At 45.4% G+C, this 57,671-nt stretch carries 48 protein-coding genes and 1 pseudogene (2 of these 49 running past the window's edge); 38 read left to right on the top strand and 11 right to left on the bottom strand.

The window, feature by feature from the left end; all coding sequences use genetic code 11:
- A protein-coding gene (locus tag MHH49_RS28915) for an aminotransferase class I/II-fold pyridoxal phosphate-dependent enzyme (RefSeq protein ID WP_036686120.1) crosses the window boundary here: on the bottom strand, positions 1 to 1,431 show its 5' portion. It extends 45 nt beyond the left edge of the window; the window shows 1,431 of its 1,476 coding nt (coding positions 1–1,431); the start codon lies at positions 1,429 to 1,431; its stop codon lies beyond the left edge, outside the window.
- A 97-nt stretch (positions 1,432 to 1,528) separates the two neighbouring features.
- On the opposite strand from MHH49_RS28915, the gene MHH49_RS28910 reads away from it, so the two are divergent.
- The 4 genes from MHH49_RS28910 to MHH49_RS28895 all read left to right on the top strand — a co-directional run bounded on the left by MHH49_RS28910 (position 1,529) and on the right by MHH49_RS28895 (position 6,166).
- Positions 1,529 to 2,818 carry an MFS transporter gene (locus MHH49_RS28910; RefSeq protein ID WP_341138706.1) on the top strand — a complete coding sequence of 430 codons (1,290 nt, stop codon included), beginning with the start codon at positions 1,529 to 1,531 and terminating at the stop codon, positions 2,816 to 2,818.
- Between the two features lie 381 nt (positions 2,819 to 3,199).
- Entirely contained in the window at positions 3,200 to 3,796 is a 597-nt protein-coding gene (locus MHH49_RS28905; RefSeq protein ID WP_036686566.1) for a hypothetical protein, read from the top strand.
- A gap of 261 nt (positions 3,797 to 4,057) precedes the next feature.
- The gene (gndA, locus tag MHH49_RS28900) at positions 4,058 to 5,473 is read left to right on the top strand and encodes an NADP-dependent phosphogluconate dehydrogenase (RefSeq protein ID WP_038570246.1); all 1,416 of its coding nucleotides are present in this window, start codon (positions 4,058 to 4,060) and stop codon (positions 5,471 to 5,473) included.
- A 144-nt stretch (positions 5,474 to 5,617) separates the two neighbouring features.
- A complete protein-coding gene (locus tag MHH49_RS28895) occupies positions 5,618 to 6,166 on the top strand; it encodes a shikimate kinase (RefSeq protein ID WP_244886472.1) in 549 nt (182 codons plus the stop codon).
- A gap of 4 nt (positions 6,167 to 6,170) precedes the next feature.
- On the opposite strand, the gene MHH49_RS28890 is transcribed toward MHH49_RS28895, so the two are convergent.
- Entirely contained in the window at positions 6,171 to 6,476 is a 306-nt protein-coding gene (locus MHH49_RS28890) for a rhodanese-like domain-containing protein (protein ID WP_038570249.1), read from the bottom strand.
- Positions 6,477 to 6,586: 110 nt separating this feature from the next.
- Here MHH49_RS28890 and aroA point away from each other — a divergent pair, with 110 nt between their 5' ends.
- The 7 genes from aroA to MHH49_RS28855 all read left to right on the top strand — a co-directional run bounded on the left by aroA (position 6,587) and on the right by MHH49_RS28855 (position 16,065).
- Complete coding sequence (gene aroA / locus MHH49_RS28885; protein ID WP_036686127.1) at positions 6,587 to 7,879, top strand: 3-phosphoshikimate 1-carboxyvinyltransferase; 1,293 nt, start codon at positions 6,587 to 6,589, stop codon at positions 7,877 to 7,879.
- Between the two features lie 75 nt (positions 7,880 to 7,954).
- Positions 7,955 to 8,389, top strand: a complete 435-nt coding sequence (locus MHH49_RS28880) for a CoA-binding protein (protein ID WP_076212713.1) — start codon at positions 7,955 to 7,957, stop codon at positions 8,387 to 8,389.
- Between the two features lie 474 nt (positions 8,390 to 8,863).
- On the top strand, positions 8,864 to 9,532 hold the full coding sequence (locus MHH49_RS28875; RefSeq protein WP_076147289.1) for a hypothetical protein: 669 nt from the start codon (positions 8,864 to 8,866) through the stop codon (positions 9,530 to 9,532).
- Positions 9,533 to 10,315: 783 nt separating this feature from the next.
- Positions 10,316 to 12,202 carry a glucose PTS transporter subunit IIA gene (locus MHH49_RS28870; RefSeq protein WP_036686132.1) on the top strand — a complete coding sequence of 629 codons (1,887 nt, stop codon included), beginning with the start codon at positions 10,316 to 10,318 and terminating at the stop codon, positions 12,200 to 12,202.
- A complete protein-coding gene (gene ptsP, locus MHH49_RS28865; protein WP_036686134.1) occupies positions 12,199 to 13,968 on the top strand; it encodes a phosphoenolpyruvate--protein phosphotransferase in 1,770 nt (589 codons plus the stop codon). The genes MHH49_RS28870 and ptsP overlap by 4 nt, the downstream gene beginning before the upstream one ends.
- A gap of 179 nt (positions 13,969 to 14,147) precedes the next feature.
- Entirely contained in the window at positions 14,148 to 14,678 is a 531-nt protein-coding gene (locus MHH49_RS28860) for a sigma-70 family RNA polymerase sigma factor (protein WP_094902125.1), read from the top strand.
- On the top strand, positions 14,671 to 16,065 hold the full coding sequence (locus MHH49_RS28855; protein ID WP_076212710.1) for a DUF4179 domain-containing protein: 1,395 nt from the start codon (positions 14,671 to 14,673) through the stop codon (positions 16,063 to 16,065). The genes MHH49_RS28860 and MHH49_RS28855 overlap by 8 nt, the downstream gene beginning before the upstream one ends.
- Positions 16,066 to 16,157: 92 nt before the next feature.
- Here the strand turns inward: MHH49_RS28855 and MHH49_RS28850 are convergent, their stop codons facing one another.
- Positions 16,158 to 16,682 (bottom strand): type 1 glutamine amidotransferase domain-containing protein, encoded by a 525-nt coding sequence (locus MHH49_RS28850; protein ID WP_341138705.1) that lies wholly within the window; start codon positions 16,680 to 16,682, stop codon positions 16,158 to 16,160.
- 209 nt (positions 16,683 to 16,891) lie between these two features.
- On the opposite strand from MHH49_RS28850, the gene MHH49_RS28845 reads away from it, so the two are divergent.
- From MHH49_RS28845 to MHH49_RS28835, 3 genes are all read left to right on the top strand, one after another.
- On the top strand, positions 16,892 to 17,356 hold the full coding sequence (locus MHH49_RS28845; protein ID WP_038570275.1) for a hypothetical protein: 465 nt from the start codon (positions 16,892 to 16,894) through the stop codon (positions 17,354 to 17,356).
- Between the two features lie 252 nt (positions 17,357 to 17,608).
- On the top strand, positions 17,609 to 18,619 hold the full coding sequence (gene ccpA / locus MHH49_RS28840) for a catabolite control protein A (RefSeq protein WP_036686140.1): 1,011 nt from the start codon (positions 17,609 to 17,611) through the stop codon (positions 18,617 to 18,619).
- A 92-nt stretch (positions 18,620 to 18,711) separates the two neighbouring features.
- Positions 18,712 to 19,407 carry a 5'-methylthioadenosine/adenosylhomocysteine nucleosidase gene (locus tag MHH49_RS28835; RefSeq protein WP_036686141.1) on the top strand — a complete coding sequence of 232 codons (696 nt, stop codon included), beginning with the start codon at positions 18,712 to 18,714 and terminating at the stop codon, positions 19,405 to 19,407.
- A 3-nt stretch (positions 19,408 to 19,410) separates the two neighbouring features.
- Here MHH49_RS28835 and MHH49_RS28830 read toward each other — a convergent pair whose 3' ends face one another.
- On the bottom strand, positions 19,411 to 20,043 hold the full coding sequence (locus MHH49_RS28830; protein ID WP_036686143.1) for a GNAT family N-acetyltransferase: 633 nt from the start codon (positions 20,041 to 20,043) through the stop codon (positions 19,411 to 19,413).
- 159 nt (positions 20,044 to 20,202) lie between these two features.
- On the opposite strand from MHH49_RS28830, the gene acsA reads away from it, so the two are divergent.
- Complete coding sequence (gene acsA / locus MHH49_RS28825; RefSeq protein WP_036686145.1) at positions 20,203 to 21,927, top strand: acetate--CoA ligase; 1,725 nt, start codon at positions 20,203 to 20,205, stop codon at positions 21,925 to 21,927.
- A gap of 82 nt (positions 21,928 to 22,009) precedes the next feature.
- Here acsA and MHH49_RS28820 read toward each other — a convergent pair whose 3' ends face one another.
- Both MHH49_RS28820 and rpsD read right to left on the bottom strand, forming a co-directional pair.
- Entirely contained in the window at positions 22,010 to 24,922 is a 2,913-nt protein-coding gene (locus MHH49_RS28820; RefSeq protein WP_341138704.1) for a transglycosylase domain-containing protein, read from the bottom strand.
- Between the two features lie 244 nt (positions 24,923 to 25,166).
- Complete coding sequence (gene rpsD / locus MHH49_RS28815) at positions 25,167 to 25,766, bottom strand: 30S ribosomal protein S4 (protein ID WP_036686147.1); 600 nt, start codon at positions 25,764 to 25,766, stop codon at positions 25,167 to 25,169.
- A 400-nt stretch (positions 25,767 to 26,166) separates the two neighbouring features.
- Between rpsD and MHH49_RS28810 the strand changes: the two genes are divergently transcribed.
- The 5 genes from MHH49_RS28810 (at position 26,167) to MHH49_RS28790 (ending at position 31,596) form a co-directional block, all read left to right on the top strand.
- On the top strand, positions 26,167 to 28,170 hold the full coding sequence (locus MHH49_RS28810) for a sensor domain-containing diguanylate cyclase (protein ID WP_076099563.1): 2,004 nt from the start codon (positions 26,167 to 26,169) through the stop codon (positions 28,168 to 28,170).
- A 536-nt stretch (positions 28,171 to 28,706) separates the two neighbouring features.
- Positions 28,707 to 29,534, top strand: coding sequence for a hypothetical protein (locus MHH49_RS28805; protein WP_036686151.1), 828 nt, complete (start codon positions 28,707 to 28,709; stop codon positions 29,532 to 29,534).
- Positions 29,535 to 29,629: 95 nt separating this feature from the next.
- Positions 29,630 to 30,745, top strand: a complete 1,116-nt coding sequence (locus tag MHH49_RS28800) for an aminopeptidase (RefSeq protein ID WP_076141715.1) — start codon at positions 29,630 to 29,632, stop codon at positions 30,743 to 30,745.
- A 106-nt stretch (positions 30,746 to 30,851) separates the two neighbouring features.
- Positions 30,852 to 31,097: an HPr family phosphocarrier protein gene (locus tag MHH49_RS28795; protein WP_036686154.1), complete on the top strand. Its 246-nt coding sequence runs from the start codon at positions 30,852 to 30,854 to the stop codon at positions 31,095 to 31,097.
- Between the two features lie 202 nt (positions 31,098 to 31,299).
- Entirely contained in the window at positions 31,300 to 31,596 is a 297-nt protein-coding gene (locus MHH49_RS28790) for a YlaN family protein (RefSeq protein WP_036686156.1), read from the top strand.
- Positions 31,597 to 31,683: 87 nt separating this feature from the next.
- On the opposite strand, the gene cax is transcribed toward MHH49_RS28790, so the two are convergent.
- A complete protein-coding gene (gene cax, locus MHH49_RS28785) occupies positions 31,684 to 32,754 on the bottom strand; it encodes a calcium/proton exchanger (RefSeq protein WP_038570286.1) in 1,071 nt (356 codons plus the stop codon).
- A 154-nt stretch (positions 32,755 to 32,908) separates the two neighbouring features.
- Between cax and MHH49_RS28780 the strand changes: the two genes are divergently transcribed.
- Positions 32,909 to 33,274 carry an Asp23/Gls24 family envelope stress response protein gene (locus MHH49_RS28780; RefSeq protein WP_019911482.1) on the top strand — a complete coding sequence of 122 codons (366 nt, stop codon included), beginning with the start codon at positions 32,909 to 32,911 and terminating at the stop codon, positions 33,272 to 33,274.
- An 88-nt stretch (positions 33,275 to 33,362) separates the two neighbouring features.
- Here the strand turns inward: MHH49_RS28780 and ftsW are convergent, their stop codons facing one another.
- Together ftsW and MHH49_RS28770 are read right to left on the bottom strand one after the other, a co-directional pair.
- Positions 33,363 to 34,604, bottom strand: coding sequence for a putative lipid II flippase FtsW (ftsW, locus tag MHH49_RS28775; RefSeq protein WP_080742469.1), 1,242 nt, complete (start codon positions 34,602 to 34,604; stop codon positions 33,363 to 33,365).
- The gene (locus MHH49_RS28770) at positions 34,601 to 34,948 is read right to left on the bottom strand and encodes a YugN family protein (protein WP_036686159.1); all 348 of its coding nucleotides are present in this window, start codon (positions 34,946 to 34,948) and stop codon (positions 34,601 to 34,603) included. The genes ftsW and MHH49_RS28770 overlap by 4 nt, the downstream gene beginning before the upstream one ends.
- Positions 34,949 to 35,187: 239 nt before the next feature.
- Here MHH49_RS28770 and MHH49_RS28765 point away from each other — a divergent pair, with 239 nt between their 5' ends.
- From MHH49_RS28765 to MHH49_RS28720, 10 genes and pseudogenes are all read left to right on the top strand, one after another.
- Positions 35,188 to 36,369 (top strand): M20 family metallopeptidase, encoded by a 1,182-nt coding sequence (locus MHH49_RS28765; protein ID WP_038570290.1) that lies wholly within the window; start codon positions 35,188 to 35,190, stop codon positions 36,367 to 36,369.
- A 63-nt stretch (positions 36,370 to 36,432) separates the two neighbouring features.
- Positions 36,433 to 36,864 carry a CBS domain-containing protein gene (locus MHH49_RS28760; protein ID WP_036686162.1) on the top strand — a complete coding sequence of 144 codons (432 nt, stop codon included), beginning with the start codon at positions 36,433 to 36,435 and terminating at the stop codon, positions 36,862 to 36,864.
- Positions 36,865 to 36,983: 119 nt separating this feature from the next.
- The gene (locus MHH49_RS28755) at positions 36,984 to 38,696 is read left to right on the top strand and encodes a DNA repair helicase XPB (RefSeq protein WP_038570293.1); all 1,713 of its coding nucleotides are present in this window, start codon (positions 36,984 to 36,986) and stop codon (positions 38,694 to 38,696) included.
- A complete protein-coding gene (locus tag MHH49_RS28750; protein ID WP_038570295.1) occupies positions 38,693 to 40,618 on the top strand; it encodes a helicase-associated domain-containing protein in 1,926 nt (641 codons plus the stop codon). The genes MHH49_RS28755 and MHH49_RS28750 overlap by 4 nt, the downstream gene beginning before the upstream one ends.
- A 20-nt stretch (positions 40,619 to 40,638) precedes the next feature.
- A complete protein-coding gene (locus MHH49_RS28745) occupies positions 40,639 to 41,076 on the top strand; it encodes a YlbF family regulator (RefSeq protein ID WP_036686168.1) in 438 nt (145 codons plus the stop codon).
- Positions 41,077 to 41,116: 40 nt separating this feature from the next.
- The gene (locus tag MHH49_RS28740) at positions 41,117 to 41,380 is read left to right on the top strand and encodes a YlbG family protein (RefSeq protein WP_036686170.1); all 264 of its coding nucleotides are present in this window, start codon (positions 41,117 to 41,119) and stop codon (positions 41,378 to 41,380) included.
- Between the two features lie 164 nt (positions 41,381 to 41,544).
- Positions 41,545 to 41,982: a hypothetical protein gene (locus MHH49_RS28735; protein ID WP_036686574.1), complete on the top strand. Its 438-nt coding sequence runs from the start codon at positions 41,545 to 41,547 to the stop codon at positions 41,980 to 41,982.
- A 170-nt stretch (positions 41,983 to 42,152) separates the two neighbouring features.
- Entirely contained in the window at positions 42,153 to 43,052 is a 900-nt protein-coding gene (locus MHH49_RS28730) for a selenium metabolism-associated LysR family transcriptional regulator (protein ID WP_036686171.1), read from the top strand.
- Positions 43,053 to 43,075: 23 nt separating this feature from the next.
- A pseudogene (locus MHH49_RS28725) lies at positions 43,076 to 43,528 on the top strand (GNAT family N-acetyltransferase); the annotation flags it as partial.
- Between the two features lie 72 nt (positions 43,529 to 43,600).
- A complete protein-coding gene (locus tag MHH49_RS28720; RefSeq protein ID WP_076224033.1) occupies positions 43,601 to 44,488 on the top strand; it encodes a PHP domain-containing protein in 888 nt (295 codons plus the stop codon).
- Positions 44,489 to 44,570: 82 nt separating this feature from the next.
- Here the strand turns inward: MHH49_RS28720 and MHH49_RS28715 are convergent, their stop codons facing one another.
- Positions 44,571 to 46,454: an Rqc2 family fibronectin-binding protein gene (locus MHH49_RS28715; protein ID WP_076099568.1), complete on the bottom strand. Its 1,884-nt coding sequence runs from the start codon at positions 46,452 to 46,454 to the stop codon at positions 44,571 to 44,573.
- Positions 46,455 to 46,744: 290 nt separating this feature from the next.
- Here MHH49_RS28715 and MHH49_RS28710 point away from each other — a divergent pair, with 290 nt between their 5' ends.
- The 5 genes from MHH49_RS28710 to MHH49_RS28690 all read left to right on the top strand — a co-directional run bounded on the left by MHH49_RS28710 (position 46,745) and on the right by MHH49_RS28690 (position 54,673).
- Positions 46,745 to 49,564, top strand: coding sequence for a calcium-translocating P-type ATPase, SERCA-type (locus tag MHH49_RS28710; RefSeq protein WP_076147274.1), 2,820 nt, complete (start codon positions 46,745 to 46,747; stop codon positions 49,562 to 49,564).
- 137 nt (positions 49,565 to 49,701) lie between these two features.
- Positions 49,702 to 50,538 carry a diaminopimelate epimerase gene (dapF, locus tag MHH49_RS28705; RefSeq protein WP_076147270.1) on the top strand — a complete coding sequence of 279 codons (837 nt, stop codon included), beginning with the start codon at positions 49,702 to 49,704 and terminating at the stop codon, positions 50,536 to 50,538.
- 146 nt (positions 50,539 to 50,684) lie between these two features.
- Positions 50,685 to 52,346, top strand: coding sequence for a spore germination protein (locus MHH49_RS28700; protein ID WP_341138703.1), 1,662 nt, complete (start codon positions 50,685 to 50,687; stop codon positions 52,344 to 52,346).
- A complete protein-coding gene (locus MHH49_RS28695) occupies positions 52,264 to 53,550 on the top strand; it encodes a Ger(x)C family spore germination protein (RefSeq protein ID WP_081382500.1) in 1,287 nt (428 codons plus the stop codon). The genes MHH49_RS28700 and MHH49_RS28695 overlap by 83 nt, the downstream gene beginning before the upstream one ends.
- 22 nt (positions 53,551 to 53,572) lie before the next feature.
- A complete protein-coding gene (locus MHH49_RS28690; RefSeq protein ID WP_036686178.1) occupies positions 53,573 to 54,673 on the top strand; it encodes a GerAB/ArcD/ProY family transporter in 1,101 nt (366 codons plus the stop codon).
- Here the strand turns inward: MHH49_RS28690 and MHH49_RS28685 are convergent.
- Positions 54,646 to 54,903 carry a hypothetical protein gene (locus MHH49_RS28685; RefSeq protein ID WP_036686181.1) on the bottom strand — a complete coding sequence of 86 codons (258 nt, stop codon included), beginning with the start codon at positions 54,901 to 54,903 and terminating at the stop codon, positions 54,646 to 54,648. The two genes, MHH49_RS28690 and MHH49_RS28685, sit on opposite strands and share 28 nt — an antisense overlap.
- A gap of 184 nt (positions 54,904 to 55,087) precedes the next feature.
- Between MHH49_RS28685 and MHH49_RS28680 the strand changes: the two genes are divergently transcribed.
- Both MHH49_RS28680 and MHH49_RS28675 read left to right on the top strand, forming a co-directional pair.
- Entirely contained in the window at positions 55,088 to 56,956 is a 1,869-nt protein-coding gene (locus MHH49_RS28680; RefSeq protein WP_076099571.1) for a bifunctional homocysteine S-methyltransferase/methylenetetrahydrofolate reductase, read from the top strand.
- 38 nt (positions 56,957 to 56,994) lie between these two features.
- Positions 56,995 to 57,671, top strand: the 5' portion of a protein-coding gene (locus MHH49_RS28675) for a YicC/YloC family endoribonuclease (protein WP_036686185.1). It continues 217 nt past the right edge of the window; only the first 677 of its 894 coding nucleotides appear in the window; its start codon is at positions 56,995 to 56,997; the stop codon falls past the right edge of the window.

Below are 57,671 nucleotides of genomic sequence, written 5' to 3'. Positions count from 1 at the left end.
GCTGCGGTCCTCAGGACCTTTAACCGGCAGACCGATTTCGACGTGGTCGATAATGTAGTCGATATTATCCTGAGTAATGACTTCGCCAGGGAGGAGAATCGGTATCCCCGGTGGATATACATAGATAAACTCTGCAATGATGTACCCGGCAGATTCGCGGAACGGAACTAACTGAGTGTCAGCATAAAAAGCATCTCTTGGAATCAAAGCAAGCTGCGGGATTTCTGGAACCTGAACCTTCAGTTCATAGATTTCACCCTTGCTATAATGGATGGCGGACAACACCCGCAAAGCAGCTAATAATTTATCTACTGATTCTTGAGTATCACCTGGGGTAATAAGGCAAAGAATATTATACATGTCACTCAGTTCAACTTCGATGTTGTATTTCTCACGCAGCCAGTTTTCGGTTTCGTAACCTGTGATCCCTAAATGGCGAACATGAATGTTAAGTTTGGTTGGATCTAGATCGAAAGTTGCTTCAGTTCCAAGTATTTCTTTACCAAAACTGTACAAGCCTTCGATAGTGTTAATGGTCTCGCGTGCGTAGTTGGACAATTGGATCGTTCTTTCCGCCATTTCATGTCCGTTCAGCGCGAGATTACGTCTAGATGTATCGAGAGACGCCAATAAAATATATGAGGTTGATGTTGTTGTCAGCATGCTCATAATGGTCTGCACCCGTTGTGGGTTAATCAGCCCAGTCTTCGCATTTAGATTCAGTACCGAGCTTTGCGTCATGGAACCACCAAGCTTATGCACACTAGTGGCAGCTATGTCCGCACCGGCCTGCATGGCCGATACCGGCAGATCCTCATGAAAATGAATCAGTACTCCATGTGCCTCGTCCACCAGTACGGGTACCCCGTAACGGTGAGCCAGGTCGACAATCGAACGCAGGTCGGCACATACGCCGAAGTACGTTGGATTGATAACTAGAACTCCTTTAGCGTCTGGATGACGCTTTAACGCTCGTTCCAGCGCACTGGTGGTTATGCCGTGATCTATCCCGAGATTCTCATCCTGTACAGGCGAGACGAACACAGGCTTGGCTCCGGAGAAGATAATGGCCGACATTACGGATTTATGAATGTTACGCGGCACAATTATTTTTTCACCCGGTGAGCAGACAGAGAGGATCATCGTCATGATGGCATTGCTCGTGCCCTGTACGCTAAAATACGTATAGTCGGCGCCGAAAGCCTTCGCAGCCAGCTTTTGAGCCTCCTGGATTACGCCAGTTGGCTGATGTAGATCATCAAGCGGTGCGATGTTGATTAGATCTATGGATAGAGCGTTATCGCCGATAAACTCACGGAATTCGGCATCGGTTCCTAGCCCCTTCTTATGCCCGGGAATATGAAATTGAACTGGATTGCCGGCGGCATGCTTTTTTAGAGCTGTGAAGAGGGGAGTACGGTGTTGATTCATTTAATGCTGTCACAACCTTTCGCGAATAGTTAATTTTTAAGGCAAGCATCAGTATAACAAAACAATCTTCAGAATACTAGGATTTGGATGTGATAGAATGTCCACGAAAGCTGAACAACGGATGAATATTAGTTTAGCATCACCATTTATTGTGGAGATGTGGGTAATTATTTTTTTAGTTGAATTTGTTAAAGGTTCGCTGCTTGTTGCCTTGTTGCCAGTGTATATGGAGAATATACTGGGCCTGTCGGTGACAGTAGTGGGATTCGCTTTTGCCCTACAGTATTTGGGGGACAACGTCTTCCGCAGCCCTTCAGGCTGGGTTATGGAGCGCATAGGGTTCCGCTGGACGATGACAGGTGCATTGTTGCTGATTCTAGTAGCCATTGGCTTGATAATCTATGCCAAAACGGCCGTTGCGTTATCCATCGCCTGTCTCATTCTTGGGATCGGGACATCTCCGCTTTGGCCATGTGTGATGACCGGAATTACCGAACTCGCCGGATCAACCAAAAGCGGCAGTAGTGGTGCGGCCATGGGCGCTGTTGAGATGGCCTCTCTCGCAGGAACAGGAATCGGTCCAATTGTTGTGAATTTTTTAATGGATCAGGGTGGACAGAGTTATCATGTGGCTTTTCTGGTCTTGTTAGGTTGTGCTGCCGCTGTAGTTGTAGTAGCCCTTTTCTTACCTAAACGAATCTCTTCCAGCGGGTCTCATGCTGTCGTGAGGGACATGCATGGACTTGGCGGAGCAATGGATCGTAAAAAGCTTAGTCCGATAGAAAGTATAAAAAGAACGCTGCATCAGGTGAGAACTACCCTGAAAGTCAGCAGATGGCTGTACCCGGCGTTGTTCCTACAAGCCTTCGCCATTGGCTTGATGACGCCTGTAGTTACCTTGTTTGCACGTACAGAGCTGCATGTTAGTCCCAATCAATTCAGTTTTCTCCTCATCGCAGGGGGAGGGATTACAGTTCTTGCACTTATTCCCGCAGGCAAGCTGGTGGACCGCATAGGGACAACGGTGTTTCTGAATATAGGTTTTTTGTTAGCTGCCTTTTCACTGGCCTTTTTCTCTCAGGTTCGCTGGCTGCCACTTGCCTTTATCGCGGTGGCACTGGTCGGTATAAGCTACGCGCTTATCCTCCCGGCATGGAATGCCTTTCTGGCTAAGCAAGTACCTAAGGGAGAACGAGGGACGGTCTGGGGGTTGTTCCTGACACTCCAAGGATCAGGAATGGTAGCGGGGCCAGTTTTGTCAGGAAGATTATGGGATCATGTAGGACATGGTGTCCCATTCCTGGCAAGTGCCATTGTAATGCTGCTGCTCTTCGGGCTGCATCTGCTTATTGTGCATAGAACGAAACAGAAATTTAAGACTAGCTGAGGAAAATAAAGAGCCGCTGATAACCGAAGAATGATCCGGTATATCAGCGGTTTTTTTAGAAAATTAGAAGGACATAAGATATAACGGAAGTAAGTTTCGAAGGTCTTCTGTATGACACTGTGCAGCTGAAGGACTAGAACGTCTATGCTCCAAAAGGACTAAAAGGCATTAAAATTCTCGCTCAGCGTTTGGAGAAAGGCTGTTGCGGGTAAAAATAGTCAATAAACCAAGTTACCGCTACATAAACTGAAGTATAAAATAAGATTAAGACGAACGCAAAAAGGAAGTTAACTCAAGAAGAGGTCCGGCAGCCATGATTACTCTGGAATTGAACTAATGAAGGCTGGCTTTACAGATGTGAAGCTGTTAGGGGGGAGTGCCGTGAACAAAAACGACGAGGTGGAATATTGTAACCTGGAACTGCGGTTCGACAGACAGCATATCCAGGACCTGATCAAGGATTTGATTCAAGAAGGTTATTCCCTATATTGGAGCGAGAATGAACAGGTCTTTGTGATTTCGGTCCGTACGGGTCGCAAGTTAGTGAAATTGCGGTTTCAAAGGATTAAGGACGGCTATAAGCTTGTGGGCGATTATATGATCCGTGATGCTCGCTTGTCAGAGTGGATGGAGAAATTAATTGGGGATATGCGCGGGCATGCTATCGTTAAGCGTTTCCGGGATCGGCAGATTATTATTGAAAATATTCTGTTTGGCGAAGTGATTCGCCTGGTTGAAATTTCTGGTTATCAGCAGCGTGTGTTATATCAGAAGGGACCTATGCTCACAGATGAGGAGCTGACAAGACTCTTTTATTCTATTGAAGGGGAAGAACGGGTTCGCCAGCGGAGAATTGAAGTTGATGAACAGTTGGATCGGTTAAATGATGCATTAAAGGCTGGAGATACGGTTCGCGCGGACAAATGTCGAGCTGAGCTTGCCTTTTTGACCAAGGAATTGTTTATGTTAGAATGGTAAGCAAGTGCCGGGCAAATGTTCTTTCAAGGCACCCTGTTCATCGGGGTGTCTTATATTTGTATTGGAACTTGCAGACAGGGGTTCACTTCTGACGTTAAAAACGTTAAAATAGTCATTGTGATCATTTCTTGGTCTGAATTTGTCAATGAAATTGATCTCTATTCGCAGGGCAGGCTTTGCTGTCTCTGATAAAGGGTGGTATTCTTATACTGCGAGAAATGGATTTCACAAAAATATAGGGTGCAAAGGGTGGAGGACCAGATGGCAAAACAACAAATCGGCGTTATTGGCTTGGCGGTAATGGGCAAGAATTTGGCTCTAAATATCGAAAGCAAAGGTTTTTCCGTATCCGTATTCAACCGCTCCCCGGAGAAGACACATGATCTTCTTGCTGAAGCGGAAGGTAAAAACCTCGTAGGCACATTTTCTGTTGAGGAATTTGTAGCTTCGCTGGAAACACCGCGCAAAATTCTGATCATGGTTCAAGCTGGTAAAGCTACTGATGCTACCATCGAGCAACTGCTGCCGCATCTTGATCAAGGCGACATCATTATCGACGGAGGGAATGCTTACTTCCCTGATACAGTTCGTCGTAGTAAAGAGCTGGAAGAAAAAGGTTTCCGCTTTATCGGTACTGGAGTTTCCGGTGGTGAAGAAGGTGCTCTTAAAGGTCCTTCGATTATGCCAGGTGGTCAAGAAAGTGCGTATAAACTTGTAGAGCCTATCCTAACGGCAATCTCAGCCAAAGTGGACGGAGAGCCTTGCTGTACATATATCGGACCTGACGGTGCAGGACACTATGTTAAAATGGTGCACAACGGTATCGAATATGGTGATATGCAATTGATCTGTGAAGCTTATCAGTTGTTGAAAGATGTTCTAGGTCTGGATGCAAAAGAACTTCACAATATTTTCAAAGAGTGGAACAGCGGCGAGCTCGACAGCTACCTGATCGAGATCACTACTGATATCTTTGCTCAATATGACGAAGAAACCGGCAAACCTATGGTTGACGTTATCCTTGATTCCGCTGGCCAAAAGGGTACTGGTAAATGGACAAGCCAAAGCTCACTAGATCTTGGTGTACCTCTGTCCATGATTACCGAATCCGTATTCTCCCGCTTCCTGTCTGCTATGAAGGATGAGCGCGTAGAAGCAAGCAAAGTGCTTAACGGACCAGAAGCAACAACTTTTGAAGGCGACAAAGCCGAATTCATCGAGAACGTGCGTAAAGCATTGTTCGCGAGCAAAATCGTATCCTACGCGCAAGGTTTCGCTCAACTTCGCGTAGCTTCCGACGAATATGGATGGGATCTGAAATATGGCGAGCTGGCTAAAATCTGGCGCGGCGGCTGCATTATCCGTTCCCGTTTCCTACAAAACATCACAGATGCTTATGAGAACAATGCAGAGCTTAAGAATCTGCTTCTTGATCCTTTCTTCAAGAATGTTATGGATAATTACCAATCTGCATGGCGTAAAGTCATTGCTTCTGCGGTAACTTTGGGTGTTCCAGTCCCTGGATTCTCCAGCGCATTGGCTTACTATGACAGCTACCGTACAGAACGTTTGCCTGCTAACTTGCTTCAGGCTCAACGTGATTACTTTGGCGCTCACACCTTCAAACGTGTGGACAAAGAAGGCGTCTTCCACCACAACTGGATGGCAGCAGAATAATCTAATTGACTGAATGACAAGCGGCCCGGACGGCTTCACCAGAAATGGGGAGCCTTTCGGGTCTTTTTTTACTGGAAGAAGCGGATTGTCTAATGTTTTGACCCTGTGTTATGATATGACAAATATCGCGGTTGGAGGATAGTCATGGCTGGGGATACAGAAGAACTAAAAACGATGAGTCAGGAAGATAAGAACAAAAACATTATTTTAGTAGGGATGATGGCGACTGGTAAGTCAACTGTTGGTGCTATTTTGGCCGAGGAGCTGGGCTATGAGCTGGTTGATTTGGATCATGTCATTATTGAGACTGAAGGCAGAAGCATTGCAGAAATCTTCGCAGAAGATGGTGAGGAATACTTTCGAAGCGTAGAAACTGCGGTTCTTAAGCAAATGCTAGAGTCTGAGAATAAATTAATATCCACTGGTGGTGGCGCGGTATTGGCGCCGGGGAATACAGCCTTAATGCTGAGTAAAGGGCATGTGGTTGCGCTAACGGCAACTGAGGAAGAGATTATTGCACGTGTTAGCGGGGATCAGAATCGTCCGCTGCTCGCCGGCAATGCAGAAGAACGGGTCAGACGAATCATGGAAGATCGCCAGGATGCATACCTATTCGCGCATTACACGGTCGATACAACGGGACTGACTGCGGCAGAAGTGTCGCAACATATTTTAATGCATTACCGCGGTTGAGCTTTTAAGAGAGTGTCTCATTCCATTCAATCATACCACCGCTGAGGTTCGCAGCGTTATAACCAAACTGCTGTAGATATTCGCAGACACGTTGGCTGCGGGCACCGGAACGGCAAATGAAGATCACTTTGGCGTCGCTTGGAATATCCTCAGTACGGTGTGGAATTTCTCCCATAGGGATATGTTGTGCACCTGGAATCATCCCAGAGGCCACCTCTTCGTCTTCGCGAACATCGATGAGTACAAGGTCTTCACCTGTCTCTATACACTGCCGTAATTCTTGCGGTGTGATTTGTGGTACATTATGCATGGGTTTGACCTCTTTTCATCAGAAGAATGGTTTAATGATAACACAAGAACAGAATACCCTGTCAAACGAGCATTACATACCCACTACATCTACTAAGGAGAGTTTATATTATGGACGTTATTGTTAGGCCAACGCCATCTCTGCAAGGAGAATTTGGAGCCCTCTCTTCCAAAAACTATACGACACGTTATCTGCTGGTTGCGGCATTGTCTGAAGGAGTAAGTACGATTTATCATCCTGCACATAGTGAGGATAGCGACGCGATCCGTCGCTGCATAGCAGATTTGGGTGCTGTGCTTACAGAGGATGAGGAAAAGATTGTGATTCAAGGCTTCGGACGTCATCCAAAAGACGTTAAAGAACTTAATGTAGGAAATGCCGGAGCGGTGCTGCGTTTTCTTATGGCTGTGGCCGCGTTAAGTCCTGAGGTTACTTTTGTAAATACGTATCCAGACTCATTGGGCAAACGTCCGCATGACGACTTGATTGTGGCGCTGGAACAGCTAGGTGTTCAGGTGGAGCATAATGAAGGGAAATTGCCAATCACGATCCGTGGGGGTAAACCGGTTGGAGGCAGAATTACTGTCTCTGGTGCAGTAAGCTCCCAGTTCTTAAGTGCTCTATTATTCCTGACACCATTGCTTGAAGAAGATAGTGAAATTATTGTCCTCGATGATTTGAAATCGAAGGTTGTCGTGGGCCAGACCTTGGAAGTGTTGGAGCAGGCAGGTATTGTGGTGCACGCTGCGGATGATTACATGTCCTTTAAAGTTCCAGGTCGTCAAGCTTATGCAGCTAAGTCATATACTGTTCAAGGTGACTACCCAGGCTCTGCGGCAATCCTTGCGGCGGCTGCCGTTACAAAGTCGGATGTGAAAATCCACCGTCTTGCAGAACAAAGTAAACAAGGTGAAAGAGCCATTGTTGATGTGCTGCGGATGATGGAAGTTCCTCTTACTCATGAAGAGGGCACAGTACATGTCCAAGGGAACGGTATCCTAAAAGCTGTTGAATTTGATGGAGATGCTGCAACCGATGCGGTATTGGCCATGGTGGCTGCCGCAGTATTTGCAGAAGGCACCTCCCGATTCTACAATGTTGAGAATTTGCGTTATAAGGAATGCGATCGCATTACCGATTACTTAGCAGAATTAACCCGTGCCGGAGCTAAGGTAGAAGAACGCCGCGATGAGATAATTGTTCACGGTATGCCTGAAGGTGTCGAAGGCGGAGTCACCATTAATGCGCATTATGACCACCGCGTAATTATGGCACTATCCGTAGTGGGCCTGCGTGCGCGTAAACCTCTTTTGATTAAGGATGCACATCATGTGGCAAAATCTTATCCGCAATATTTTGATCACTTGCGTGCGCTTGGTGCGAATGTGGAGTGGGTACAATAGGAATGAGGGAGCTAGCGTATCTAGCTTCAGTTAAACAAGGATCATTAAGTGTAACTATGGAAAGGGGCACTACTTATGAGCTTTGAGAATCCAAGTCGGGAGCAGATCGGAGATATCCTTGCTTCCGCAGGTAACATTGCTGTTGTCGGCTTGTCAGACAAAACAGACCGAACCTCTTATATGGTCGCGGGCGCCATGCAAAGCCGGGGATATCGGATCATTCCCGTTAACCCAACGGTGGATGGTGAGATCCTGGGAGAAAAGTGTTATCACACTTTAGCAGAAATTCCGGAGCCAGTGGACATCGTCAATGTATTCCGTCGAAGCGAACACTGCGCAAAGGTCGCGCAGGAGGCTGCTGACATTGGCGCACGTGTGCTGTGGCTCCAGCAGGGTATCGTTAGCGCAGAAGCCGCTAAAATCGCCGCTGAGCACGGTATGATCGCCATTATGGACCGCTGCATCAAGGTCGAAGAAGCGATCACAATGCATGGGCGTAGCCGGCAGTAGGGTTGGTCATATACTGTTGAACTGAACACTGAGTTAAGTGTGTGGTGATTACAGTTATCGTTGACCAACGGACGTAACAAGGAACTGACGAATAACGAACTAGCTGGTGAAGAATGAACTAGCTGATGAAGAACGAGCTAGCTGGCGAAGAACGGACTAACTGGTGAAGAACGAACTAACTGGTGAAGAACGGACTAACTGGTGAAGAACGAGCTAATTGGCGAAGAACGAACTAGCTGTTATGAATGAGCAAAAGTGCAATAAACTAACTAGGTTTAAATTTATGACGCTGAGGTTATAGCAAACTTAGATGATGGAGATCAGCCAAAGTAAGAGGTATTGTGTAACAAAAGGTGCGATTTTTAATGTAACTCGCCTGTTGAGCTAGTTATAATGAGATTAGACGAAGAACGTCCTTTAACCGCTTTTTGCGGTGAAGGGCGTTTTTTTATTTTGTAGGGGAGGCTATAGGTTATGGAGTTTGAAGAAGCGCATGGTTTGTTTATCGACCAACATATGAAATCAAGAACAGGTGAAAAAAGAGGGAGGCTGGTTAGAGGCAATAATTTTGCGGAAAAGCTATTTTTGCAGAATGTATGGTGGCCTATGTTTGAGTCCCTAGACGATTTGCATCCAGAATACGAAGTATATGACTGGAATCGCAAATCACAATTCTTGGACTTTGCTTTTCTTCCGCAGACGGGCAGCAGCTTTGGGATCGAGTGTGATGGATATCAAAGCCATGTGAAAGATATGGACCGCGAAAAATTCAACTATTCAGTAAATCGGGACACTTTTTTGACTGGGATGGGCTGGAGGATGATTCATTTTTCTTTTGATGATATCCAGCAACGTCCCGAGGTCTGCCGGATGCTGTTACAACTGGTGCTGGCGCCTTACTTGGCTCGTAATTCTGCTAGCGTAGCTATTTTGTCTGAGGAAAAAGAGGTTCTGCGTTTCGCTTGGCGTCTCGGTAGACCGGTTCGTCCAAAGGATGTGGCCACGCATTTCTGCATTAATTTCCGTACGGCGCGTCGATTGCTGCAATCATTAAGTGAGAAGGGGTTGCTGAAGCCGGTTAATCAGGGAGAAAGAATTCGGTATTATGAGGTGAAGGCTCTCAGACCAGATCAAATGTGGTAAGAGGATCTTTAGAGTCTGCGCAAGGGAATAATTGCACTTTGTACAACTAAATCGCCGGAATAGTTATCTAAATGCGAAATAGTTGTACTTTGTACACTTAAAACGCATCAAATATTAGATGAAGAGGGAAATCATTAAAAATAGTTGTATGAAGTGCAGTTAAAAAAGTGCTCAGAGTAACGTCGATATGAATAGTTGCACAAAGTACACTTAAACTCAGGTGGAATTCCTAACTGTGAGTTTAGGGTGTTGGAGATAGCTAATGGGGGGAGAAAAGTTCGATGTTATGAAGCGAATGCTCTGAGATCAGATCAGTTCAGACCAAACCAGACCGGATCAGACCAAATCAAATCCAATCCAATTAGGTATGCTAGGGACATCTATACGATAGCTGCGCAAGGGAATAATTGCACTTTATACAGCTAAATCGCCGAAATAACTATCTAAATGCGAAATAGTTGCACTTTGTACACTTAGAACGCATCAAAGATTAGATGAAGTGGAAAATCACTAAAAATAGTTGTATAAAGTGCAGTTAAAAAGGTGCTCAGAGTAACGCCGATATGAATAGTTGCACAAAGTACACTTAAACTCGATTCTGACTCTGTAGTATTAATAGCTCCACGTAAATACCAGCCGTTCTATGGATACTAATGAATAAATGTTTAGTGGAATGTGAGAATATTTGTTTTAAAAATGTAACGTGAAGATCTCATGAGTTTCTTTTGACAAAAATCCCCGCAGCGCTTACCATTCAATATAGAAAGAAAGGAGAGGGTAGCCTTGAATTGGCTCGGATCATTGCAGCAATTGGGCAGAGCCATAATGCTTCCTACCATGGTACTGCCGGCGGCAGCCATTTTGCTGAGTTTGGGCAGCTTACCTTGGTCTGCATGGGGACTTTCTTCGGTGTCTGAAGTGGCTACTTACGCGGGGCAGGCAATATTTTATTATATGCCTTATTTGTTCGCTGTAGGTGTAGCATGGGGGTTATCCAATCAAGCCGGAACAGCGGGTCTTGCAGCGCTGGCTGGGATGTTCACTTACGACCGAATTGTCACCCAAATGGGAGACGGGCTTGTACAACCTGCAACACTAATCGGAATTTTGCTGGGGATCGTTGCCGGTGTCGCGCAAAACCGGTTTAAAAATATTAAGCTTCCAGAGGCGATCCAGTTTTTTGGAGGGTCGCGTTTTGTTTTGCTGTTCATGGGCTTATTTTCTGCCGGGTTCGCGTGGGTAATGTTAGGAATATCTCCGCTGCTGCAGATTGGGCTGGATAATCTTTTTCAGGGAATATTGCAGACGGGCGGGTTTGGCGTTTTTATCTATGGGGTCCTATATAGGGTTCTGACCGCTTTTGGACTACATCATATTCTTAATAATGTGTTTTGGTTTCAATTTGGGAATTTTACGACTCCTGATGGCAGTGCTGTGGTTCAGGGGGATTTGCCGCGTTTTTTTGCAGGCGATCCTACGGCGGGGATTTTTATGGCGGGGTTGTTTCCGATTATGATGTTTGCGCTGCCTGCCATTGCTTTTGCAATTATTCAGGAAGCGCGCGAGGATTTGAAGCCCAAGATTAAAAAGACTTTTGTGCGTGCGGCGTTGGTTTGTTTTCTGACCGGGGTTTCGGAGCAGATCGAATTTGCATTTTTATTTGCTTCTCCGTATTTGTTCGCGGTACATACTGTAATGTCCGGTCTCGCAATGGTACTGACCTACATGCTGGGAATCCATCACGGGTTCTCCTATTCGGCTGGAGCCATTGATTTCTTCTTGAACATGCATTTGTCACAGAGGGCTTGGCTGCTGATTCCGATTGGTATCGGCTATGGGATTGTATACTATAATTTATTTCGCTGGGCGATTCGCCGTTTTCAGATCCCGACACCGGGGCGTGAAGAAGGTTCAGAGCTTGGGGATTGGGCCGGCAATATCCCTTATCAGGCACCGCTAATCTTAGAGGCGCTTGGGGGCAAGGAGAATATTGTACAAGTGCAGTCCTGTATCACCCGTCTGCGGCTTACGGTTCATAATGACCGATATATAGATACTGGAGCGCTTAAAGGTTTGGGTTCCGCAGGGATTATCAAGCTGGGCGGCGGAAATGTCCAGGTAGTATTTGGCACGTATTCTGAACTGATCCGCGAGGAGATTAACAAGCTTATGCTTCGTGATTTGCCGCAGGTGCTGTTCAGTTCGCCAATGCAGGGCAGAATGATGCCTATCGAGGAAGTGCCTGATCACATTTTTGCAGCTAAGCTAGTGGGCGATGGGGTTGCATTTTTGCCGGAAAAAGGGGAACTTACTTCACCCGTATTCGGGAAAGTTATGCACGTCTATCCTACAATGCATGCCGTGGGTATTTCGACGCCGGAAGGGCTGGAAGTACTCATGCATATAGGGATCGACACTTCACAGCTCAAGGGACCCTTTGAGGCGGTTGTAAAAGAAGGCGACAGCGTGGAGCCAGGTCAATTGCTTGTTAAATTCGACCTCGCTTATTTGCGTGAACATGCGGCCTCATTGGCTACACCGATGGTGATCACGAATCCTGATCGGGTCAAATCATGGAGCTATGCTCCATTTAAAAATGTTAAAAAGGGGCAATCATCAGTAATGTCCGTAGTCTTACACGAAAGTAACGTTGGAGGGATTGAAGGATGATACAAGGCATAGGCGCAGCAGCAGGTGTAGCTATCGGGAAGGCCTTTGTCTTGCCGAACTGGGAATGGAGCTTACCGGATACACAAGTGAACCCAGTGGATCTAGCTAAGGAGTTTGAGCGTTTATACGAAGGTATCCGTACCTCTAAGGACGAGATTGAATTCATCAAAAAAGAGTTCAGAGAAGTGGTAGGTCCGGAGGAATCGAGTATTTTTGATGCTCATCTGGCGATCTTAGATGATCCTGTGTTCATGAGTGAAATCCGCGGGATCATTGAACGCCAGTACAAAGCGGCAGAAGTAGCTGTGAAAGAAGCGATTGATCATTTTGTAGCGATGTTTGATCTGCTAGACGATGAGTACATGAAGGAGCGGGCGGTTGATATCAAGGATGTCGGAAACCGTCTTTTAAAACATCTTTTAGGCGCTCCAGAGGTTACGTTACCATCGGATACACAGCCATATATTCTTGTTGCGAAGGAGTTGTCTCCTTCCCAGCTAGCTCACTTGAATCCAACTTATGTTCTAGGTATTGTCACCATGATGGGCGGTAAAACCTCACATTCCTCCATTATGGCTCGTGCGCTAGGCATTCCGCTTGTAGCGGGCTTGGAGAATAATCTGTCTAATCCTATTCAGACCGGGGACATGCTTGTGATCGACGGCGATACCGGATCTGTACAAATCCATCCAGATGAACTTACGATAAATGAATATGTAGCGATTCGGGATAAACAGCATAAAAAGAAAGAGCAGCTGGAACTGCTCGCCACCGTGGAGGCTGTCACCAAGGATGGTGTGAACCTGCGACTTGCCGGCAATATCAGTTCAGTTAAAGAACTCAACATAGCACTTAAGTATGGTGCTGAAGGTGTAGGCCTGTTCCGTACAGAGTTTCTTTATATGGACCGCAGATCTTTCCCAACTGAGGATGAACAATTTGAAGTGTATAAACAGGTTGTCGAGAAGGTGGGCAATAACACTGTAGTGATTCGTACGCTGGATATTGGCGGGGACAAGCAGTTGGATTATATCCAGCTGCCTGAAGAACAGAATCCTTTCCTTGGTTATCGGGCGATTCGCATCAGCTTGGATCGATTGGATATGTTCAAAACCCAGCTAAGTGCCATTTTGCGGGCAAGTGCATACGGGAATGTAAAGTTAATGTTTCCGATGATTTCTTCCGTAGAGGAAGTGCAGGCGGCAAAAGCTGTTTTAGAAGAAGTGAAAGCTGAGCTGGAGCAACGAGATATCCCTTTTAACCGGAATCTTCCCGTGGGTATTATGATTGAAGTTCCGGCGGCGGTTATGATTGCGGATTTATTGGCTGAGGAAGTTGACTTTTTCAGTATCGGCACTAATGATTTGGTTCAATATGTGTTAGCGGTAGACCGTATGAATGAACAAATTGCTCATATGTATCATCCGTACCATCCAGCGGTTCTGCGAATGATCCGTATGACGGTAGAAGCGGCACGTAATGCCAAGATTGATATCAGTGTATGTGGTGAAATGGCGGCGGATGAGCGTTCTTTGCCTCTTTGGCTGGAGCTGGGAATTAGAGATCTCAGCATGTCGCCGCAGGCGCTGCTGAAGGTTAAACACCGCACACTGAACACATTGGCCAAGGATGCCAAAAGAATTGCCAAAGCGTGTTTCCATCATCGTACAAGCTCAGAGACGGAAGAAATGTTAACTGCGTTTGCGCAAAAAAGTGGCCTTACGCTTGGATCAAGCGGAGAACTACAGGAGAAAGCCTCATCCTAAAGTTACTGTAACTTTTATTCAATTCATATCAAGGTTCGGCATTCTTGCCGAGCCTTTTTCTATATTTATGACATACTTTTAAAAAAACAAAACCGTTTACCCTGCAGCGCAGTCAATACATAGAGAGAGTTACACAGAACCGATTTAGGAATAAAGGCAAGGGGGGAGGCAGGCCGAAAATGGATCACATTATAAATGATGAAATGGAAATGGCCGCTACGGACGAAGAGCTGTTTTATGAGCAAGTGGCTGGACAGAAAAGAAAACTTTATAGCATTGCCTACAGCTATTTGCGAAATGAAGCGGATTCGCTGGAGGTTTTGCAGGAGGCAACCTGCCGCGCATGGATTAAACGAAAGAGCTTAAAAGACGCGGAGCGGTTCGCTCCTTGGTTAACACGTATTTTGATTAATTGCTGTAATGATGAGCTGAAGCGCCGAAAGAGGAATACAGTCGCAGAAGCTGCTCGAAGTGATGAGGGAATCATGGAGATGAAAAGTGACCGCAGACTGGACATGGAACAAGCGCTGGATGGAGTGAAACCCAAATATCGCCAAGTGCTGGTGCTCAAATATTACAAGGATATGACCCTTGCCGAAATTGCAGAGGTGCTGGATAAACCAGAGGGCACAGTGAAGACATGGCTGAATAAAGGATTAAAACAATTGCGTGACAAAATGAAGCGGAAGGGGGAGCTATTTTATGGCTGAGTCTGAAGAAAAGCTGCTTAAGGATTATTTTCAGAAAATCGATGCGGAGGCAGAAGAAATTTTGGATGTAAAACTGGACACTGCGATCCGCAGGGGGATGCAGCAAGGGAACCGTACACGTTTGTCTTTTAGTAAAAGGTACGCTGTTGTTGTATTGGTGGTCTTGGCATTCGCCTTACTTATAATTGTGCCTTGGGCAAATCAGATGATAAATCCCGTACGTGCACAATTACCTCCAAAAAGCTGGGGCCAGCTTGAAGTGTTTAGACCCGTTATTGCTAATAATCTGACGATTAAATCAGCACTTGATGCAGGGATGATGAAGGAGGTAAGTATCTCTTCTTCTGAGGTGGACGGGATAACATGGACTGTTAACGGAATCATTGCAGATCGAAGAGGCATTGCAGTGCTTTATACAATCCAGAACAATACGGATCAGAAGATGCGTCTTTTTGGCTTGTCTTTGAAAAAGACTCCAGAGGATAAATACCACCTTAGTGGATACAGCGGGTTTAGCACTTCTAATGCACAAGAGGTTGGGTCCCCTGGGACGACTCGTATGTATGAGCAAATCGTCTGGGATAAATATCAGGATGAGATACCAGAGGAGTTGAATATCACATTATCGCTTTTTCCAGATGCTCTTAGTCAAGTTTTTAATAACAAGGATATAAAAGAAATGGGTGTCAAAATTCCACTGGAAGCCGATAACAATTATTTTCAAGGAGAACTTGTTGATTTGAAGGATAGTCTGTCTATCGGTGGACAGAAAATTATAATGGACCAGGTTTATATTGGACCTACGGGTATTTATATGCGGGAAACCTTTGGCAGAGAGAATACAATGAGGATTTTTAGTTTGCTATCACCTAAGCTTGTCCTCGGAAAAGGGGATCATCAAGAGGAACTAATGCGGGCAAGTGGATCGAATATTTACCACAATGACAATATGAGACCTAATGATCCAATCAAACTTGAAGTTGAAGGAATCTCTGCTCTAGATCAATCAGAGGTCGAGCTTGTGATTAACACGGAAACGCAGCAGATTTTAAAGGCACCGGATAACTCTCTCTCGATTTCCAAACGGACCGCGGACGAAGAGCAGGGGATTATAGTATTGGATTTATTGATTCCCAAAAAAGTTGAGGAGTTGCATGAAGCAACCGGTTTTGGGATAGACGATAATTTTGTGGATAGCGCTGGAAGCGGACATTGGCTTGTACATGATAATTACTCCGGATATAGAGAGTATAGAGAGGATGCAAAAGGAACTACAATAACTTATTTTCTTAACGTGGGTCAAGAAAAGCTGCCTCAACCTTTGACCTTTAGGTTTACAAATTATCCAAATATGATCATGGAGACGGATTCTATGCGGATCAGGTAATAATTTGGAATTTTAAACGCCTCAAATCAAAAGCCCTGCTCCTCAAATTGTGAGAAACAGGGCTTGTTTGATTTTAAACTATATACCTATGTTTATTCCCCAGCAAGTGCATCGCAAAAGGCTTTGCCGTATGGCGGAAGATCTGGCGGGCGGCGAGCGGAAATGATATGTCCATCCGTAACTACAGCCTCATCCTTCCAGATGGCTCCGGCATTCTCCATGTCATCACGGATGCCCGGCGTGGAGGTGACGGTTACACCTTCCAGAATTTTAGCAGAAATTAATACCCAGCCTGCATGGCAGATCTGCCCAATTGGTTTTTTAGCCGCATTAAAATCCTGTACTAGCTTTAGAACGGCACTGTATCTACGGATTTTATCAGGAGCCCAGCCGCCTGGAACCAAAATCCCATCATAATCTGCGGCATTAAGCTCGTCCCAGGAGTATTCTGCTTTAGCAGGTACGCCATATTTACCGACGTATGTCTTATCTTTTTCCAGACCTGCCAAGTGAACCTCGGCACCTTCTTCTCTCACCCGATACACGGGATACCAGAGCTCCAAATCTTCAAATTCATCGTCTACGAGTGCTATGACCTTTTTACCGGCTAGTCTCATTTAGTTAAGCTCCTTTCTATTCCCATGATTCTTTCATTATTCTATCAAATTTAAAATATGAAGTCATCTTTAGGGATGTAAATTATAGACAAATTGCCAATTTAATCATTATATGCAATAAAGGAGGGTTTTAATCGAGTGGAGTCGAATATAGAAGTTGAAAAAGTCAAACTTTGTGCTTTATTAATTTTGTGCAAGAGGTGTAGAAGATGTATAAAGATAATTTGATGGAGAAGTTGTGCAGTTGTGGTGGCCTCATGAACTTACATATGCATTCTTTGATTTTTAATACGAAGATGAAGATTACGCATGTTCCTGTCTATACCTGCCCAGAATGCGCTAGTTATGAACCTTTGCAGTTTATTAAAGCAGATCTAGGCAAATTAGTAAAAGAACTCAGTGGAGATGATCCTGGAAAAGATTTTTTGTTTACGGAGAGAAATGAATTGGCCAGTGTATTAAAAGAATCCTTGTCAGAAACTATAATAGGGGGAATATCAGAACTAGAGACGATAATCCGAGAGAGGATTCAGACCCGAGTCGATATGCTTCTCGATATCTATCGTTTAGCTGAGAAGCTGTCAGACCAGCATTGGATGGAAGAAACTAGTCGAAGATTGTCTCAATTATCCTTCCAAATGACTGAAAATGAAGATTATAAAAAAATTGTGTGAAAATAATGAAAATTTTTCACGGAATGTTGGATTTTTCACTCACTTTTTGTTACGATAGATAGAAGTTACATTATTGATGCTCTTGGACAGGTTAACCAGCACTGGTCACAATTTTAATCCAGGGTGACGTTTTCAGCCTTGAAAGAAATTTTGAAAGGAAAATGAAGCGTTATCATTGCACAAATGTACAAAGTGTCGTATCATATTTTTAATTAGTCGAACGATAAAATTTATCGCAATGGAGAGAGTAATTTGACGGTAACCATTTACGATGTAGCTCGAGAAGCAGGCGTATCTATGGCTACGGTATCACGGGTTGTGAATAATAACCCTAACGTGAAACCGCAGACCCGGAAGAAAGTTTTTGAAGCGATTGAACGTTTGGGATATCGTCCCAATGCCGTGGCAAGAGGTCTTGCCAGTAAGAAAACGACAACCGTTGGGGTTGTCATCCCTGATATTTCAAACTCGATTTTTGCAGAAATTGCACGCGGGATTGAAGATATCGCGAACATGTATCATTACAATATCATATTGTGTAACGCGGATAAGCGTAAAGAGAAAGAAATTCGTGTCATTAATACCCTTTTGGAGAAACAGGTCGATGGTCTGCTCTTCATGGGGGGTACAGTAACTGACGAACATATTCAAGCTTTCCAGACTTCTGCAGTTCCGATTGTTCTATGTGCTACACGGGATGAGAAGGGAACTTATCCTTCCGTTGACATCGATCATGAAACCGCTGCTTTTGATGCTGTGAACACATTGATTCGTCACGGTCATCGTGAGATTGCTATGATCAGTGGCACACTGCAGGATCCTGCAAATGGATATGCACGTTTCCATGGTTACAAGAAAGCACTGGAACAGGCAGGAATCGAGTACCAAGAGGATTTGGTACGCATCGGTAACTACCGCTATGAATCTGGTGTAGAAGCAATGAAGTATTTCCTTGGACTCAAGAAGAAACCAACCGCTATTTTTGCGGCAACGGATGAAATGGCTATTGGCGCCATTCACAGTATTCAAGATGAAGGTCTGAAGGTACCGGATGATTTCTCCATTATTAGTGTGGATAACATTCGTATGGCTTCGATGGTTCGTCCTTTGCTGACAACTGTAGCTCAGCCTATGTACGATTTGGGCGCGGTTGCGATGAGACTTTTGACCAAGCTTATGAAGAAAGAAACCGTTGAGAATCCGCGGGTTATCCTGCCTCATGAAACGATTCTCCGCTTGTCGGTTAATCATCTGAATAAGTAATTTAAGAACTGAACAGTTATTCCGTAAAAAGCTCCTTATGGAGCTTTTTATGTTTTTATTTATTAAACAAATCATCAAAGGAGGCATTTGCTGTGAGTGAAATCATCGGATTAATCGGAGCGATGGATGAAGAAATTAAGCTGCTTCTAGAAGGCATGGAGGACAAGCGGACAAAAGTTAAAGCAGGTATACAATATTACATAGGAAATATATTAGGCAAATCCGTAGTGCTCTGTAAATCTGGGGTGGGTAAAGTAAATGCAGCAGTTACGACTCAGCTTCTAATTGATAATTTTGGCGTATCCCGTGTGCTGTTTACGGGGGTTGCTGGTGCTGTACATCCTGAATTGAATATTGGAGATATTGTTATATCGTCTACATGTGTACAACATGACATGGATGCTACGGGGCTTGGGTTCGCAAGAGGCGAAATTCCTTATCAGGAGACTTCCGTCTTCCAGGCAGACCCTGCGTTAGTACAGCTTGCTGAGAAGGCATGCAATGAGTTAGGTCAAAAGTACTTGATAGGCAAAGTGTTATCTGGTGATCAATTCATTTCTAATGCGGAGATGGTAGCTGAATTAAGAGAGCAAATGGATGGAGCTTGTGTGGAAATGGAAGGGGCGGCGGTTGCCCAAGTCTGTCATATGAACGCCACGCCCTTTGTCATCATTCGCTCGATGTCAGATAAGTCTGATGGATCAGCTGAGGTGAATTTCAGAGAATTTACAGTACAATCTTCACAACGCTCGCATTCTATATTAGAATTTATGCTGCAGCATATTTAATGCTCAATACATGAAACGTTGTCTAAAACGTACTCTGTCAAAGGTCTCCTGAGAGGACATGGGCACCTCTTGTCCAATGCGAACCATTAGGCAGTTAGCGGGATGTGAGCAGATTTCCGGATCATCCGTAGCATACCAAACCATATTAACGGTCTTCATCAGGCGTTCCATCATTTGGCGATAGGCCCACACGTCCAGCCCACTGCCTTTTAAATCCCAGTGCCAATAATACTCTGTTGTAAAAACAATACAATTCTCTAATTGCTCCCGTTCAAAAGCAGTAGAAATCAGCAGCCGGCCTAGTCCGGCCCCTCTATAATCATTACTCACCTCTATCGCTCCAAGCTCAATAAGATCCTCCATCCCACCCTGTGACCATAACTCCATTTCATCTGGATAATGGAAGGTCACATAGCCCACTATGACATCATTCTCTACCGCAGTAATCACACGGCCTTCTGGCAAGCTGGCGATCTCTACGAGCGCCTCTTGCTGCTCTAATGGCCTGCGAAAAGCATCTAGATCCTGATGCATATGCAGGGCTTCAAGGTCCTCAGGAGATCGGGGTCCGCTCACAGTTATCGTTCTACCCATATAGGAGAGAGTATGGGAAATAGGGATTTTGCGATGCTCCATGACAGTGCTCCTTTCAGATCAAAAAAATGGTATGTAAACGCTTGCTATGGTATACTAATTCAGACATAAAAAATTCACATTCACTGCATTGACATCATTATTTAAAACATGAGTCTTACCCTTAAAGCTTAAATCAAACGAGTGAGGGAGGCAAGAGTGATGGGTCAAGTCCATAGCGAAATTTTGCCGGGTCGTGTGCAGAGCTCCAATATGTCTGATTATGCGGAGGCAGTAGCCAATTTTGAGTGGGAGGATGTTGAACGTAATTTCTCATGGTATGAAACCGGCAAGGTTAATATGGCCTATGAAGCCGTTGATCGCCATGTTGATGAAGGGCGGGGAGCGGCAACGGCCCTACTCTACAGTGACACTGTACGGGAAGAATCCTATACATTTACCGATCTGCAGGAACGGTCGAATCGGTTCGGAAATGTATTGCGTAAATATGGCATCGGTAAAGGAGATAGGGTATTTATTTTTATGCCTCGCCAACCGGAACTGTATTTCAGTCTGCTAGGTATTCTCAAAATCGGAGCCATAGCAGGACCCTTGTTCGAAGCCTTCATGGAAACAGCAGTTAAGGATCGTTTGGAGGATAGTGGAGCCGTTGCGCTGGTAACTACGCCTGAATTGCTGCATCGGGTCAAGCGAGAAGAGCTTCCGGAGCTTCGTCATATTTTTCTAGTAGGTGGAGCAACAGATATTGAGCAAGGAAACTTAGGGTTCGCAGAAGAGATGGCTAACGTTTCTGCTGATCTTAATTTAGAATGGCTTGATTTGGATGACGGCCTTATTATGCATTATACATCTGGTTCTACAGGAAAGCCCAAAGGCGTTTATCATGTGCATAGAGCAATGATTCAACATTATTATACAGGCAGAGTAGTGCTAGATCTACGTCAAGACGATATATACTGGTGTACGGCAGATCCTGGCTGGGTGACCGGAACTTCATACGGCATATTTGCCCCTTGGTTAAACGGGGTGACCAATGTAGTTAGAGGTGGCCGCTTTAGTCCTCAGGATTGGTATAAGACAATCGAACGGAATAAGGTATCTGTATGGTACAGCGCACCTACAGCTTTTCGTATGTTGATGGGTGCAGGGGAGCACTCCTTACAGGGGATTGATTTAAGCAGCTTGCGCCATGTTCTATCGGTTGGTGAACCGTTAAATCCGGAAGTGGTGCGGTGGGGAGATAAATTTTACAATCAGCGTATACATGATACTTGGTGGATGACTGAAACAGGGGCACAATTGATTTGTAATTATCCGGCAATGGATATCAAACCAGGCTCAATGGGCCGTCCGTTACCGGGGATTGAAGCAGCGATTCTGGATGATCGGGGAAATGTTCTTCCACCGTTCTCTATGGGGAATCTTGCGATAAAAACTCCGTGGCCGTCCATGATGAAAACGATCTGGAACAATCAGACGAAGTATGAGGAATATTTCCGGATTCCTGGCTGGTACATTTCTGGCGATTCCGCTTATATGGATGACGAAGGATATTTCTGGTTTCAGGGACGAATTGATGATGTTATCAACTCTTCTGGTGAGCGTATTGGGCCATTTGAAGTGGAGAGCAAATTAGTGGAACATCCGGCAGTGGCAGAAGCGGGTGTAATCGGCAAACCGGATCTTGTGCGGGGTGAGATTATTAAGGCTTTTATCTCGCTTAGAGAAGGTTATACTCCAACTGCTGCTCTGAAAGAGGAGATCGCCGCTTTTGTCAAAGCGGGCCTGTCTGCACATGCTGCGCCGCGAGAAATCGAGTTTAAGGATAAACTACCGAAGACACGATCAGGTAAAATCATGCGGCGTGTACTGAAGGCATGGGAGCTGCATCTTCCGACAGGAGATCTATCCACGATTGAGGATTAGAATGAATTGTAAAAAACACCGTTCCCGGATGAATCCATGGGAACGGTGTTTTGCTGTGTAAAGTTATTTATTAATCTTTGGGCTAACGTGTCCCTGCATTATTACCTGTTGTGGGATTATTACTGCCCCCAGTACTGTTACCTCCACCGGCTGGTGTTTCCGTCGGTAGCGGGAGAATGTTACCTGGATCCTCAATAATGTCTCCTGGTGTCGTCTCAGGCTCTGTAGGCGGCTCTGTGCCAGGTTGTTGATCAGGTGTAGGAGTTGCTTCTGGTGTTGGTGTAATCCCTCCAGCAACGCTGCCAGAAGCCGTCTCATTACCTGCAACATCCACGGCGGTTACATAGAAGGTTGCATTAGCACTTGCCGGTGTACCCGGCGTGAATACCTTGTTCTCATCTGCCATGAGTATAGATTGCTTTTGGAAAGAACCTCCATTTAATGAACGATATAAGCGGTATCCCACAACATCTGCCGAGCTGCTAGCGGAGAAGCTGATGACCGCTTTACCAGTGCTATAAGAGACGTTAACATTTCCAGGAGCAGCAGGGGAAGCCCCGTCGTCCACTCGTGGATCAACTTCTGTTGGGAAATCCGTCTTGGCATCGGCTGGCATATAATACTCCAGTGATTTATGATCCTTCATCTTAGGGAAGGCAGCAAGGAGTTCTTTGACGAGTTCCTGTATCGGCTTCTCACGTTTAACGACGATTTTTTCCTTTAGGAACTCCTCTGGAGTACCTTCCAACGGGATATAATTGACGCCTTTGTAAGTAATATACTTGGCTTTGGAAATCCCGTCGTCGCTCTCTTTTGGCACATATTTTGTATTAAATATATCCGTTGTGAATTTATCAGTCAGAGATGTTGGCAGTTTGCCGCTATATGCGGAAACTGTCTTTTTGATAATTCCTTCAGGCTGTGCAAATTTGTCTGTGACGAATAGTTCCGGCTGTTTATCAATGACAGCATTCAATACTTTTGCCCATAATGTTTGGGCTTGACGTTTTTGTGTATCTCCCGTAAGAGTGTTGATTTGCTCTTTGTAACCGACCCACATTCCCAATGTGACATCAGGAGTGTAGCCCATAAACCATACGTCCCCATAATTCTGGGTAGATCCAGTCTTACCGACAATCGGAATTTCTTTAGAGTGTTTGTATGCTCTTTTTACGGTGCTGGCTGTACCCTCTGTAATTACAGTTCGCAGCATATCTGTCATTAGGTAAGCTGTCTGCTTAGAGAATACTTGCTCAGGATTAACCTTGTGCTGATAGATAATTTTGCCCTCTGAATTGACGATTTTCTCAATCATGTAGGCATCATTAAAGGCTCCCTGGTTGCCGATAGCGGAATAGGCATTGGTTAACTCTTCTACGGATACACCGTATTTGAGACCGCCTATAACCCCAGTCTGCGCGCTGTAATCATCATCTGTGAGGGTGGTGATCCCCAGCTTTTTAGTAAAGGCCCAAGATTTCTCTATTCCGACCTTTTCATTAAACAGCTTAAGCGCAGGCAAGTTGAGCGATTTATTAAGTGCGTAACGGGCAGTGACCAGACCTTGATAGCGGTTATTGGCATTCTTGGGAATATGGAATCCTTTTCCGCCGTCTTTTAGAATAATTGGCGCGTCATCCACAATCCCGGCAGGCTGAATCAGCCCTGCATCTAAGGCTGGTAAATAAGCTGAAATTGGCTTCATAGTCGATCCGGGCTGACGGATCATTTGGGTAGCATAATTCATCTGCTCAATATTGAAGTCGCGGCCCTCAATCATGCCGAGAATGGCTCCCGTTTTGTTATCAATTAACATGCCAGCCGTCTGTTCCATACCTTTGGTTTTGCTGTCTTTAGTAAAATTATTGCTGTCTTCTGAGACACTATGCATTGCATTGTAAACTTTTTTATCAATAGTTGTGTAGACTCGATAACCGCCGGTCATGAGCTGCTGTCTTGCTTCTTCAAGTAACACGGCATTGTCAGTAGTGCTATTGGCATCCGTTGTGCCATTTTTCTCTTCATTCAATGATAGAAGGATCTCGGATGCTTTACGCTCAGTCTCCATCATCAGGTATGGATATGTAGCATAGGCTTTTTTGGTATGTGGCGCCAGAGAACTCTTGATATCAAATTTAAGGGCTTCATCATATTGAGAGGTAGTGATCTTATTCTCCTCAAGCATACGACGAAGTACAAGATGTTGACGGTCCATAGCTCTGTTGAAAGCTTTTTCGTTGAATTCACCTATGCCATTAAATGCAGAATAAGCAGAAGGGAGCTGCGGAAGACCAGCCAAATACGCTGCTTGAGCGACATTCAATTTGTCCAGATCGTCTAGACCGAATATCCCCTTGGCTGCTGCTTTAATCCCGAAAACATTGTAGCCATTCGAACCATTGCCGAAAGGAACCTTATTTAGATAAGCCGTTAATATTTCTTGCTTGGTCAAGAAGCGTTCCAATCTAAGAGAAAGTAGAATTTCTTTTACTTTACGATCTTCTGTCCGATCCAGATTCAGGAATACACGTCTTGCGAGCTGCTGGGTGAGTGTACTGCCTCCGGTCTGAACGGATTCGTTGAGAAGCTTTTGTTTGACGGCACGCAGGGTGCCTTTGAAATCCACGCCATTATGCTCATTAAAATTATTGTCCTCTATTGCGAGAACTGCATCGATAATAAGCTGGGGGATATCGTTGAATTCAATGAGCCTTCGGTCTTCTTCTGTCCGAAGCTGGCCGATCGGTGCGCCGTCTCGGAAATAAGCGAATCCGGTGATCGCATTTTGACTGACCTGCTGCTGAATCATTTCTTCGGAGCGAACAGGTTCATCCTTCACAATGGAAGCGACATAGCCTGCTACAGCACCACCGGCAAATAGAACGCCTATTATTCCAAGAATAAACATCCACTTAACTACAGAACCGAACCTGCTTAGGGCGGATCTGCGGGGTGAAGGCTTCTTAGCGTTTTTTTTCTTGTTCTCTTGAGCCATCGACGATAATTCCTCCTTTTAACGGAATTATTATAGCATAAATTGGCGTTTTTGAATGCGCTTCTACCTGATTCTCATGGTCTTAAGATTCGACTTTTGTGCAAAAATTATAAATAAAGTAATTTAGGGTATGATTTGCGAAAGCGTAATAGGCAACAAACGGCTTGGAATTTAGAATATAGACATAACAAAAAGCCCCCGGATTAATCCGGAGGCTTCGGTCATACCCGCTAAAAGCGAGATATTAACGGTTGTAGAACTCGACGATTTGTTTCTCATCGATATCCTGGGAAAGCTCGGAACGTTCTGGCAAACGGATATATTTACCTTCGAAAGATCCTTCAGCATATTCCAGGTAAGCTGGAAGGTGGTTACGGTTAGCAAGAGCTTCTTTGATGGAAGCCATGCCTTGGCTCTTCTCGCGAAGACCGATAACGTCGCCCAAGCTTACACGGTAAGAAGCGATGTCGACTTTTTTGCCGTTTACAGTTACGTGTCCGTGGGATACCAACTGACGTGCTCCAGCACGGGAGTTAGCAAATCCAAGACGGTAAACTAGGTTGTCCAAGCGGCTTTCAAGCAAGAACATGAAGTTTTCGCCCGCAAGACCTGGAAGTTTTTGTGCTTTAGCGAAGAGAGTACGGAATTGTTTCTCTCCCAAGCCGTACATGTGACGCAGTTTTTGTTTTTCCAAAAGCTGCATTCCGTAGTTACTTACTTTTCTGCGTTGGTTAGCGCCGTGTTGTCCTGGTGGGAAAGGGCGTTTCAGGTCTTTGCCTGTACCGCTAAGGGAAATGCCCAGACGGCGGCTGAGTTTGAATTTAGGTCCGGTGTAACGTGCCATGTTATAGTAGACTCCTTTATATTTGAAATTTCAGGTTAGGGCTCTATTTGCGCCGCATTTCGTATCCGTGATTAGCATTATTGGCTTCCACACTACCAGGGAAGTTCAGCCGCTGCCCTGGCAGTAACGAAATGCGTGAGGGTGACACAACGTTACGCCCAAGTAAGACTTGTTACAGTCTTGTTCAACAATAAATATTATATGAAAGTAGTATATAAAGTCAAGCGCATATTAAAAGAGTTTTTGTCATTCTTTGTCGTTAGTTCTTTGGTCCTAAAAAAAATCCCGGAAATAAGGAAAATATAATGCAATACACAAAGAAAGGGAGTAAAATATAGTTAATTAGATGTTAATTGGGAAGGTTTTTTTTCTTAATTGAGAAGCAAAGGGGATCTTCGTTATGTCAGAACAGAAAGCATACGCTTATAAAGACAGTCGTATGCTGATACAGGACAAATTGCACGCTAGTAGAGATTCCGAAGATCCAACCGCCTGGCTTAGGGAAACGGAAATAGTGTCCCATGACTTCCCATATTTGGCCAATCTGATTGCAGACAGCTTCGAGGAATGGATCGATGGGCTAGAGGCTCTACCGTTCGCTAAATCATGGGATTGGTGTGTACTGAATTTTGAAGGCAGATATTTTGCTAATATTGCCGATCAGCAAGAACGATGGAGGCACCAATGGGAGCAGGCGGCGGCAGCTAGTTTACTTTCCGGCACAACCTCATCTGTTCAACTGACGGTGCAAGGTCAGGATATGAGCTTTTTTACTATACCGCTCATCACTCGCGTTGACAAAGAAATTTTTGCTTTCCTGGGCTGTGCTATGCCGACACAACAATATTTAATGGGTGGACGAGATACTGCTGAGGCTATATCGTTGCAGTACCGGACCATTTTCTATCATAAGTTTGAACATATTTTTGTAACTGATCTTGCGAGTGTTCATCTACATGCTGAACGTGAGAGCAATCGCCGCTCCTTGTTATTTCAGATCGTTCAGCGGATGCATGACAATATTGATGTGAACGCCGTGCTTACGGAGGTTATAGATAGCATTTCTGCAATGTACCCTGGTGCCAGGCTTGAGCTGTTTATGTCGCAAGATCACCGCAGCACTCATCCGCAGGTCAAACCTTTACCGTTTCAGATGTCCAGTGATGATGTCTGCGCTAGAGCATTTAAAGACGGCCGTGTTGCTCTGAACACCAATACTGAAGATCAACACATTGTAGAAATTGGTCTTCCGCTAGGTGGCAAGCAGGGGGTTTATGGGGTATTCCACATGGTGATGGATAACTCAATCTTTATGGATGTAGATTTACGGTTTCTCTCGATGGTGGCAGATACCGCAGGTACTGCTTTTGAGAATGCCAAGCTGTATGAACGCTCCAATCAGCTCATTCGTGAGCTGCGTATGAGTAACGAACTTACACAGCGTCTGAATCAAAGCTTGCGCTTAGGAGATATTTTCCAATTTGCGTTTGAAGAGCTGCTTGAGATGTTTGGTGCAGACTACTGCTGTATTTTACATATGAACGAAGAAAAGGGCGGGCTAGAGGTTATAGCTTGCAATCATTCCTCCTTGCAAAATGAGATTTTAGAAGTAGGACAAGGTTTAGGCGGGAAGGTCTATACTACTGGGGAATCATTAATCATGTCTAACTACATAGATAATCCTAATACTACTTCTCGTTTAATGAATGCTACCGGGTCGCAGTCGCTGATTGCCACACCTTTAAGTGTAGGTGGTGAAGTGCGTGGTGCCATCATGTTGGCGCATCGCGATGCCCATTATTTCTCTTATGACAATTACAGATTGCTTCAGGCGATGGCGGGGCATATTGGACTTGCTGTAGGGAACGCAAGGCTGCATGCCGAAGTTAGACGTCTAGCGAACAGAGATAGCCTAACTGGACTTTATGCTCGTCATTATCTGGACGAAGAAATAAAGGAACGGCAGTCTACAGATTTTTGCGGTTGCTTAATCGTTGTGGATATCGATCAGTTCAAGATGGTGAATGATACCTATGGTCATCAAAAGGGTGACAAGATTTTAAAAGAGGTCAGTGAAATTGTGAAGTCCTCCATCCGTCAAGGTGATATTGCTGCGAGGTGGGGCGGAGAAGAACTGTCGGTCTATTTACCATTAATGGGAGTAGAACAGGCAGTAAATGTGGCTGAGCGTATTCGCAAGCGGGTGATGAACGAAACCGAACCTAATGTAACAGTGTCCTGCGGTATAGCAGAATGGAGCTGGATGGACGAACGTGTAAGCGTGGAATCCCTGTTCTATCGAGCGGATATGGCACTGTATAAAGCTAAGAACAATGGGCGTAACCAGGTGATCGTTGACACTAAAGAGAATGGCAGTGGTGTGAAGGGATTGCCTCATAAGTAAAAAAAGATAGCAGAGCAGCGGTTCTCCCCTTATTGGAGAGTCGCTGCTTTTTGTTTTGGCAGATGGCTGGCTGCTTCGACTGTGTATCTATCATCCTGCTGCGATGCATCGGACTCAGATGACGTTATTTGCGTGATTTTAGCTTTTTAAGCATGTTTTCGGACTCCGGAGACGCTATTCCTTAATAAGAGGGGCATATCGGACGCATTTCGGATCAATAGCTGCAATGGAGTCCGTTGGCATACGAAATATCGCAAAATACTGTAATTAAGGTCAGCTGTGTCCGAAAGCGACAACGGTGCGGCGACTGGCAGCGGTAACTTCGTGAGTCTGAAGGTGGTATATACTGACATTCGAAAGCAAGCGACGAACGCGCATAAGTTAGAGCAATGTATGGAAAACGATAGCAGCAACGTATTTGCATCTGTATAAGGCGCGCAGGAAGGGAGAACCCTATAGTGGGCTGTAAAGTAAAATACTCCAAGAAAGGCCTGATGACCGTGAGAAAGTCATTGTTACTAAAGGGGTTAGTTCTTATGATTTTTACCTTGTCCTGCGTGTTCAACAGCGGTTGCAGCGTTATTAGAGACAAACCAGCCAAGAAAGATCTAAGTTTGGTGTTAGCGGGTATAACGGGCAGCGATGGGGTTACTTTTAAAGGGTCAACCATGCTTACAAAAGGTGGAAAGACCGTTCCGGAATCCATGATATTTTACGAAGGCACAGTACAGGACCATAAGAAGGTCAATCTGTATACACTGCTTCCTGATAAATCCTCATCCACAAAAAAAGCAGCTAATAGCGCTAAAGATTTAAAAAGCGGCATCACTTCTATGAAAGCTTTCCATAGTCAGCTAGAGAAAAAAGAGGGGGAATGGGTAGCGTTGACCACTGAAGGTTCATCTGAGGACGGAAATCCGCTTGCTTTGCTTAATCCGTTAAAACAGCTGGAGGAGCTGCAATCCATGGAGGCTAATGTGACTGAAGATGCGGGTGCAGGCAGAGGGACAAATGTGCTGCGGATCGAGCTGACGCCTGCTGAGGCCAGAAAGCAGCTGACTGCTGAATTAGAAAAAGAGATGCAAGACCTTCGACCTGAAACACCTGATTCGGCTGGAAAAATAACAAAGAACGATCAGGCGGTTACGCAAGCTTTAGTGGAGCTGTGGGAGAAGAAAAATAATGAATTACAGCAAAAGCTGAAACAAGCTAATGTTGAGACTGTCTACCATTTAACCGTTGATACAAAACATAATCTGCCGAGAAAGCTCACCTTAAATCGTAAGGTTACCTACTCGGAAGCGGGGAATAAATCTGATAATGAAACTTATGTATCACAGGTGAATTTTTCAGGCTTTCGTTGATTTTCACATTAGCCTACAGGTCTTGCGCTCCATACAGGGCGTGCTACAATAGAAAAGCTTGCTTATTTTTTAGACAGAGGAAGGAAGAATACACAATGAAAGATCCCAGAATTCAAAAGCTGGCGGCTAACCTAGTCGGTTATTCCGTAAATGTCCAGCCAGGCGAGAACGTGCTCGTCGAAATGATTGGCAATGAAAGAGATTTAATTAAAGCAGTTGTAGAGGAAATCGGCAAAGCCGGCGGTCATGCTTTTGTACAATTAACAGATCGTACAGTCCTGCGCAGCATGCTTAAATACGCAACTCGTGAGAGTCTTCAGACATGGGCTGAAATTGACTTGAACCGGATGAAGCAAATGGATTGTTATATCGGGATTCGTGCAGGTGAGAATGTGAATGACCTGTCTGATGTTCCTGAAGAAAATATGAAATTGTATAACTCGTTGTACTCCCATCCAGTGCACAGTGAACAACGTGTGAAGCACACGAAGTGGGTAGTGCTGCGTTATCCGAATGCGAGCATGGCTCAGCTTGCGAATATTAGCACTGAAGCGTTTGAAGACTTTTATTTCGAAGTGTGTAATTTGGATTACGCCAAGATGGACAAGGCTCAGGATGCTTTAGCTGATCTCATGCGCAGAACGGATAAGGTACATATTTTGAGTGCTGGAACAGATCTTAAGTTCTCGATTAAAGGAATCGGTGCAGAGAAATGCTCCGGGCAAAAAAATATTCCGGATGGCGAGGTTTACAGCGCCCCAGTTCGCAATTCTGTAAATGGAACGATCAGCTATAATGCACCGTCAGTATATAATGGAGTGACCTTTGAAAATATCAAATTCAAATTCGAGAACGGAAAAATTGTTGAAGCCACCAGCAATGACTCCGCCCGTTTGAACGAGATTTTGAATTCAGATGACGGCGCACGTCATATTGGCGAATTCGCTATCGGGTTTAACCCTTACATTCTTCACCCGATGAATGATATTCTTTTTGACGAAAAAATCGCAGGCAGCCTGCACTTTACGCCAGGACAAGCATATGATGTTACAGATAACGGTAACCGCTCCTCCATTCACTGGGATCTTGTGTTGATCCAACGTCCAGATTATGGCGGCGGAGAAATTTATTTTGACGATGTATTGATCCGTAAGGATGGAATTTTTGTGTTGCCGGAACTCGAAGGTCTGAATCCTGAAAACTTGAAATAAAATGTAATAACAAGAAAACTCCTTGCACAAGTAAGCGGATTCAATGTATCATAAGAAATGATAACAAAAGACTAAAGTTTTATAATCAAGTTGCGGAGGGATTTCTATGTCCAGTAACAATGCGGCAATTGTCGATATTGCCCAAACGGCAGGCCAGTTCAACTCTTCAATCGTTCTTCAAGCGGACAACAAGTACATTGATGTTAAAAGTATCCTTGGTTTGTTCACTACTTTGGTATCCAGCCAAAGCTATGAGCTTCATGTTCATGGGGCAGATGCTGAAGAAGCTAAGAAGGCAATGACTGAAGTGTTTGCAAAACACGGTTTGAAATTCACAGTTGTTGCTGAGTAATAGTCGTGCTAAAAACGTCCTACCGGTTTTCGGTGGGGCGTTTTTTCTAGAAGTAGATATGAAACTTGATAGGATAACGCAGCAGGTTCTTTTAAATATATGGTTAGTATAAACTGAATTGTTGTATTGATACCGGATTTCGTCTAATATTAAGTAAAATAGTAAAAGCAGCTTAACTTTTGGACATGGGGGGGATAGAGGCATGACTTCATCGGAATTACAGGAACAGTATAATCTTAAAGCAATCAATCTTCTACAAGAAGATGCCGATAAAATTCAGCAACTTATAGAAGTGCAGATGGAGAATCTGGCAACACGCTACTGCCCTCTCTATGAGGAAGTGCTGGATACCCAGATGTACGGTTTCTCCAGAGAAGTGGATTTTGCGGTTAGAGCAGGTTTGGTCCCAGAAATTACTGGTAAAATGGTACTAAGTAAGTTGGAGCGTAACTTAGCAGTACTCTACGAGGCTTTGAACAACAAAGCGAAAGAAGAATAAATATCGGTTTCTTAAGTATTTATAGAAGCGCACATGAGGACGAATCGCTCATGTGCGCTTTTTGTTGTGTACAATGGTTAATAATAATTATACGAGATAGAAGGAGACTCCTAAAATCAGGTAAACAGTTAATAACAAGAGGCCCTCATACCAGTTAGTCGAGCCGTCCTGGGTAATTGATTTGGCAATAAAGACCGCTACACCGATGGCGACAATCTCAATGGTCGTAAAAACAATGTCCATTGTATCACCCATGAAATAACTGGCGAAGATTAGGACAGGTGCTACGAACAGGGCGATTTGGAGACTGCTTCCAACTGCAATTTCTACTGCTGCACCGATTTTGTTCTTCATGGCCAGCATAATGGCTGCACTGTGCTCTGCGGCATTACCGATGATGGCTACGAGGAACGCACCTACAAACAGCTCGCTGAATCCGAAACGTTCTGTTAAAGTCTCTAACGTACCTACCAGCCACTCACTCACGAAGGCTACCATTACGGTGGCAAGCACGAGATAAAGGATGGATTTGTTTCTGGACCATGCAGGGGCATGTTCATGGGCTAACTCTTCTTTACCCTCTTCTGTAACGTCCTCTAGATGTTTCTTATGCGTGATCATGGAGAAGATTAGCCAAGCAATGTACGAAGCGATGAGCAGCCCGGCAACGATTAAACTGAGCACATCTGTATCTTTCTCCGTAATAGAGTGGGTGGTAAAGAACATAGCGGGAACAAATAAGGCAATGACGGCAACGATCATCAAGGAGCCATTCATTCCGGCAAGGGTTACGTTAAAGTTCTGAACTTTGAACTTCATCCCGCCGGCGAAAATACTCAATCCTAGAACAAGCAACAGGTTGCCGATAATAGAACCGGTAAGACTGGCTTTGACCATGTCGAACAATCCTTCCTTGACCAGGAAGAAGGCAATGATTAGCTCAGCAGCATTGCCGAAGGTGGCGTTAAGGAAGCCGCCCAGTCGCTGTCCGGCATAATGAGCTACACTTTCAGTAGCCCGGCCGAGAAATCCAGCCACAAACACCACAGCGATTGCTGAGAGAATGAACTGCAGGGTATGATCCCAATCGGCATAATGGCCGATTGCACTAAGGATAAAGGTGATACCCATCAGTGATGGTGAAATCCATTTTTTCAATGTAAAGGACACTCCTATCTATGTATTTAGATTGAATTCATAATCAATATACCCAAATTGTTCCTAGGTGTAAACGAGAAAGCGATAAAGTGATTTGCTTTTTAGCCTGTTTTGGAATTACAATAATTGATAATGAGTGTAGGGGGGATATGGCATGGCAGAACAACTTCAACTGGAAATGGGAAATATACGAATTTCAAATGACGTCGTCTCAAAAATTGCCGGTTTGGCTGCCTTGGAGACTCCGGGAATTGCAGCCATGTCTGGTGGCCTGTCAGAAGGCTGGGCGAAACGTCTAAGCGGTAAGAACGTTCAGAAGGGCGTTACCGTTGAAGTAGGACAGCTGGAAGCAGCAGTAGATCTACGAATTATCGTTCTCTATGAAACACCGATCCACGAAGTGTGCCGGATGCTTCAGCAGAACGTACGTGAAGCTGTGGAGAGCATGACTGGACTTCATATTGTTGAGGTAAATGTCAAAGTTGAAGGCGTAGCTTTCAAGAATGATGAAATCTCTTAAAAAACTTGTACACAAAAAAGCAGTCCAAGGTTAATTCCCTGGGCTGCTTTTTTATGTGTATATCCCCTAACCTCCGGCTTTATAAAGCTTACCGGGAACGAACCTGTCTAACCGTTGTTACAGATTTCGTTACTTCCTCTTTGGCAGGAAGGTTGGTTTCTCTTGAGATGCTTAGCATAATTCCCATGCACAGCATGCTGACAAGGAGTGAAGAGCCCCCGTAGCTGATAAACGGCAAGGTAACGCCGGTAAGAGGGATTGTATTGGTTACACCGCCGATATTGACAAAGGCCTGAATGGCTATGAGGCCCATAATCCCAATTCCGACGAGCGTACCAAAGGGATCCTTACACCTTAAAGCGATTAGAATACCCCGCCAGATAAAATACAGATATAACATCAAAAATATGGAGGTCCCTAGAAAGCCGAACTCTTCACCAATTACGGGGAAGATAAAGTCCGTATAAGGGTATTTTAGATAGTCCAGCTTTTGAATGCTTTTGCCGAAGCCGGAACCACTTACTCCACCTTGGCCAAGAGCGGTTAAGGATTGAATAATGTTATAACCATCACCCTCAGCAACCTGATAAGGATCTAAAAAGGCAACGATACGACCTTTTCTATAATCCTGAGTGTCAGTGGCTTTATCGGATGGAGATAAGGAATCAATCGCTGCTTTGGCGCCTATAACTAGTCCTACACCCAGCACTAGCAGTGCTATAGAGCCCAGAATATGCTTCATGCTGGCACCACCGGCATAAATAACAAGTCCGCTGGTAGCTACGAGAATGAGGCAAGAACCTAAATCCGGTTGCATCATTATAAGTCCGGCAACAATACCCACGATAACCATTACAGGGATATATCCTGTACGGAAATCTCTAAACCGTTCACCTTTTTTGGTGATGAGTGCTGAGATATACAGGATAATCGATATTTTGGCTAATTCGGTGGGTTGAATTCCAAGTTTCCCGATACTAAGCCAGCTCTTGGCACCATTAATTTTTTCAGAGAAGGCTACCACGAGCAGAAGAATAACGGTGATGATAAAAATAGGTACATACCACTTCTTAAACTTACTGTAGTGAATGTTCATAGCTATAAACATAACAACGGTTCCGAGTACGATCCAGATCACTTGGCGTTTAATGAAATATAGAGGGTCATTACCGAACTTCGAGCTTGCTAATGTTAAGCTTGAGCTAGCACTGAAGACCATGACTAGACCGAAACCCACAAGTAGTAGTGTTAAGATAAGTAGTTGGAAATCGGGTGTTCCTCTTTTGGGCAGGCTGACATTTTGTTTCGTCGTTCCCTTTCTGTTACTCAAGCCTCTAACAGCTGCTTTAATTCAAGAATCCGCTTAGCAGCAGTGTCCAATACTGGTTTTGGCACCGGAGATTCATATTCCAGGCCATGAGGGAAGGTTGCTTTTCCTAAGTATACGGCTTCAATTGCAAGTACGGCATCAGACTTCTCTAGCTTTCCCTCGACAGCGCGAGTGTTAATGCGTAGGAAGTATTCGCCACCATCCTGTGGGTCTTCAATTTTGCAGTCGTAAGTGGCACGATAGTATTCCCATTGCCAGCGGATGAAGCCAGCTTTTGTGGCACTCTCGTCCAGATAGAGAAGATCACTCTTCAATCCTACGAGGCCCGTGTTCTCAAAAATCATAGCACGCATATCCCCCTTATGAAGTATAATGATGAATTTCTGATCCGATTGCTGATGTTCTACCTCATGATAGTATGTTTCTAAAGGTTGTGCAAGAGTAGGCAGTGCCTAACAATACCCAGTTTTTTGCGTTTCTGCTACAATAAAAGAATTATAGTCGTTCGCGGCTGGAACAAAGTGAACAGGACTGCTATCGCTTGCTATGGATGCGGGTTTATCGAGAAGGGGATGGAGAACTTATGAAGAGCTTAGCGGTTGATTCGCTCATGCCGGAGATCGTGGAATGGAGACGCCATTTGCATCGTCATCCGGAGTTGTCTTTTCATGAAAAGGAAACGTCAGCATTTATAGCAGATAAGTTAGCCAAATTCGGAATTGAAGTCAGAAAAAGCGGGACAGGGTATGGTGTGCTTGGTATATTACGGGGGAAGCGGCCGGGGAAAACCGTTGTTCTTCGCGCGGATATGGACGCCCTACCTATTAAAGAGGAGAACAAGAAGGATTACGTTTCGCAAAATGAAGGGGTAATGCATGCCTGTGGACATGATGGCCACACTTCCATACTGCTCGGTGTAGCCTCTTACTACAGCAGTCGGCTTGAGGAGCTGGAAGGGGAGCTGCGTTTTCTTTTTCAGCCCGCAGAGGAAGTATGCCCAGGAGGGGCGCAGGGGATGATCGCCGAAGGCATGTTAGAAGGAGCGGATGCGGTGTATGGTCTGCATCTGTGGACTCCATTGCCTATGGGAACTGTAGGGAGTGCTCCGGGACCGTTGATGGCGTCTGCGGACGAGTTTTTTATAGATATCATTGGCAAAGGCGGACACGGCGGCATGCCGAACCGTACCATTGATAGCATCGTGGCGGGAGCGGCGCTGGTGACCCAGCTCCAGAGCATTGTAAGCCGCTCTGTGAACCCGCTGGAGCCTGCTGTACTCAGTGTAGGAACCATTCAAGGGGGATTCGCCCAGAATGTCATTGCCGAGCAATGCCGGATCACAGGGACAGTGCGGGCATTCGACGAGGAGACACGGCATTTGATACGCCAGCGAATCGAAGAAATGAGCGTTTCTATTGCCAGCGCTTACGGGGCAGAAGCTAAGATAGATTACGTAATGGGATATCCTCCCCTCGTAAATCACGATGGTGAAGTTCAGCGGTTTTTCGAGGTGGCCTCAGCGGCTTTAGGAGAATCTGTTGAGGTGATTCGGATGGAAAAGCTGATGCCAGCTGAGGATTTTGCCTATTATGTTAAGGAGATTCCAGGCTGCTTTATGTTTGTGGGTGCAGGAAATCCGGATAAAGAGGCTGACTATCCACATCACCATAGCAAATTTGATTTTGACGAAGATGCCATGCTGCACGGAATGAAGCTGCTCATTGCTATGGCGAATTCCTGTATGCGTGAGAACACAATCGTATAATTTCGTTTCATAGAGGAGAACCTATTCCCATAACATGGAGATCATGATTAGGAGGGTTCATTCTTGAAGACAGTGAAAGAGGTTATGACGAAGGAGCCTGCAACGGTTACGCTGCAAGATAATGTGTATGAAGTTGCCGTGAAAATGCGAGATTATGACACTGGATTTATACCTGTTGTTGATAATGAAGAACATAAGACACTGATCGGCGTAATTACTGACCGCGATCTCGTGATTAGAGGTTATGCGGCTAAACATCCTGGTTCAACCTCAGTGGAAACTGTAATGAGTAAAGAGATTCAGACCGTCTCGGAGAATACTTCAGTAGATGAGGCTGCAGAGTTAATGGCTGGCTGGCAAATCCGCAGGCTGGCGGTGACACGTGACCAGAAGCTGGTGGGCGTAGTGTCGATTGGAGATCTGGCTGTGCGCGACATTTTTGCGGATGAAGCTGGTGAAGCACTCCATGATATTTCGCAGCAGCATTTACATTAAATAGTCAGATAGGGAAGCTCATGACCGTTATGCGGGGATGGGCTTTTTCCTGTTATATGAAAATAAACAAAATTACATAGCGCAAGCTTAAATTACATGAACACTAGGGAGGAAAAGCTATGAATGGATCAGGAGCTTGCATCGTGCGCAGGGACCGGACAATTTTACTGGAATGTGCTCATCCGGATTTTGAGGTGGCAAGGAAAAAGCTAGGGACCTTCGCGGAGCTGATAAAAAGTCCTCCTGCTTACCATACCTACCGAATTACCCCGTTATCTCTTTGGAATGCGGCTGCGCTTAATTATACTGCTGAGGAGATTATCACTAACCTGCATCACCTTGCACGCTGGGGTGTTCCCACAGGACTGGAGGAGGAAATCGAAACTCTTTTGTCCAGATATGGAAAGCTGACTCTTCATGGCCAAGAGACTCGGAATGAGGTCGTTATGTTAAGAGCGGATGCTCCTGAGCTTTTGGATGAATTGAGTGATGAACAAGGTCTAAAAGCGTTGGGTCTACTGAGAATAAATCCTCTGGAATGCTCGTGTCCTGCGGAGAATAGAGGGCTTTTGAAACAAGAGCTGATGAGATTGGGTTATCCAGTTCTCGACTACGCCGGATATCATGAAGGACAAGCGCTTAGCTTGACCTGGAAGGAGAATCTCGATGCCTGCAAGGCTGATACGGCAAACGATTCATTTGGCTTACGTGAATACCAGCAGGAGGCCGTTCAGCTGTTTCAAGGGACAGAAGGACAAGGGGGAAGCGGTGTGGTGGTGCTGCCTTGTGGCGCAGGAAAGACAATTGTAGGAGTAGCAGTACTTGAAAGTCTCCAATGTGAAACCTTAATTTTAACTTCAAATACAACATCCGTAAGGCAATGGATGGATGAATTGCTGGAGCGAACAGATTTGGCCGGGGAAGCAGTGGGTGAATATTCCGGTGAAAAAAGAGAAGTGCGGCCAGTTACCATTGCCACCTATCAAATATTAACCCATCGTTCGTCCAAAGACGGTCCGTTTCTCCATATGAAGCTGTTTAACGAACGCAATTGGGGCTTGATTATATATGATGAGGTTCACCTGCTTCCAGCGCCTGTATTTCGGGCTACAGCAGACATTCAAGCTACACGTCGACTGGGGCTAACAGCCACTTTGGTTAGAGAAGACGGGAAGGAAGGGGATGTGTTCTCTTTAATCGGACCGAAACGCTACGATCTGCCTTGGAAGGAGCTGGAGCAGCAGGGCTGGATCGCTGAAGTGGAATGTGTAGAGATCATTGTGCCCATGAATCCGGAGCTTAAACAAGAATATATGTACGCGGCGGCAAAAGAAAAATTTCGTATGGCTTCATGCAATCCTGCCAAAGCTGAGATTGTAGCCAAGCTTCTAAAGGTCCATGCAGGCTCTTCGGTACTGGTTATTGGACAATATCTCGACCAGTTAAGTGAACTGGCTGACAGGATCGGGGCACCTTTAATTACCGGCAAAACGAAGCAGCGTGAAAGAGACGAGCTATATGCGGCTTTTAACGAGGGAGATATACAGGTACTGGTGGTGTCGAAAGTAGCGAATTTCGCGGTGAATTTACCTGACGCGTCGATTGCTATTGAAGTCTCGGGAGCTTATGGATCACGGCAGGAGGAAGCTCAGCGACTAGGTCGAATCCTCCGTCCAAAAGCGGGAGAGAATAAAGCCTATTTTTATACACTGGTATCTGAAGATAGCCGGGAACAGGATTTCGCTTTGCGCCGCCGGATGTTTTTGACTGAGCAGGGTTATGAATATGTCGTTAAAAAGATACCGAGTGGAGAGGAGCGAACCATTCATTGAACCAGCTATCAACAGAAGCATTAGAGGTCTTAAAGCGGTTATGTGCAGCTTATGCTGCCCAGCCGTTTGAAGAAGGGAAAGAAGAACGATTGCGCCCTGTGGCGCTTTGTCGTGCTGAGCAAAAGCTTGCAATGAACGAATTGCGCCGCGAGGGGCTGTTAACTGCAAGGCATAAAATTTTGGGCGAAAAGCTGTATCAGATTCCTGTTGATCAGCTGCCGGCAATTGAACAAGAATTTTTCCCGTATCAGCCGCAATACGTTGCCGGGCATTTAGTGAGTCTTACCATGGAGGCGGGGGCCGGACTGGCGATAGATCTGTTTCGGGCTTTGCTGTTCACCGCTTGGGAAGGATTGCCGCTGACAGCCAAGGGGATTATTCATAAAAAGCATCTAAACCGCTTAGCGGCGCAGCTCTCTTTTGGCGAGGAGCATTTGCAATGGCTCTCCGTGGGTTCTCTTTTAGAGGAACAGAAAACTCTTTCTGTCATTGCGACGGTGGATATCCTGCTGTGTCTTGGACTTATTCGCAGGCAGAGCGCCGGGTACACGCTTGATATGGAGCTATTGGATCGTTGGCTGCAGCTTCCTGAAGCGACGATGAGTGACATTCTCTATGGAATTGTAATTAATCGCTGCGGATGCGTGGGACCTGCCGATCAACATTTTCGTTATATAATCTCAAATGCAGATTTTATCCCCGGGAAATGGATAATGCTGCCCGCGCTATTAGACTGGATGATGGATGCTAATCTCACAGGTACCGTTGCCCGTAATGAGCTTGAACAATCAAGCTTGAACTGGTTACGTTGTTTAACAGGCTTTGGCTGGTGCGAGCTGGGAGAAACCGCTGAGGGTATGTTGTGTTTTTGCTGGACCGCTGCTAAGCCAATGTTATCTGCTGAGAGGGGATCATTCGCTGCTGTTGGGTCTGGAGATACACAGGAACAGTTTATTGTGCAGCCGGATTTCGAGGTGCTGGTTCCACCGGAGGTCCCCTATTCTGTACGATGGACACTGGCGGGCTTCGCTGAGCTCCAGCAAAGTGATACGATATGGAGCTTCCGGCTGACGAAAGAGAGGTTGGAACTTGCAGCTGAGCGTGGAATGTCACCGGATGACATCATCTCATGGATAAGTGAGCATGCACTAGGAGGACTTCCTTCGGTGGTTCAAATGTCTCTTGAGCAATGGGCAAAAAGCATTGGCCGTACCTCACTCTCCCAAGTAATTATTTTGACCTGTCAGACGGAAGCAGATGGAGCTGCTATCGCAGCTCACCCGCGTTTACAGGAGAACCTTGAACGTATCGGTCCTTTACATTTCATAGTGGACCCGCAATGTATGGAACAGATACGAAAAGAGCTGTACTCCGCGGGGTTAGCGCCTTCCAGAATCATTGGAGGACAGGTAGAGGAAACAAACCTAGGGTGGTGTTTGTTTCCTCATGAAACAGGAAACCCCGAAGCAATGTATGTTCTTCCAGAGCTGAATGTAGAACTAGGATTGCTGTCCAAAGGGAATCCTTTTCTTAACCTGCCGGTTATTGCTCCTGAACAGGAGGAAGAGATTCTCTTCGGTGGAGAAAATGTACCGCAGATCTGGAGCAAAGAATGGCGGCATTATCATAGCTCGACTGCACAAAAGGTGATGGAGCAAGGGTTAAGATGGGGAGTCAAGGTGCGTTTTGCACTAAAGGATCAGATGTTAGATTTTATCCCTTCACGCATAAGTGGGAATCCATGGAGAGTTTCCGGACAACTGCTCTTTCATGATGGTGAAACGGTTGAAGATATAGAGCTCACTCCGGAAGACTGGAAGGAAATGAAGTTAGTTATTCCCAATGGACGAAGAAATTCCTCTTCTGCTCAAGCGAGTGATTATGGTATGATAGAAAAGTCTACTGAATCGGTAGATCATTAACGAAGAAAAGAGCTGAGTTCATGAGCGTAGCTGAAATAAATACGGTCGATATGGCTGAAGTACTGACATACGCCTATGAATTAGGCGATATGATTAATCAATCCGCCGAGGTGTCGGATTACTTATACTGGAAAGGGCGGGTTGATACGAACCCCGAAATTCAGGCCATGGTCAAACGACTTCAGACTAAGAAGGAGCTGTTTGAAGAAACACAGCGTTTCGGACATTTCCACCCGAATTATCATTCAGCAAAGGATGAGGTTTCGGCAGTAGAAGCGGAACTGGAGCAGTTCGAAGAAGTTGTTCGTTTCAAGCTGGCAGAGAAGACCCTTGACGACATTCTGCATTCCATGTCGGAAGCGATTGCTTTTTCAGTATCAGATAGCATTAAAGTACCAAGTAATGATCCTTCCCCTAAAGGTGGATGCGGCAGCGGGGGAAAATGCTCCTGCGGATAAGCTTCCCTTAGGATTTAGAGAGAGAAAGGCGGTTTAGCTTATGTTTGCGGAACGGACAGGATACATCATTTGGGTAAGTGACGTTAAAGCGGCACGTAACCTTGAGAAATACGGAACATTACATTATGTTTCTCGGAAAATGCATTATGCAGTTATGTATGTAAATGCAGAACGGGCCGAGGAAGTTATGAAGAATGTCCGCAGACTCTCCTATGTACGAAAGATTGAAAGATCTTATCGTAACGAAATTAAGACAGAGTATACTAGTAATGGACCGGACAAGTCCCGTAATTACAGTATGTGATTCCAGGAGATAAACAGGCGCTTAAACAACGCCTGTTTTTTTTATGCTTATTTACAAAAAAAAGCCATTACTCTCAAGGGGAGAAACTTGTACAAGTTTCGGCAATGAGGTAAGATGACAACATTAAGTGCATACTAAGACCCTTATGGTGGAGTGTGATGATGATGCGCAACAAGGGGATGGATTGGCCCAGCACTTATGAGCCCTTCCACATCATGCTGAACGATTACAGGGTCGCCGACATCGTTATAACAAATCATGCGAAGAGCCGTTATATGGACCGCATCAGCAATGGTGCAAGCAATGCCGAAGAGGTCGCTGCATGGATGTGGCAGTGCCTAATGCAGAATCGGATCAAGCCCTTTTCAAGCAGTGATTATAACGCATATTTAATTGACGATGACTCTGTAGTAATCGCTGAGTTTACGGAATTGACAGGTGAGAGAGATCTCTCAGGCCAGCCATTATATTCTATGATCATCGTTTCGTTTCTTGGTAGAATCTCGGTGATGCCACAGCTGAGAGATTTAAAGACCTATTTTTCACTGCTGCGTAATTCTCACCGTACAAAGCTGTCGAAGAAGAAGCGAAGACGCAAATAGTCTATAAAGAAACGGGCAAGAGGCATGCGGCGAGTCTGCATGTCCTTTTTGAAAATATAAGAATTTATATACTGCACAATTATAATATTCTTAGATTTCTACGGGAAACGACTGTCGTCTTTAAAGGACGGCAACGACGTTTCTTCTTGTAATATAAGGAGTTGCGAAGCATGAACTTTCACCAGCTGCATATTTTTTATACGGTCTCCGAGCGGGGAAGCTTCTCGGCGGCGGCGCAGACTTTACATATGACTCAACCAGCTGTGACCATGCAGGTACAGGCGCTGGAGGATTATTTTGGCACCAAATTGTTTAATCGTTCCACCAAAAAAATCGTACTCTCTGAGGCAGGGCACACTCTAATGCCATACGCGCTACGCAGTATTCTGCTGATGCGAGAGACGGATCAAGCCATGTCAGCATTCACACATATGCTGGAAGGGAGATTGCAGCTTGGGGCGAGTCTTACGATAGGAGAATACGTGCTGCCACGGCTGTTAGGCCCTTTCGGAAAGCAATATCCTAACATTTCAATTATGATGAAAGTGATGAACACCTCGCAAATTATGGAGGAAATCCTCAAGCATCAACTGAATTTTGGTTTAATTGAAGCCCCGGTCACACATCCGGACATGGAGATCGAGCCCGTGATGGGGGATGAGCTGAAGTTGATCGTGCCATATGATCATCCACTTGCGGAGCAGCAAGAGGTTACCTTGGAGCAAGTGCTTCAGCATCCTTTTGTATTGCGTGAGCAGGGCTCAGGAACACGGCGTGTGATGGAAGAGCAGCTGTTCTCCAAGGGACTTGATCCGGGAACAATGAAGATCGTGATGGAGCTTGGAAGTACGGGAGCTGTGAAATCAGCGGTGGAAGCAGGTCTTGGCATAACGATCATATCGACCTCTTCGGTTAAGCATGAAGTTGCGCTTGGACTGTTGAAAATTGTGAATATCTCCGATGCCTCTTTTAAAAGACAATTCTACGCCATTCATTTAAAATCAACATTGCTGCCAATTTCTGCAGTAACCTTCCTGACTTATTTGCGTGAGCATTCGAATGAAATCTGATAGTTAAAGCGGGGGATATCACAATGTCAATTGTTCTACGTGGAGAAAAGCTAGTATTGCGCGATATTACAGAGGCTGATTTTCAGAAGCTTTATTATCACTATCATGAAGCTGAAGACCGTGAACACTTGAAATGGGATGGTCCTTATAAATCTTTGGCACATCAAAGATTCGAAAAGTTTACCGAGGACTACATAGGTCATTTGGCGTTAGTTGAGACGGAAACCCCGCGTAACCTGTTGATCATAGAAATAGACGGCAAGGTAAAGGGGAAAGTAGGACGCTACTGGATATCGCAAGAAACCAACTGGATGGAGATTGGTATAGTAATCTTTGATTCTAGTTATTGGTCAGGTGGTTACGGTACGGAAGCGTTTAAGATGTGGATAGATTATTTATTTAATTCTCTTGATACAGTCCGTCTTGGAATAGGCACCTGGTCAGGGAATAAAAGAATGATCGGGTTGGCAGCGAAATGTGGCATGGTGGAGGAAGCTCGCGTCCGTAAAGCACGAATCGTGCGAGGAGAATACTACGATGCCATAAAAATGGGGATTCTGCGGGAAGAGTGGGAGAATGCAGGCAACCTACCTGCGAAGGATGTATGCGACCTCCATACCCATACTCAAGCATCTGACGGCATGCAGCCACCAGCGGAGAATGTACGACTTGCTAAGGAGAAGGGGCTAAGCGCTGTTGCCATTACGGATCATGATACAGTGGCTGGCGTGAAGGAAGCCTGTGAAGCAGGGGATAAGTACGGAATAACCGTTGTGCCTGGTGTAGAGATCAGTACGCGTGCTGGTGGCAAAGACATTCATGTGCTGGGCTATTATGTTGATCCTGAGAATGAACAATTTCTCTCACGTTTGGAAGGGCTAAGAGATACCCGGGCACTTAGAAATGAAGCGATAATTACCAAGCTGCAAGACCTTGGGATTGCGATTACCTTGGAACAGGTTATAGCGGGGATCGGGCGGGAATTGAAGCCTGATGAAAGCATCGGCCGGCCACATATTGCCGACGAGCTGGTTCGGATTGGGGCAGCTACCGATATGAGAGATGCCTTCAACAAGTATTTGGCCGAGGGTGCAGCGGCCTATGTGTCACCTCCTAGAATCACACCGGAGGAAGCTTGCGAGTGGATCATTGAGGCAGGAGGTTCTCCAGTATTAGCCCATCCGGGTTTGTACGGGGATGACCTTCTGGTGCGAGATATTCTGGAGCAAGGCGCTTTTAAAGGGATTGAGGTCTATCACTCTGATCATGGACCTGCGGAAGAAGAACGTTACCAAGTTATGGCTGAGGATTATAATCTGTTAATAACCGGAGGTTCTGACTTTCATGGTGCCCGTCAAGGCGTGATTTTTCACGGGGATATCGGCAGTGTTACGGTTTCTACAGAAGTACTGAAGTTTTTAAACAAAAAGGCATGAAATTAGTGCGGAGCGAATTATAAAAAACCTCCAGCTTTAGATGTTCAACATCTGCAGATGGAGGTTTCTTTATATCTAGTATTTAGCTTCTCAAAGTATTTGGAAGACTCTTAATTCTTTCCTCATTGGGTGTGACGAACAGTGTCTTTTGATGATCATAGATTACAAATCCCGGCTTGGAACCGCTTGGTTTACGTACATAGCGGATCAATGTACAGTCCACAGGCACACTGCTGGACTGTTTGGCTTGGCTGAAATAAGCGGCAAGCTGAGCGGCTTCTTCCAGCGTTGCATCTCCAAATTGCTCACTTCGGATGACCACGTGTGATCCGGGGATGTCCTTGGTATGCAGCCAAGTATCATTCGGAGAAGCCAGTCGATTGGTGACGTATTCGTTCTGCAAATTATTTTTGCCGACATAAATATCGATTCCTTCTGAAGAGGTGAAGACCTGTAATGTGGGTCTGGTGGCCTTTTTCTTCTTTTTGCCCTTTTTGCTCCGGTCTCGCAGATAACCTTGGCTTACAAGCTCGTCGCGGATCTCCTCAATATCGTTGAGGGAAGCGTGGGCAAGTTGCTGCAGCAGACTCTCCATATACAGAATTTCCTCATGCGTCTTCAAAAGCTGTTCATTAATGACAAGCAGGCTGTTTTTATATTTGTTGTATTTTTTGAAATAACGTTGTGCATTGTCCGAAGGATTTAATAACGGATCGAGCGGAACCACCATTTCCGCCTGATTTTCATCATAATAATTGACCAAGGAGGCTTCTTTATCCCCTTTGGATACCGCGTGTAATGAAGCGAAAAGCAACTCACCCCAAATGCGGTAACGATCAGCATCCTGAGCTTCGTCGAGATCCTTCTGCAAATTAGCGAGTTTCTTAACGTTTTTGCTCCGTTCATTGCTGAGGAAGCGGATCAAATCACTCACCCGTTGCTTTACAGTATCGCGCTCGGCTTTATCCCCGTAATAATCCTCCATACATTCACTGATGGAGTTGTAATGTTTCGCACTCTCACCCAGAAGTGTTAAGGGGATCGCAGAAAAAATCATCTTACCTTTTGCGTTTGCACCTGCAACAGGAGAAAATTCGTTATCGCGTACGGATCCCATTACGGAATGGAAGGCAACCCATAATTGTGTCGGAAATGCTGCTTCGGATTCTGTAACGCCTTTATCCAGGGTGTTTCTCAGACGAAGAGCAATTTCACCAGCAATCAGTGGGCTCATTCCGCTGAAAGCATGTACCATCCAGCCCACGGGGTCAGCTGAGGGAGAAGGACCGCCAGAGCCGTCAGGTTTTTGCTCTACTGCTTCTTTTGTGATCAGATTAGCAAGCTCACCCTCAATGATTTCTTCTGGCTCAGCCTCCTCATCATCCTCTATCAGTGCAGCTTCTTCAGCAGCCGAGATTAAATTGAGAAATTGCTCCTGACCAATCTCCAAAGGGTTCAGCTTATGTTGCTGTGGCGGTTCTGTGTATGCGATACCGGGCATCACAATCCGATAGCTGCTGATCGATGGAGTTACATGATGAATGCCGTCTATGATCGTTCCAGAGCTGAGATCAGTAAGAATGATGTTACTGTGTCGACCCATGAGTTCTATGATGATCTTTTTGGCAAAGACGTCACCAAGCTCATCTCTAGTCTTGACGTTTATGTGAATAATTCGTTCCATACCTACCTGCGTAATACTTTCAATGGTCCCTCCCTCACAATGCTTCCGCATAAGCATGCAGAACATGGGTGCTTCCGAAGGATTAATGCTGTTTCTTTCGGTAAAATGCACCCGAGGATACGTTGGATTAGCAGAGAGCAGCAGCTTGCCGCCGCCACCTGCGCCGCGCAGGTTAAAAATTAAATCGTGATTGTTCGGTTGATATATTTTTCCTATACGTGCACCTATGAATGATTGCAATTCGTGCACGATAGCTCGGGTAACAATGCCGTCTAATGCCATGATAAAGCTCTCCTGTCGCCGTGAAATGAATTTCTTAAATATAAGAAAGTAAAAGTTTCACACAATACTTATATCTTATATTTCTCGCTCAAACGCTTACCTGTCCTTATAAGGACGCCGAAGACGTCTATGCTCACCTCTCTATGATGCCATACTTTAGGACATTCGCGCAAAAGGGGAATTGGATAGGGGTGATATTATTGGACGACCTTGAATACATTTGTCATGAACAGGTGGAAAAGCTGTGCGCCGCCGGAAGTAAAGAAACGACCGGGAGGGAAAGAAAAGTCATGGAACAAAACAGTTGGCACCGTCTCGGTGCAGAAGAGCTGCAGAAAATGTTCAATGTCCAGCCAAGGACGGGCCTCAGTGATGAGGAAGCCGCGGAGAGACGAAAGGAGAACGGGTACAACGAGCTGTCGGAAGGAAAGACAGTATCTCCGTTTACCCTGCTGTTGAACCAGTTCAAGGATTTCATGGTGCTTGTGCTCATGGGTGCAACGCTTGTATCCGGGTTGCTAGGCGAATACTTGGATGCCATCACGATCATCGCGATTATCCTACTGAATGGAGCGCTTGGATTTGTTCAGGAGTTTCGCGCCGAACGTTCGCTAAGAGCTTTAAAGCAACTCTCCGCACCTTCTGCCAAAGTGCTACGTGGAGGGAATAGCGAGATTATCCCAGCCAAGATGTTGGTGCCAGGTGATATTGTCTTGCTGGAGAGTGGAGATCGGATTCCTGCCGATGTACGTTGGTTGGAATGCAGTGCTCTATATGTGGAAGAATCCGCACTTACTGGGGAATCATTGCCTGTCTCGAAGCATTCGGAAGCGATCCGTGCAGAAGAGATTCCGCTTGGTGATCAGAAGAATTTAGGCTTCATGGGCACTATGGTGACCAGAGGAACAGGGCGAGCTGTTGTAATCCGTACCGGTATGAACACGGAAATGGGTAAGATAGCGGATCTAATCCAAAATACGGATTCTCAGGAAACACCTTTACAGCATCGGCTTGAGCAGCTAGGAAAGATTCTGATCTACGTATCTCTGGGATTGACAATTGTAGTTGTGGTAGCAGGTATTCTGCATGGACAGCCTGCCACCTCCATGTTCTTAGCTGGTGTGAGCTTGGCAGTTGCCGCGATTCCGGAAGGTCTCCCCGCTATTGTAACTATTGCGCTTGCGCTAGGCGTGCAGCGGATGATCAAACGCAAGGCTATCGTTCGTAAATTGCCGTCAGTGGAAACGTTGGGCTGTGCCTCGGTAATCTGTTCAGACAAGACAGGAACATTAACGCAAAATAAAATGACGGTGACCCGATTATGGACGGGTGGACGTGGTCTTGAGGTAACAGGTGAAGGGTATGCTCCAAATGGACAGGTTCTGGAGAAAGGCAAAGCAGTGGATCTAAAACATGATCAAAGCTTACGGCGGATGTTGCAGGTTGGCGCATTATGCAGCAACGCGGAAATTATTGAGACCTTCCAGTCTGAAGTGCGAGGCAAACGAAAAGGGAAGGATAAGGATGCTGTTCTTGAAAAGTCTGCAGACAACACTTCCGTTTGGGAACTGAAGGGCGACCCGACAGAAGGAGCGCTCGTGGCACTGTCAGGAAAGATGGGACTGACCGCTCAGACGCTTGCCGTAACCTACACTCGTGAACAGGAATTTCCGTTTGATTCTGAGCGGAAGCTGATGTCTGTGATCGTAGGCCATCCGGGAGGACGGATGGTATGTACCAAAGGTGCGCCCGATGTATTGCTGAATCGCTGCGCATATATGCTTTGGGAGGGCGGTGTTGTGCCTTGTACGCCAACTTTGCGGCAGAAGGTGCTTGATGCCAATGAGCAAATGGCTTTAGGAGCCCTTCGTGTGCTAGGTATGGCTTACCGGGATATGCGTCCAAATGAACATGTGAATAGTGAAAAGGATGCGGAGAATCAATTAGTCTTTATTGGCTTGGCAGGAATGATCGATCCGCCACGTCGTGAAGTCCGCGATGCCATCAGTGTCACACGCCGGGCAGGGATTAAGACGGTTATGATTACTGGTGATCATGGAACAACTGCCGAGGCAATTGCTCACCAGCTGGGAATTCTGCAGCGTGGTGGAACGGTGCTGACAGGCGCTCAGTTAACCCGGATGGATGATGATGAGCTGGATAAGATATCGGACAATGTGTTTGTATTCGCCCGCGTATCTCCAGAACATAAGCTTCGGATCGTTAAATCTCTACAACGTCACGGTCACGTAGTGGCTATGACCGGAGATGGAGTGAACGACGCTCCAGCCATTAAGGCTGCAGATATCGGGATATCCATGGGGATCACAGGTACAGATGTGACCAAGGAAGCATCGTCACTTGTTCTCGGGGATGATAACTTCTCAACGATTGTTGCTGCCATCGAAGAAGGCAGAAATATCTATGAGAATATTCGTAAATTCATTCGTTATCTGTTGGCATCCAATGTGGGAGAGATTCTGACTATGTTTTTTGCCATGATGCTGGGTCTGCCTTTACCACTCGTTCCGATCCAAATTCTTTGGGTCAATCTAGTGACAGACGGACTGCCAGCGATGGCACTTGGAGTGGATCAGCCCGAGAAGGATTTGATGGAGCATAAACCTCGTGGTGCGAAAGAAAATATTTTTGCCCGCCGCTTAGGCTGGAAAATTATAAGCCGTGGATTCTTGATTGGTTTATGTACGCTAGGAGCATTTTGGCTAACCTTACGTATAGCACCAGAGAATCCTGCACAATTGATTCGGGCACAGTCCGTTGCTTTTGCAACACTAGTTATGGCACAGTTGATCCATGTTTTCGATTGCCGCAGTTCGCGTTCAGTGTTCCACCGCAATCCGTTCCAGAATAAGTATCTAGTGCTTGCCGTGTTGTCATCAGTCTTACTGATGCTGGCCGTAATGTACGTGCCTGTGCTCCAGCCTGTCTTCAAAACAGTGCCGCTCAATTTCCGCGAATGGTGTCTGGTGTTTGTAACAGCGGGGATCCCGACCTTCTTGATGGGTGCCGGCAGTGTTTGGGGTGGCAAACGTAATCGTGGACGCAGCGGCAGTAATCCGATGATAAAAAGTACAAAAATTTCAGCATAAAGTCAATACTAATGCTCCATTCCTAAAGGTATACTTGTTGCAGTTAACCGCTCATATGCTTGTGAAATGCTCAATTACACAGAACTTTAAGCTTAAGCGAATGCTAACATAACATAACCTTTAGGAGTGGACTTTTAATGGAATTCACAAAAATGCACGGCCTCGGTAATGACTTCATCGTTGTTTTCGGCGAGCAAGAGCTGCCAAGTAATGCAGCGGAGCTTGCTGTAACCCTATGCAACCGGTTCTTTGGAATCGGTGCTGACGGACTGGTATATATCCTGCCTTCTGAGCGTGGCGATTTCAAGATGCGTATTATGAATTCTGATGGTTCGGAGGCGGAGCAGTGCGGAAATGCCATTCGCTGTGTCTCTAAATATGTATATGACCACGGACTGGTAAGCTCAGAGCAGATTGTAATAGAAACGATTGGTGCCGGTGAACAAAAGGTTACTTTAAACGTGAAAGACGGTGTTGTGGAGACTGTAACCGTAGATATGGGCGAACCTGTATTGTCCGGTCTGCAAATTCCAGTATCTATTGATGCAGAGCCAGTGCTCGCTCAGCCGATTGAAGCGGAAGGAACCGAATTTAAGTTCACAGCGGTATCCATGGGAAATCCTCATTGCGTGATTTACGTAGAAGATGCAGTGAATTTTGATCTTGCCACATGGGGACCTAAGCTTGAGGTACATCCTTTGTTCCCGAGAAAAGTAAACGTTGAATTCGCAACGGTACTGGATCGGGGCAGAGTGGATATGCGTGTCTGGGAACGTGGGGCAGGACCTACGCTTGCCTGTGGCACTGGAGCCTGTGCAACCCTTGTCTCCTCTGTGCTGAATGATCTTACAAACCGGGCAGCTTGGATTAGTCTAAAGGGCGGCGATCTCTATATTGAATGGAATGAAGAGGATAATCATGTGTATATGACTGGACCTGCTGAGGTCGTATTCACGGGCAGTGTAGCAATATAGAAAAATAATAAAAAGGCAGTCCAAGAGCGCATTCTTGGACTGCCTTTTTTGTGTTTCTAACCTGAGGTGACTTTAAGCAGCCGAATAATGGAAGGAGTAACCGAGAATAATACTACAATGTTTATGAAAAAAAGGAGGGGAGCTTGTTGAACATCAACGGGTTAACTAAAAAAAATAAATCCGGTAAGGGACAGCAAGCTGACCCGGCAGGTCCAGGTTCTGGAGTGAGATTAACCATTTATCTGGAGCAGACGCTAAACAATATCATAACCGAGCTGGGAGATAGTCCGGATCTTAGAATCCGCCAGGTAAAGCTTGGTGAGGAATCCGTTGTTGAGGCTGCTGCGGTACATCTTAATGGTCTAGCTAAGACAGAAACCGTTAATCAATTTGTAATGGGTTCATTGCTCTCCATTACGGATGAGATGCTCAAGGAAAGCAATACTGCAGCAAATAATCTGAATGACCTCATCTTAAACCGTGCCCTGGAAATAGGTGAAGCGCAGCTGCAGGAGGATTGGAACGAGGTGCTGCTCGGAATTCTTTCTGGGAAGACACTGATTCTCATTGAAGGTTATGACAGTGGCATCATGTGTGAGACTGAAGGTGGGGAAGCTCGTTCTGTCACTGAACCCTCCACTCAGCTAGTTGTGCGTGGTCCAAAGGATAGCTTTGTTGAATCTTTGGCTACGAATGTCTCATTAATACGCAGAAGAATAAGATCACCCAAACTAAGACTCGAGCATGTGAAGATCGGGTCGGTAACTCAGACCGATGTGGCTTTAATGTACATCAAGGATACTGCGGACGAGAAGCTGGTTGAAGAAGTTAGAAAACGGCTGCAGCAGATTAATGTAGATGCCATCATGGAATCCGGTTATATCGAAGAGCTGATTCAGGATAAGACCTTTACCCCTTTTCCGACCATCAATAACAGCGAGCGGCCAGACGTTGCTGCAACGAATCTGTTAGAAGGGAGGGTAGTGATTGTCGTAGATGGCACCCCCTTTGTATTGATTTTGCCTGCGGTTTTCACTCTTTTTTTTCAGTCAGCTTCGGATTATGCGCAAAGGTTCGATATTGCTATTCTGATGCGAATTATTCGGTATATCAGTTTTATCGTGCTTATTCTAGGGCCTTCCGTGTATATAGCTTTGACGACGTTTCATTATGAGATGATCCCTACGACTTTGCTGATCAACCTTTTATCGCAACGGGAAAATGTGCCTTTCCCCGCTTTTGTCGAAGCTATTCTAATGGAAGGTGCGTTTGAGATCATCCGGGAAGCGGGAGTAAGAATGCCGCGTGCAGTTGGGCAGACCGTATCTGTAGTAGGTGCTCTGATTCTTGGTCAGGCCGTGGTAGAGGCTGGAATTATTACGCCCGTTATGGTGATTGTGGTCGCATTGACCGGGATTGCGAGCTTTGCCATTCCAGCGTATAACATGGCGATTGCGGGCAGAATTATCCGTTTTGGTTTTTTGATATTGGCCGGTATGTTTGGTTTTTACGGGATTACATTGGGTTTAATCGTACTGGTTGCACATATGAACAGTCTGCGTTCTTTTGGCGTTCCTTATTTGTCTCCAATAGTGCCTTTGTCATCCAGAGGTCAGAAGGATGCCGTCTTAAGGCTGCCTTTGTGGGCGCTTGGCACAGCAGAACCAGCTCCTGCTACTGCGCAGCAAGGGAACATTTCAGAAGGGAAGGAGATCACAACCGGACATGAACAGAACCTATCTTCAAAAATTCTTGATAAGACTAAAGGGACACAGCCGCATAAGAAAGGAAAGCAAGATTCTGAGTAAATGCAATTTTTTCTTAGCAGGACTTTTACCTTGCGTATTGATCTGTCTTAGTCTCACAGGCTGCTGGGATAGTGTGGAATTAAACAGAAGAGCCATCGTTTCCGGTGTGTCCATAGATAGAGGACCTACAGAAGAAGAGAAATATGTATTATCCTTTCAGGTCATCGTTGCTGACGAAATCTCTGGGAAGAACGCTAGAGGGACTTCACCTGTTTCGGTTTATAAAGGTAGCGGCCGCACTATGTTTGAAGCATTAGCTAATGCCTCGCGTCAGACTGCACGTTTTTTGTCTTTAGGACATATTAGGGTGGTCATCATTTCCGAGAAGTTCGCTCAAGAAGGCATCAAGGATATCATGGATGTGCTGGAAAGGGAAAGCGAAACCCGGCTGACAAGCCTGATTTTTATTTCCAAGGGACAGCCTGCAAGTGAATGTATGACGACTATGACCGTGTTCGGAAGGATTCCAGCCAATGATTTGGTGGAGAAGCTGCAGACAACCTCTAAACAATTCGGATATAACTATCGGATGGAAGTGGATGATATTATCCGGGGGATTCAGGTTCCTGGTGGGGGGCCTGTGATCAATGGCGTGCTAGTGACTGGAGATTTGGACCAGAGGGAGAGCAACGATAATTTAAAGAACATAAGTCCGAAGACCATAATAAAGGTTACCGGTCTTGCAGCTTTTAAAGAAGACAAGCTTAAAGGATGGCTGCTCGGCGAAGAGGCGATCGGTACCGTTCTACTTAAGAATAAAATATCTCAGATGCCGGTATTGGTCTCGATAGGGGAGAAGGACTATATATCGTTTAATGTGTATTTATCACAGGTACATATCCACGCGGATGCGAAAGATATAGAGCATCCTATCTTCACGGTTAATGTCACTCAGCAGGCTGGATTAAAGGAATCGCCCAATGGCTTGGATCTAACAGATCCAACAGTGTTAAACGATCTTTCGAAGCTTTTGGAAAAGAATATTCAAGAACAGATCCGCGCTGCCATAGCAACTGCCCGTTCATTAAAAAGTGATTATCTAGGTTTCGGTGAAGCAGTAGAAAGAGCTAATCCACGTGGCTGGAAACAAGTAAAAGATCATTGGGAGAGTATATTTGAAACCTGCCATATTAATATCGAGGCTGATGCTGTGATCAGGCATACGGATATGCGAAGTGATTCCTTTCAATCCAAGAATAAGTAATGACAATAAAGGAGGGGCAGCTATGGGAAAGATAAAAATAGGACTACTCCAATTTTTCACGTTGACTTTGTTGTTTGAGCTGGGAACAGCGCTGGTAGTGAATCTTGGGATGGAGTCTGGTAAAGATGCGTGGATTTCCATACTCCTCGGAAATTTGATCGGTTTGATTGTATTTTCGGGGTACACTTATTTGTACAGAAAGTTTCCGGATCTCCCCTTAACGGCTTATACCCGCAAGCTATTGGGAAAATCCTTAGGTACGGTGATTTCCGTTCTCTACATTACCCTATTCCTCAATTTAGCGGGTCGTGATTTACGGGATGGCAGTTCCATGCTGGTTATGGCTACTATGCACCGCACACCTTTGTTTATTATTTCAACGTTGATGATCTTATCTTCTGCGTATGTTTTGCATAAAGGAGTAGAGGTATTATCCCGAACTTCATTGGTATTCGCAACTCTTGTAATGCTGATAGGAATATTTTGCTCGATCATGCTGATGTTATCGGGCTCAATTAATTTGAATCGATTACTTCCTATTTTTGAGAATGGGTTCCAGCCTGTGATTGATTCTGTTATTCGCCAGAACTATATGTTCCCTTTTGGTGAAATGATTTGTTTTACCATGCTAATGCCCTATCTGAACAATGTTAAAAAAGGTCCTTGGGTCATCGCCGCGGGGATATTTGTTTCAGGTTTGCTCTTAAGTCTGACTATGATGCTGAATATTTCCGTGCTTGGCACAGATATAGTGAAACGGTCACCCCTCCCTCTGATGCCCACGATTAGCAAGATTTCAATCTCCGATTTTATTCAACGTGTGGATATTCTAATTGTTATGGTGCTGATTATCGGCGTTTTTTTCAAAATGTCTGTGTTTTTTGCGGCCGCACTTATAGGAATTTCGGAATTGTTCAAGATTCCTTACCGGAGAATGGTCTATCCCTGTGCTCTGATCATTCTGTTCAGCTCGATGTTGAATGCGCGGAGCTTTACTGAACATATTAATGAGGGGGGGAGATTGTTATATACGATTTTCCCCTTCTTTATGGTGTTGATCCCTGTAATTCTTATCATCGTTGCGGCGATAAGAAGTCATCTTTCCCCGCCACGTTCTGGTTGATGTCCTGTTTTCCAGTAATAGATATCGGGGATGAACAAGCAGAGCAGCAAAATACAAGCAGTAGCTTTCTCAGAGGCGGTATAGAATAGATAGTTAAGGATATACCCGACGTTACCCAGCCCATAGCCATACAGCCAATCTAGCAAATAAATATACAGCAAGCAGAGAGTGGCTAGCAGTAAAGTTACAGCGTATTTTCGGATCAGAAACTTTCTTGTTTTTTTCTTCAAAGTATTCTCTCCTTTATGGAAATAACGGCATTAACGTTAGTATGAAGCTTTTTACATATGAACATGCATGGTGATATTTTGGTCTAAATGCTTTTCTTTTGTAAAGCTTATCATCCATACCGATTTATGTTACATTAGTATGAAACTAAAGTTAGAAACTAATGTGGCAGGGGAGGATCTTGTTGTGAAGCCGGATTTACGTTCCGCATGGGGAAATAAAGTATTAGTCGGAGACGGAGCGATGGGGACCTACTTATATCAGAAGGGTTTCCCGGTCGGCATTTCCTATGAAGAATTAAATTTGACCTCTCCGGGGGTAATCGAAGATGTTCATCGCAGCTATATTGAGGCAGGGGCAGTGCTGCTGGAAAGCAACACCTTCTCGGCGAACTATGACAGGCTGTCCAAATATGGTCTAGAATCCAAGGTTGAGGAAATAAATCGAGCCGGGGTTAGAATCGCTCGCCAGGCTGCTGGAGATCATGGGTATGTATTAGGAGCTGTAGGATCTATTCGTGCGGGCAAACGTGCGAATCTCTCTTCCACAGAGCTGAAAAAATATTTTACACAGCAGATTGCTGCATTGCTAGAAGAGGACGTAGATGGCATTATGCTGGAAACCTTTTACGATGTTGAGGAACTGCATTTAGCTCTAAGAACGCTCCGCAAGATCAGCTCGCTTCCTGTAGTTTGCCAATTAGCTGTCGATGAAACGGCACGCACATTAGATGGATTAACTTTGCCAGAAGCCTTTCGTATTCTGGAAGGCGATGGCGCTGATGTTATCGGATTTAACTGTAACACAGGCCCGAACGGAATGAAGCGAGCGCTCAAAGCTGTACAAGGGAATCTGGTTCTGCCAGCCTCTGTGTATCCAAATGCGGGTGTGGCGGATTATGTAGACGGAGAATATCGGTACGGGGCTTCACCAGAATATTTTGGCCAAATGGCACAGACTTTCGCGGAGATGGGCTGCCGGATAATCGGTGGTTGCTGTGGTACAACTCCGCAGCATATCGCAGAAATCTCCTCTGCACTGAAGAATTATGTACCGCAACCGCTTCCTAAACCGTTGCCACCTGCAGTGGAGCGTGTATCGCTGCAAGAGAATTTTGGCGATGAGGATAGAGATGGTAGAGAGCCGAACCTGGTTGATCTGGTAAAGGAACGACATACGGTTATTGTTGAGCTTGATCCACCTCGTGAATTGGATATTGCAAAGTTTATGCAGGGCGCAGAAGTTTTGAGAAGAGCAGGCGCGGATGCGCTGACACTCGCCGACAACTCCCTGGCTGTCACACGGATGAGCAACATGGCTTTGGGACATTTGGTGCACGCTAAAACTGGACTTCGTCCGCTAGTGCATATTGCTTGCCGGGATCGTAATTTGATTGGTACTCAATCCCATTTGATGGGTTTTGATGCGCTTGGAATTGATCATGTGCTGGCTGTAACAGGTGATCCTGCGAAATTTGGAGATCTTCCCGGCTCAAGCTCGGTTTATGATTTAACCTCTTTTGAGATTATTAGAATGATCAAGCAGCTGAATGACGGGATTTCCTTCTCAGGTAAACCTTTGAAACAGAAAGCGAATTTTGTAATCGGAGCTGCATTTAACCCGAATGTTAAACATTTGGATAAGGCAGTGCAACGTCTGGAGAAGAAAATTGCCTCTGGTGCCGACTATATTATGACCCAGCCTGTCTATGATCAGGAACTTATCGTGAAGATAGCTGAGGCAACAGCACATCTGGAAATCCCCGTATTCATTGGTGTTATGCCACTGGCAAGCGGACGTAATGCAGAGTTTCTACATAATGAGGTTCCCGGTATTCAGCTTACGGACGATGTCCGCAACCGCATGAAGGGACTTGAAGGGGAAGCTGGAAGAGCAGAAGGTGTCGCTATCGCTAAGGAACTGTTAGATGTTGCTACTGCCCATTTTAATGGAATCTATCTGATGACTCCGTTCATGTTCTATGATATGAGCGCACAGCTAATGGAGTATGTGTGGGAGAAATCAGGACGCAAATTGTCCCCCTTGTTTCGCTAGTAATAATCAATTACAATAGTGTAATGGATGTGATTCCGTTGTCATTTAGCATGACCGGATACGGTCAATCGTCCCTGCAATTCGGCGGCTACAAGATTATGTTCGAAGTGAAATCGGTGAATCACCGGTACTGCGAAGTTGTACTGCGGATGCCCCGGGATTGGACGGGTTATGAGGATGTGTTGAGAAGAAAGGTTCAACAGCACATCAAACGGGGAAGAATAGATGTTACCATCAATAGAGAGCACGATGAGTCGACAGTTAGACCGGTTCTGAATCACTCTGCTGTAATGACCTATCTAAAGGCAGCAGAGCAGCTTAAGAACGAATATGGTTTGACTGGTGAGTTGACTTTACGTGATATACTTTCTATACCCGGTATTATGGACAGCAAAGACGAGGCTGCGGGTGCCGTGTCTGCGACATTAGAAGACTACTCCGAAGTATTGGAGGCGGGACTTGAGCAGTGTTTGCAGTCTCTGCTGGAGATGCGCGCCCGTGAAGGCAGTTATCTAGCCGCAGATATTGAACAGCGCCTGAACCATCTTGAGAACATGCATGCTGAAATGGTTGAACTTGCACCTGTCGTAATCATTGAATATCGTGAGAAACTTCGACATCGATTGAATGAACTAAATGATGGGACGTTCGCTTTTGATGAGCATAAATTCGGGATGGAGATCGCTATTTTTGCAGATCGCTGTAATATTGATGA

The sequence above is a fragment of the Paenibacillus sp. FSL F4-0122 genome, assembly GCF_038002845.1.
Lineage (GTDB): Bacteria > Bacillota > Bacilli > Paenibacillales > Paenibacillaceae > Paenibacillus_AQ > Paenibacillus_AQ odorifer.
This window is presented reverse-complemented; position numbering and strand designations above follow the sequence as displayed.

Bases quoted from the DNA above. Each gene is read 5' to 3' on its own strand.
- MHH49_RS28910 (WP_341138706.1), top strand. From the start codon at position 1,529: ATGTCCACGAAAGCTGAACAACGGATGAATATTAGTTTAGCATCACCA.
- gndA (WP_038570246.1), top strand. From the start codon at position 4,058: ATGGCAAAACAACAAATCGGCGTTATTGGCTTGGCGGTAATGGGCAAG.
- MHH49_RS28895 (WP_244886472.1), top strand. From the start codon at position 5,618: ATGGCTGGGGATACAGAAGAACTAAAAACGATGAGTCAGGAAGATAAG.
- MHH49_RS28890 (WP_038570249.1), bottom strand. From the start codon at position 6,476: ATGCATAATGTACCACAAATCACACCGCAAGAATTACGGCAGTGTATA.
- aroA (WP_036686127.1), top strand. From the start codon at position 6,587: ATGGACGTTATTGTTAGGCCAACGCCATCTCTGCAAGGAGAATTTGGA.
- MHH49_RS28880 (WP_076212713.1), top strand. From the start codon at position 7,955: ATGAGCTTTGAGAATCCAAGTCGGGAGCAGATCGGAGATATCCTTGCT.
- MHH49_RS28875 (WP_076147289.1), top strand. From the start codon at position 8,864: ATGGAGTTTGAAGAAGCGCATGGTTTGTTTATCGACCAACATATGAAA.
- ptsP (WP_036686134.1), top strand. From the start codon at position 12,199: ATGATACAAGGCATAGGCGCAGCAGCAGGTGTAGCTATCGGGAAGGCC.
- MHH49_RS28860 (WP_094902125.1), top strand. From the start codon at position 14,148: ATGGATCACATTATAAATGATGAAATGGAAATGGCCGCTACGGACGAA.
- MHH49_RS28855 (WP_076212710.1), top strand. From the start codon at position 14,671: ATGGCTGAGTCTGAAGAAAAGCTGCTTAAGGATTATTTTCAGAAAATC.
- MHH49_RS28850 (WP_341138705.1), bottom strand. From the start codon at position 16,682: ATGAGACTAGCCGGTAAAAAGGTCATAGCACTCGTAGACGATGAATTT.
- MHH49_RS28845 (WP_038570275.1), top strand. From the start codon at position 16,892: ATGTATAAAGATAATTTGATGGAGAAGTTGTGCAGTTGTGGTGGCCTC.
- MHH49_RS28830 (WP_036686143.1), bottom strand. From the start codon at position 20,043: ATGGAGCATCGCAAAATCCCTATTTCCCATACTCTCTCCTATATGGGT.
- acsA (WP_036686145.1), top strand. From the start codon at position 20,203: ATGGGTCAAGTCCATAGCGAAATTTTGCCGGGTCGTGTGCAGAGCTCC.
- MHH49_RS28820 (WP_341138704.1), bottom strand. From the start codon at position 24,922: ATGGCTCAAGAGAACAAGAAAAAAAACGCTAAGAAGCCTTCACCCCGC.
- rpsD (WP_036686147.1), bottom strand. From the start codon at position 25,766: ATGGCACGTTACACCGGACCTAAATTCAAACTCAGCCGCCGTCTGGGC.
- MHH49_RS28810 (WP_076099563.1), top strand. From the start codon at position 26,167: ATGTCAGAACAGAAAGCATACGCTTATAAAGACAGTCGTATGCTGATA.
- MHH49_RS28805 (WP_036686151.1), top strand. From the start codon at position 28,707: ATGATTTTTACCTTGTCCTGCGTGTTCAACAGCGGTTGCAGCGTTATT.
- MHH49_RS28800 (WP_076141715.1), top strand. From the start codon at position 29,630: ATGAAAGATCCCAGAATTCAAAAGCTGGCGGCTAACCTAGTCGGTTAT.
- MHH49_RS28795 (WP_036686154.1), top strand. From the start codon at position 30,852: ATGTCCAGTAACAATGCGGCAATTGTCGATATTGCCCAAACGGCAGGC.
- MHH49_RS28790 (WP_036686156.1), top strand. From the start codon at position 31,300: ATGACTTCATCGGAATTACAGGAACAGTATAATCTTAAAGCAATCAAT.
- MHH49_RS28780 (WP_019911482.1), top strand. From the start codon at position 32,909: ATGGCAGAACAACTTCAACTGGAAATGGGAAATATACGAATTTCAAAT.
- MHH49_RS28770 (WP_036686159.1), bottom strand. From the start codon at position 34,948: ATGATTTTTGAGAACACGGGCCTCGTAGGATTGAAGAGTGATCTTCTC.
- MHH49_RS28765 (WP_038570290.1), top strand. From the start codon at position 35,188: ATGAAGAGCTTAGCGGTTGATTCGCTCATGCCGGAGATCGTGGAATGG.
- MHH49_RS28755 (WP_038570293.1), top strand. From the start codon at position 36,984: ATGAATGGATCAGGAGCTTGCATCGTGCGCAGGGACCGGACAATTTTA.
- MHH49_RS28745 (WP_036686168.1), top strand. From the start codon at position 40,639: ATGAGCGTAGCTGAAATAAATACGGTCGATATGGCTGAAGTACTGACA.
- MHH49_RS28740 (WP_036686170.1), top strand. From the start codon at position 41,117: ATGTTTGCGGAACGGACAGGATACATCATTTGGGTAAGTGACGTTAAA.
- MHH49_RS28735 (WP_036686574.1), top strand. From the start codon at position 41,545: ATGCGCAACAAGGGGATGGATTGGCCCAGCACTTATGAGCCCTTCCAC.
- MHH49_RS28730 (WP_036686171.1), top strand. From the start codon at position 42,153: ATGAACTTTCACCAGCTGCATATTTTTTATACGGTCTCCGAGCGGGGA.
- MHH49_RS28720 (WP_076224033.1), top strand. From the start codon at position 43,601: ATGGGGATTCTGCGGGAAGAGTGGGAGAATGCAGGCAACCTACCTGCG.
- MHH49_RS28715 (WP_076099568.1), bottom strand. From the start codon at position 46,454: ATGGCATTAGACGGCATTGTTACCCGAGCTATCGTGCACGAATTGCAA.
- MHH49_RS28710 (WP_076147274.1), top strand. From the start codon at position 46,745: ATGGAACAAAACAGTTGGCACCGTCTCGGTGCAGAAGAGCTGCAGAAA.
- dapF (WP_076147270.1), top strand. From the start codon at position 49,702: ATGGAATTCACAAAAATGCACGGCCTCGGTAATGACTTCATCGTTGTT.
- MHH49_RS28695 (WP_081382500.1), top strand. From the start codon at position 52,264: ATGAACAGAACCTATCTTCAAAAATTCTTGATAAGACTAAAGGGACAC.
- MHH49_RS28690 (WP_036686178.1), top strand. From the start codon at position 53,573: ATGGGAAAGATAAAAATAGGACTACTCCAATTTTTCACGTTGACTTTG.